Here is a 57671-nt window from a genome sequence, read left to right on the forward strand (position 1 = left end):
CTATCTCTTTTTGCTTGGCTAGCTCTTCATCCGATAGACGCTTGAAATCTAAAGCCTCAGATTTCATTGCGACTGCATCTGCCTCAATTTTATGAAGTTCTTCTATGGTTTTTGTAAGTTGTACAACCTTCTCCTGGGTCAATCGATTTATTTCCTCCGCAGCTTTGGCTGTCTTTTCGTATTGCTGCATTTTTTCGTGTAGTTCACTTGTGATTCTATTAGAAATCGCGAGCTCTTCTTCTTTTTGTGTTAACCGTTTCTGGGCTTGGGAGAGCTCGACCCGCACGGTCTCCACTTTCTGGGATGCTTGAGCCACTTCCTCCATCGACTGTTCCTTCATCTCATCAACGGCATCAGCCCCGCGCTGATAGACCCGGATCAGAAGGTGATAGACCCGATTCATATATTTTTCAAGGTCCTTTAGATCATTTTCTACAGCAGAATCGCTATTTCTGATCGTATGGATGATTTCTAAAGCCATGAGGGACTCCAACCACTCTGCACCCTCCATACCAGATTTTTCAATCCGCTCATTCACTAAGCTTTTTAGTTCGCTTTCCATTTTTATTGATTTTATATCGTCCTTCGCCATCTCTAATTTCTCCTTTGTAGTAAACTATAAAAGCCTTATTTAATAAGGGGGTATACCGGTTTACCGATTGTTATCGGTATAACTATAACACAAATTTTAATCAGAAAGTATAATGAGGCGCCTTGGAGCTGTGGCGTCATAAATTACAGAATTAGTGATTATAGATTTTATGTATAATAAGAAAAGAAAATTGCAGAGGTTGAAAGGAAAACAAATGAGTGATACGAATAGGAGAGAAGTTATTCAAATCTTGTTATTTAATATATGAATATGTGGTTATATGATCATTTAAACATGTATATGCGCGAAAGATTTTTTCTCACTCTCCATCCGTTTAATTGTAGAAGTCATTATGCGCTCAGGTGAAAAAGGGGGTTTGGCACAAAAAACCTAAAAAGTTCATTTATTCAAAATATTTCCAAGTGGTGAGAATGCAGGTTGATGGCTGACTGTAGTTGATGGTACACTGGGCTCACGACTTTACATTGCAAAGGACGGGATGGGATTGACGAAACAATTTAGAGTGCGTGAGCTGCTTGTCATCAAATCCATTGCCGAGACGATAAATCAATCCAATGATCTGACAACGTTGTTGAACTCCGTATTACGCAAGCTTGTCGAGTTAACCGAGATGCAGGCGGGATGGATCTTTCTGGCGGACGAATGTGCGAATTACTATACATGTCCAGCCCATTATCAATTGCCTGAAGCCTTAGCTGTGGATGATCAAAAAGCGCTGACAACCGGATCTTGCTGGTGTCTGGATGGCTATTGGGGCGGAAAGTTAAAAGCGGCCGTGAATACGATCTATTGCCAACGCTTGGATCAAGAAACACATTATATTTACGGAGATACGGAAGGGATTACGCATCATGCCACAATTCCGTTGACCGCAGGTACGCGAAAATTCGGTATTTTGAATGTGGCAGCACCAGGTAAAGATCATTTTACAGAAGAAGAATTGACATTGATGGAGTCGATTGCCTTCCAAATTGGGACGGCATTAGAACGGACATTATTATATCAATCGGAACAAAAGCGCGCTGATTTGTATTCCCAATTGGGGGACTTGACCCGGGATCTCGGGAAGCTTTTGGCTACGGAGCAAATCCCGGAGATGGTTACAAGGTGGATTGGCGAGCATTTGGGGTGTGAGCACACAGCATTTTTCATGGAAGAGAACGGGAAGCTGTCCCGGAGGGTATCCTGGAAGAACGGGATCATTAATCGCAGGCGCAAACTCTATACGTTCAAACAGGCTGATGATATTGGCGAGGCATTTTTGCACGGCGAAACGAAGGAGTGGCACAGTAAACCTAAGGTGAAGGAGCCGGATCCTCTCGCCTACATAAATGTACGTTCCTCTGTTGCTGTCCCCTTGTGGTTTCGAGATAAACCTTTTGGTGTGATCTATGCGGGGTGTGCGGAAGGAATAACATTTGATGAGGTGGACGTGGAAGTGATCGAAGCGTTAGCAGGCCATATTACCCTTGCCTTCGAGAATGCACGCCTCTATCAGCAGCAGGTTGATTTATTGAAATGGGAAGAGCGGAATCGCTTAGCTCGGGATTTGCATGACTCCGTGTCCCAAATGCTATTTTCCTTACAATTTACAGCACGCGGGTTGGAAGCCATGTTAGAGAATCCCCCTGAAATCGTGCAGCGTGCGATCAAAGATATGAAAGACCTTACCCAAGATGCACTATCAGAAATGCGTTCGCTTATCCTGCAGCTTCGTCCGGTTGGACTCGAGCAAGGCTTACTGACGGGGTTGTATCGGTATGGTAAAGCACAAGGACTTGTTGTCATCAATTGCGTGGACTGTATGCTGGATCTTCCCAGCCGTGTAGAGGAAGCCTTGTTCCGGATCGGACAAGAGGCGTTAAACAATGCCAGGAAGTATGCAGGGCATCCGCAAGTGCAGATCAGCTTGAAGGAGCACGAGGACCAGGTACTCATGGAAATTAAAGACCAAGGGGATGGATTTTCGCCGCTTAAAGTGGACGGAACAGGCACATTGGGTATGCGAACGATGAGAGAACGAGCCGAAACGCTCGGTGGTACGTTAGAGATTGATAGTCGAGTCGGCGAAGGAACAACGATCCGTGTGTTGATTCCATTACGTTCTTAGTTGCAATCAAGGGGAGGACTTTGAAGTATGAGTATTAAAGTATTGATTGTAGACGATCACGCGATTGTCATTCGCGGTCTGCAATATTATCTGCATACACAACCGGATATTGAGCTTGTGGGCGAGGCCACGAGCGGGAAGGAAGCCATCGAGAAGATCGAGGAGCTGCAGCCGGACGTTGTCCTGATGGACCTGCTCATGCCAGGTATGACAGGGATTGAGGCAACCCAACAAATTCGGACGAAGCATCCTAATACGAAGGTGATTGTCTTAACATCCTTTTCCGATCATGACCATGTATTGCCTGCGATTCAAGCGGGAGCGAACGGTTATTTATTGAAGGATATCCAACCCGATGAGCTTGTACAGGCTATTCGCGGGGTGTATCAAGGGCAAGCACAGCTGCATCCGCGTGTGACAGAGCAGTTGATGTCGCATTTGGTAGAGAAGCCTGTGAATCCATCGGTGGAGGAAGAGGAACATAATTTAGACGTGCTCACACCGCGTGAGAAGGAAGTCTTGCAATCTGTTGCGCTCGGGAAGAGCAATAAGGAAATTGCTGCTGCTTTTCATATTACCGAGAAGACCGTGAAGACCCACGTCAGCAACATCTTAAGCAAGCTCGGGTTAACAGCTCGAACGCAAGCCGCCATTATCGCCATTAAGCACGGTCTGACGGATTCGAACACGAGTATATAATTGCAGATCTACACCTTCCTACGACTTAAGTCGTAGACCAAGACCAACATATGTTGGTCTTTTTTTGTAGTCCAAGTTCATCCGATATGCCGATGGAGAAAGCTCGTTCCGGTGATAAGATAAGGACATAACAAAAACAACTAGATAAATAAGTGGAGGGTATTCCCAATGACTAAAGTTTTATTCGTCAAAGCCAATGATCGTGCAGCAGAGCAAGCGGTAAGTGTACAACTATATAATGCATTCCTTGCCAACTATAAAGAAGCTCATCCGACCGATGAAGTGATTGAACTTGATCTGTTCGCTGAGAACTTACCATACTACAATGCAACGATGATTAACGGCATGTTCAAATTAGCAAAAGGGTTTGAATTAACTGCGGAAGAGCAGCAAGCTGCATCGACAGTGAACAAATACTTAGATCAATTTTTAGCAGCTGATAAAGTTGTGTTCGCATTTCCATTGTGGAACATGGCTGTCCCTGCCGTATTACACACATACTTCGACTATTTGAGCCAAGCAGGCAAAACATTCAGTTACACAGCTGAAGGTCCTGTTGGCCTTGTAACAGAGAAGAAAGTCGCTGTATTGAGCGCTCGCGGCGGTGTATACTCGGAAGGACCAATGGCTTCCCGTGAAATGGCGGTTAACTTCGTCATCTACAACTTGAATTTATACGGTGTGAAGAACATCGAGACTGTTATCGTCGAAGGACATAACCAATTCCCAGACCGCAGCGCAGCGATCGTAGCTGAAGGTATGGAAGCAGCGGCCAAATTAGCTTCAACATTCTAATTCATGAAGGATAGGAAAAGAGGGGGAGACTTCACATGACAACGTATAAATCTATTGTAATCGGTACCGGTCCATCCGGCCTGACAGCGGCCATCTACTTGGCTCGCGCAAATCTTAATCCTCTTGTTATTGAAGGCCCGGAACCGGGTGGACAATTGACGACAACGACGGAAGTGGAGAACTTCCCTGGTTTTCCAGAAGGTATCCAAGGACCTGAGTTGATGGATAATATGCGGAAGCAAGCGGAGCGTTTTGGTGCGGAATTCCGTACGGGTTGGGTGACTAGCGTAGATACAACGAAACGTCCGTTTACTTTGCAAGTCGAAGGAATGGGGGAGTTATCTGCAGATACCTTGATCATTTCAACAGGCGCTTCGGCGAAATATTTAGGAATCCCTGGGGAAAAAGATAACGTTGGACGTGGTGTAAGTACCTGTGCAACATGCGATGGCTTCTTCTTCCGTAACAAGAAAATTATTGTAGTCGGCGGTGGCGACTCCGCGATGGAAGAAGCAAATTTCTTAACTCGGTTTGCATCTGAAGTTGAAATCGTAAATCGTCGCGATGAGCTTCGTGCGTCCCGCATTATGCAGGATCGTGCTCGTCAAAATCCGAAAATCAAATGGTCGCTTAACCGTACACCGCTTGAAGTTGTGGCTGGCGACAATGGCGTACAAGGCTTGAAAGTACGTAACAATGCTACAGGTCAAGAAGAAGTGATTGCGACGGAAGGATTATTCGTTACCATCGGTCATACACCGAATACGAAATTCCTTGGCGGTCAAGTAACGACAGATGATCATGGATACATTGTGGTCAAGCCGGGAACAACTGAAACGAACGTACCAGGCATCTTTGCTTGCGGAGATGTTCAAGATACGAAGTACCGTCAAGCGATTACTGCTGCAGGCAGCGGATGTATGGCGGCACTGGAGTGCGAGCGGTTCTTAGAAGAACACGCAGCCGTAGGCGTATAATAGAACGAACGAGGAGGGATTAGACATGTCTGATAACAACATTATCGTATACTCTCGTAACTTTTGTCCGCACTGTGTGCAAGTGAAAAAATACTTGCAAGAGAATAATGTACAGTTCGAGGAAAGAAACGTGGATACGAACGAGGCTTACATGGAAGAATTATTCAACATGGGCATGCGTGCTGTGCCTGTAACCGTTGTAGGCGAGGAGAAAATCCTCGGCTTCAACACAACGCAATTGAAACAAGTTATCGGTATTTAATGAAGTAGCACGGCGAACATAATCCAAAATCCTTACCGCTTAAGTAACGTATCCTGATGGATACGCCGCTTAGGCGGTCTTTTTTTTTATCTATAGAATCTATAGTATCCGGGGCCCTCCGCAAAGTACCTGAATCAGCTTCGAAGCCAAGTCCCCTCTTTGTGGGGTTAATTGTCGAATAATCTCAGGATTATTGGTAAAAATAGGCTTCAAAGGATGGTGGGAATTATGTGCAGAAGATTTTCATTAAGCGCAGAACTGAATGAGGTGCAAGCGTATTTTAAGATTGACAACGTCATCACGTTTTATCGTAAACGCTACAATATAGCGCCAACACAAGAGATGGCAGTCATCATGAAATCAGGAAATGAACTCCATCTGGATCAGAGTCGATGGGGGTTAATTCCGTTCTGGGGGAAGGATGCCATCAACGCAAATATTGATACGGTACATGTGAATCCAGCATATCCCAAGATGATTGATCGGCAGCGCTGCGTGATCCCATGTAATGGGTTCTATTACTGGCGAACGGTAGGAAAGAAGACATATCCCGTGCGTGTGGTCATGCCGAATCGTCAATTATTCGGGATCGCAGGACTTTATGAGAATTGGCGCGATACGCGCGGTGAAGAAGTGCGGACATGTACATTGCTGATGACGAATGCGAATTCCGTGATTCGGGAGTTTGATACGCGTATGCCGGCGATCCTAGATGAGGAAGCGATGGACGTATGGCTGGATTCTTCGGTGCGCGGGATTAACTACGTGAGACCTTATTTAAGAACGTATGATGAGACGCAAATGCAAGTATATCCCGTATCCCCGATGATTGAGAATGAGACGTTCGATTCATTGGAGTGCATTCAGCAGATGGATCTAAAAGTCGCTTGGGTGAAAGAATAATAGGATGTCAAAACCTCGGATCAATGGGTTCCGAGGTTTTTTATTGTCATGCTGCAACTTGATAGCGTATGATACGTGGTACGAAATGATGGAGGCAAGATCATGGAAGCCATATTGGAAGTAACTGTTCGTTCGACGGAAATCGATATCAACGGACATGTGAACAATGCGAAATATGTAGAGTATTTGGTTTCCTATTGAATGTTTATACCTGACAGGTTATGATACGTTTTAGCAAGATTTGGAGATACGTAAAGGACATGGGTGTTCTTGAATTCTATATGTATTTTCTGAACGCATCATTACTCTCCGTGGAAGGAACACGGGGATGTTAGGGAGGATTATTTGTATATGATGATTACAAAATTACCCATTGAACAAAAGGAAGTTGCCGATGAGGTGCTTACTGTGCAACTTCCCGCTTATCGAATCGAGGCAGCGATTATCGAGTCGGATGCGATTCCTGCGTTGCGAGATACGGTAGACTCGCTGATGGGTTGTGGGGAAATCTTTTATGGGTTACGTGATGAAGAAGCTTTAATCGGTGCCATTTCTTTTAAAATAGAAGAGGATACCTTGGATATTCACCGTCTTGTCATCCATCCAGATCATTTTCGCAAAGGGATCGGAAGAAAGTTAGTAAAATATGTATTAGAACATCATCCTGAGATTCGCAAGTTCATCGTAGCAACAGGTTCGAAGAATACACCAGCACTTCAATTGTATGCATCGGAAGGGTTCGTAGCTGTGCGAGCGTTCGAAGTTATGCCAGGCTTGTCAATCACAGAGCTGGAGAAAAATTAATTCGAACGATAGACAACTGTCGTAAACATTCCCCCGGCGGATTTGGTGAAATTGTTAGCCATATGGTGAGGCATATGACAATGAAATGGCCAGATTCCCGGGTTATTCGCTTGAAATAGAATATCATAGGTTTCTCCCGGTGCTACGGGAATTGTACTCTTCATGAGCTGTTGCTCCCATCCAATGGGATTGCCGTCTGAAGCAATAATCGAAAATGGATGACCGTGCAGATGAATAGGGTGGATATGCATGCCAAGATTTCCAAGTCGAATCCGGACTTGATCCCCTAGCTTTACCGGCAGAGATTCCGTATGTGGGAAGCACCGACCGTTCATTGTAAAAAAGTTGAACATATCACTATAGGGATCCATATCATAGAGTCCGGGTTTGACCTCCCCTTTGGCAAGCCCATTCAGATGAAATTCGTGAAGCATGATGAAATAATCGCGATCGACACAGAGCCCATGACCTGGTGGATCAAGAATGATAAAGGCACCGGCAAGTCCTCCCATGATTTGCGGAATGCTATTGAAATGAGAATGATACATATGGGTGCCTGGAGGATTTACGACTGTAAATCGATATTCATAATAATAGTTCGGAGGAATAACTGGAGAAGGCTCGATACATGGAACACCGTCCATGGCATTCGGAACATCTAAGCCGTGCCAGTGCACACTCGTCCCTTCATCTAATTGGTTCGATACACGGATGTTCACTTGGTCTCCAGGATAGACCATTATGGTAGGACCCGGAATAGAACCATTGTAACCAAGTCCTTTCAGACGTATCCCCGGTAAGATTTCTAACTCCACTTGTTCTGCAACCAACTCGAAATGCTTCACCCCGTCTTTTAGAACATAGCTCAATGTCGGAACATTGGGCGTGATGACCATCGCAGTCTCCTCCTTGTGATTCACCTTTTACGCTATGTAAAATATATGCGCTGTGCGCATTCGACATGAGGGTTTATCTTGTCGATGATCCAATAAATGAATACGACAAAATAATACATATTGTATCGTTGGTTAAGTCATTGGTCCAACCCGTTCATGTCTTTTGGATTATTTTTAACAAAATTGAATCTTTGGTCCGTATTTATGATGGAAAAAATCAAAATATTAATTAAAAAAGTCAAAATTACACATAGTAAAACATAAAATGAATGATATATGATAGAAACCATTAGATACGTTCCGTATCGACCACATCCTTTGGCATTGATGAGGATAGCTGAAATGGTGGTGAATCATTTGACACGCAGGATGGTGAAGGCTCTCGTGTGTATGCTCATGATCACGAGTATGTTTATCGTGCATCCTGCACCCATGCGTTAGCCGCAGCAACGCAAACGAGTGAAGGGAGGACGTACTACATTGATGATGTGAACGGGGTACCACCAAAAATGTAAGCAATGGCATCATCACGACGTATAAAGTCTACACGAGCAAAGACGGCATGACATTCAAAAAAGTATCGCAAGGTACATGGTCAAAGGATGAACAGATCAAACGGGTTAACATTCCTTCCGAAGAATAAATCCCAAAAATGATGTGAATTGGAGGCGTTTACTTTTGAAAAAGTTAAAATTCCTGCTATTAACCACCTTTAGCATCATGATGGCTTTCACATTTTTCCTCCTCTCCAAAGACACAGCAGAAGCTGCTCCAATCGGGGATATCACAAAGTTCGAGAAGACAGATGACAAGACATTTACGTTCACAAGCGGCAATGACAAGATCAAAGCTGTGTTTCTACGGGATGATATCGTTCGTATCTGGCTGGGCGTTGGCGGCACGTTCACAGACGCTCCGGGTAAGAGCGGCGGTACCGCGTTGGAGCCCATTGTAATCAAGAATGATTTCGGTCCTGTGACCGTGCATGAATCAGATGAAGGATCGTATTACAAGCTGGATACGGGCAAGTTCGTGCTGCGTGCCTATAAGAGTCCATTAAAATTCGCGATGTACCAAGAAGATAATGCAACGCTCATCTGGGAAGAGCAAGCCAGCTTGAATTATACGAACACATCTACTACCCAGAAGCTATCGCGTGGTGCGGACGAATATTTCTACGGCGGCGGGATGCAGAACGGCTATTTCTCCCATCGTGACCGTACGGTTAAAATCGGAAATAATTTTGGCGGCTGGGGAGATGGAACCGTTTCCAATCCATCACCGTTCTACTTAAGCACGAATGGCTATGGGGTATTGCGAAACACGTTCCGTGAAGGGTCGTATGATTTCGGTAGCCCACTCAGTCTGACACATAATGAGAACCGCTTCGACGCTTATTACTTCTACGGCGATACCATGAAAGATATTTTAAATGGATATACGGATGTTACAGGCAAGCCGACCTTGATCCCGCGCTGGGGAATGGGGCTTGGCGATGCCGATTGTTATAACAAAGCGCCAGAAACAACGTTAGATGTGTTAAAAGTAGCCCAGGCTTATCGTGATCATGACATGCCAGGAGCTTGGATTCTTCCGAATGACGGCTATGGTTGCGGTTATACGAATTTGACGGAAACGGTACAGAAGCTCCATGATCTCGGATTCTACATCGGTTTGTGGACGCAACAAGGCGTGGATCAAATCGCAACAGAAGTTGGCGTACATGGGACACGACTGAATAAGCTTGATGTTGCATGGGTTGGAGCGGGTCATGATTTCGCTCTGAATGGAGCGAAGCAAGCGTATCAGGGAACAGAGAACAACTCCAACGACCGCGGTTATGTCTGGTCCATTGCAGGCTGGGCGGGAACGCAGCGGTATTCAACAGTTTGGTCAGGAGACCAAGCCGGGGATTGGGAATTCATTCGTTTTCATATTCCTTCGATGATTGGTGCCGGATTATCCGGGATGGCTTACTCCACGGGCGATATTGACGGGATATTCGGCGGCAGCGCGAAGACGCAAGTGCGCGATCTGCAATGGAAAATCTTCACGCCGATTCTCATGAATATGTCAGGTTGGGCGGCGAAGGATAAACAGCCATGGATCTGGGGCGAGCCGTATACAAGCTATAACCGGGATTATCTAAAATTACGCCAACGTTTAACACCTTACTTATACACGTATTTGCATGAATCTTACGTTGATGGATCACCGCTGATGCGCGGAATGGTATTTGATTATCCGACGGATCCGAATACGAAGAATACATTGACACAATATCAATTCATGTCAGGTGACAGCTTCTTGGTTGCCCCTGTGTATACGGATACAACTTCGAGAAATGGAATCTATTTACCGAAGGGGAAGTGGGTGGATTATTGGTCGGGTGCGGAGCATTATGGTTCCAAAATGCTGGATGAATATGCAGCACCGCTAAATCGCTTGCCGTTGCTTGTCAAAGCAGGAGCAATTATTCCGATGTATCCGGAGTCGCTGTATGACGGCCAAGTGCCGCCGAATCCGATTACGTATGATATCTATCCATACAAGACATCCAGCTTCACGATGTATGAAGATGATGGCGTCACGAGAGAGCACCGCGAAGGCAAGTTTGCGGAAACAACGATTAAATCGATCGCGCCGGAACAAGGAACTGGCGACCTCATCATTCAAGTGGGGGCGACGGTTGGCGATTATAAAGGAAAGCTGGCTGCACGAGTCAATCAATTCACGATTCATATGCATAACAAGCCAGGCACCGTCTCTTTAAGCGGCACAGCGATGAGTGAGGTTGCTAGCAAATCTGCTTGGGATGCTACTTCGAACGGATGGTTCTATGATGCCACAGATAAAGGCGGCATGTTGTATGTGAAGACGGCTGAATTGCCAACGAACCAGGGATTTGAGCTTCACACTACTGATTTCGTAGCGGATACAACGCCTTTAACCGATCCTTCGGTCATTGAAATTCCGCAAGAAGATACCGATCCAAGCCGCATTCCGCAAGGCGATATCGTCGCTACGGCTACAGCGGCAGACGCATCGACGCCTGCTGCGAACGTATTGGACGCGAGTCGTGAATCGATCTGGAGTACACCGCTGAACGGCTCGGCAACGCTGCCGCAATCGTTGATCTTAAATATGGGAACGAATCACTTCATTAACCGCGTAAAAGTATTGCCGCGTCAATATGGCGGTACCGACGGCGTCATCACGGAGTATAAGCTATACACGAGTCTAGACGGCACGAACTATAATCAGGTAGCGAATGGCCTATGGACCATGGATAAGGAAGAGAAAACGATTATTTTTGACACCCAGGACGCGCAATATGTCAAGCTCGAAGCAATAAAGGGTGTAAATGGGTATGCTTCGGTGTCCGAAATGAATGTTTATCGGGACCCGACAAAATCGGAGCCAACACCGATCAAGAAATCCGAGATGAAGGCTTCCGCATTCAGTGCGCAGCCCGGCAGCGAGGCTTCCAAAGCGATTGACGGAGACCCTACCACGGTCTGGCATACGAAATGGGACGGTTCCGACAAATTACCGCAGTCCATTATCGTGGATCTAGGTTCGATCCATGAAATCAGCCAGTTCCGATATGCGCCGCGTACGGATGCGGGGAATGGTACCATAACCACCTACAACTTCTATATCAGCACAGACGGCACGAACTATACGAAAATAAGCAGCGGGGATTGGGTGCGCAATAAATTCCATAAATATATCAAATTCGCGCCTACTTTGGCTCGTTATGTGAAGTTAGAAGCGGTCGTTGCCCTTGGAGGATTCGCATCAGCTTCTGAGCTGGATGTCTACGATGCGCCCAAACCGGAAATTGTGATTAGCAACATTTCCGAAGGAAAGTCGATTACTTCGGACAGCAGTGATCCGAATTATCCTGCAACCAACGCGAACGATGGGAATGCGGCAACCAGATGGTCTGCCGCGGATAACTTAACAGGTCATACCTTAACCCTGGATTTGGGTAAAATGTATTCGATTCAAGGATCCGAACTATCCTTCGAATCAAGCACCAAAGCCTACCAATATAAAATCGAAGTACGTGAAGACAGTACATCCAGTTGGATCCAAGTTGCGAACCGTACATCGAATCAGGAAGCGGCTGAAGTGTTGAAGGACCCATTTGCGAGTCGCGGCCGGTATGCTCGGATCACAATTACCGGTCTGCCGGATGCGAATACACGTGCAAGCATTGCTGAATTTAAATTGTTCGGTTACTCCCTGGGCGGTGTTACTAAAGTTACGGGTGTTAGCGTCGATAAAGCAACGCTTGCGATGAATGTATTGGGTGCCCCAGAGACCTTGAAAGCGACCATTGCCCCGGCTGATGCAACGATTAAGACGGTAACGTGGAGTTCAAGCGATCCGTCCATTGCGATGGTGGATGCGAACGGCGTTGTTTCGGCGAAAGGTCAAGGCACGGCAACGATCACCGTAACGACGACAGACGGTAATTTCAAGGCTACGACAGAGGTCACGGTGAAAGGCCAAGAACAATTGATCAAAATTCCGCAAAGTGGAATGAAGGCAACCGCAACCAGTTCACAAGAAGGCGGCAATGAACCGCAATTTGCCATCGACGGCGATCCAACAACGCACTGGCATACGAAATGGTTCAATGTTGATCCGTTACCGCAATCGTTCATTGTTGATCTGGGAGCGCTCTATAACCTTAGCAAGGTAGAATATTTACCGCGTCCAGAAGCAAGTAACGGAACAATCACCGGGTATAATCTGTACGTTAGTGAAGATGGAACGAATTTCACGAAAGTAAATAGCGGCGTATGGCTCCGCAACAATTTGTTGAAGGAGATTAATTTCCCGAGCGTGAAGGCAAAATTCGTGAAGTTAGAAGCGACGCAAGGTTATAACGACTTTGCTTCCATAGCCGAATTGAATGTGTACCGTTCAGCAGAAGCTCCAGCTGAATTGGCGAAAATTACGTCGAATGCGTCAAGCTACACGGTGAAAGTGAATGAGACGACACCGATGCATATTACGGCTGCGTTCGCAGACGGAACGACGACAGACGTGACTTCATTATCAACATTCACGGTGGCTGATTCGGCGGTTGCGTCCGTTGACCAAGGCGTGATTACGGGGAAAGCCATAGGGAATACCACGACTACAGCAACCTATGGCGGGAAATCCGTCACGGTAGATATTCATGTTCAAGCTGTCGCTCCTGTCGGGCCAGTAACTCAATTGACAGGTATTAGCTCGGTTCAAGCTGGTCAGGAATTTAAAGTTACCTTCGGATTGACAGGCGTGACCGGCGATGTCTATGCGCAAGATATATCGTTAACCTATGATCCGAACACGGTCCAATTCGTAGGCGTTACACCGAAATCGGGTCTGAATATTCTCGAGAAGTCGGATACGAACGGCACACTTCGTTACATTATTGCAAGTGAAGGTCCTGGTCATGGCATAACTGGAAGTTCGGATGTTCTTGAAATCACGTTCAAGGCAAAAGCATCGGATAAAGACACATCAGGAACGTTCCGGGTAACGAACGCTTTGCTGGGGGATTCGCAAGGGATAGAGACCGCTGCCGGGGCATCGGAATATACAATTCAGATTGTTACCGTACCGCAAGGTATTCCGGGAGACTTGAACCACGACGGTAAAGTCACAATCGGTGACTTAGCAATCATTGCTGTGCACTATGGCAAGACAGATAAGAGTCCAGATTGGGCAGCCATTCAATACATGGATATTAACAAAGACGGTGTGATCGATATCTTGGATTTGGCGGTAATTGCGAATCTCATTCTGCAATAAGATCTGAATTCATAAGGAGGAAGTTCAACGATGGCAGTAGGGGTACGGCATTGGGGAATTTCGCAAGTTTTAACGAGAGTATTGATTGCTGCACTTACGCTGCAGTTGATCAGTACATGGATGGGCGAAGGTCGTGGGGATGCTGCTGAGGCATCCTCCCATACCACCGTGAAAAGGGAAGATGGGAAGAATCTCGTCTTCCCTGTGCTGAGTGATATTCATATTGGGCATACGCCAAAGGATGTATCGAAATGGCGTTTGGTCTTAAATCAATTGAAGGAGATAACACCGGATTACGATGCTTTAGCTGCTGTTGGCGATATTACGGACTCAGGGACAGTCTCGCAATATGACACACTTATGAGCCATTATAATGAACTGAAAAATCCGACCGCCATATCGTTATTTGCGATCGGCAATCACGATTATCTGAATGGCACAACAGCCGTCGAGCAACAGCGCTTCAAGGATAAGACAGGAATGAGCGGCATTTATTACGACCAATGGATCAACGGTTATCACTTTATTATCTTGGGAAGTGAAGACGGTACGCGAGACGGGACCTTGTCCGACACCCAGTTAAACTGGTTAGATACCAAGTTAGCCGAAGAGGCAGATGTGAATAAGCCTATTTTTGTATTCCTTCATCAGCCAATCACGGGAACCGTGTATGGCAGCGATTTATGGGGACATAAGCAGAACGCGACGAAATTGTACAATACGTTAGCGAAATATCCGCAAGCCATTACCTTCTCAGGACATTCCCATTATGTACTCGATGATCCCGGCTCGATTATGCAGAAGGATTTCACGGCGGTGGGGACGGCAGCGGTGCGTTATCCTGAGTTAGAGCCAGGCAAAATCCAAGGCATTCATCCAACCGATGAAATCACCCAAGGTCTCGTTGTTGAAGTTTTGGACAATGAAGTACAAATCAAGCGGCGAGACTTCCATACGAATGATTGGACGGGCGACAATTGGGTCGTGAAGTACCCGGCCGTGAAAAGTTCCTTCACGTATACGAGTGACCGTGATCAAGTTAAGCCTACGTTCTCTGGTACCGCTGCGGCAACGATCGATCCCGCGAGCATTCAGCCGAATAAAATGAAGGTTACGTTTGATCAGGCAAGCGACAATTTATTCGTGCGGTCCTATGAAGTGAAGACCGTGAATGTAGCGACAGGAAGTACGGCGCAATCCTTCTTGGCTTTTGCTCAGTTGTATGATGATCCCGCGCCAACGCAGTTGTCCTTCGATATTAGCGGTCTGCAACCTTCTACGAATTACCGAGTAGAGGTTACGGCAATCGATGCCTTTGGCAATCGAAGCGCTGCGCCATTGACCGTGCAGGCGAAGACAGCAAATCGTCCACCGAATTCGGAGAAGCCGGTTGCGGATGTCATTGATATTGATTTTATCGATGGCACGTCGAACGACAGATCACCGGCGAAAAATCATGCGGCTTCAACGGGCGCAAGCGCGAAAATCGCTTATAGCACGGCGTTCAAACAATATGTGGGACGCATGAACGGAACGACGGATGAATATTTCGCCATCCCATCGAGCAACTCCATCAAAGCGGTAACGAAAGAATTCACTTTAGAATCGCAATTCCGACTAAATTCCATTCGTACGCAGGATGTATTCAGCAATACGCAGAGCGGCGGTTTAGGCTTTGAATCTACAGCCAGCGGAAAAATGGAGCTATGGGCTTATATTAACGGCAGCTATAAGAAAGTCGGCGTTCAGCTGGAAGCGAACAAGAACTATCATCTGGTCGCGACATATGACGGCGGACAAATGACGTTGTACTTAAATGGGGCGCAAGTGGGAACTACAGCGGTTAGTGGTTCGCTTAGCCAACCGACCATACAGTTTGCCATTGGAGCCGATCCTGAAAGCAATAATCGCGGCAACTATGTGATGGATGGCGACGTAAGTGTGGCGAGATTTTACAGTACGGCGATTTACCCTGAGCAAGTAGAAATGTTGTACAACGAATTGGCCCAACGTCAGTCCATCGAGGAATTGAACACGTTATTTAGCAAGCTTGAGGAAGCGAAGCTGCTAGCTGACGATGCTACGGTGGTTGGGACAGAGCCGGGCCAATATCCTGCGGCAGCCATGGATGCGTATCGTTCCAAAATTGGCTTGGCGAACACTACATTCACGTCTCGATCCGTGACCCAAGCAAGCGTGCAGCAGGCGATTCAAAACCTGGCATCAGCCAAAACCAATCTGGAAGCAAGTAAAAACGTGGATTCACCTGAGAATCTAGCCAAGTTAGTCTCTAGTGCTGTAACGGTCAACTCCGGGCAGACGTTCACTGTGAATTTGGAGTTGAATCGAGTCACAACAAGTACCTATGCACAGGACTTCTCCTTGCAATATGACACGAATGCGCTCGAGTTGGTTCGAACAGCGTCACTTATCGAAGGACTTAACCTTGTTTCTAGCGTGGAGAAAACACCGGGGAACATGCGACTCCTGACTGCGAGCATGGGCGCGGATCAAGGGATAGGAACAGATAAGGCGTTGCTCCAGTTCACGTTCAAAGCCAAAGCGGTGGATAACTCGAAGAATGCCCTGATCAACATCAGTCAAGTGATTCTGGCTGATGCAAAGGGTACGGAAACGCAAGGGAACGTATCGTCCGTAACGGTTCAGATTACGACTGAGGAACCTGCAACTTCACCAGACGTGAATCACGATGGTAAAGTAAGTATTGGGGACTTGGCCATGATTGCGGCTCATTACGGCAAAACAACGGCAAGCCCAGATTGGCAGCAAGCCAAATTCGCGGATATGAATCGCGACGGCAAAATTGACATTGTTGATTTGTCTATGGTAGCTCAGCTCATCATTGGATAATTTCAATGCTAGATTTGGTAATAGCAAAAAGGGCTGCCCGACGTCTTTATCGACGTATGGGCAGCCCTTTATCACAACGTTCATATCATATCGTTAAGCTGGTTGCTGTATAAATGGGGTTAACTCCCCATGATACAAGATCCATAATTCATGTAATGCCCGCGTACAGCCAACATAGAGCAGCTTGGCATCCATAGCGCCTTCGCGATAATGATACGCGTCAGCATCCATGAGCAATACCGCGTCAAATTCCAATCCTTTGGACAAATAGACGGGAAGCACAGATATACCGCCTTGGTATTCGTTCTGACTGCCATCGATTAGATTCACGTTCAATCCTTGATCCAGTAGTGTCTGGTAGAGTGTGCGAGCTTCTTCCAATGTCCGGGTTAACAAGGCCGTCGTATTGTATTCCGATTGCTCGAATTGCTGAATCGCATCCTGGATCACTTGCAGTTGTTCTACCGAAGTTTTCTCCAGAACTTGCACTTGCTGTCCGCTGCGGAAGACAGGTACGGCGAGTAAATCGGTGTGCACCCCACGCTCAAGAATGCCATTTGCGAACTCAATGATTTCCATGGTCGATCGATAGCTCCGTGTGAGTGCGAAATAAGCCGTATCCTGGGCTTCGAATAAGGATTGCATTTCGTTCCAATCATGTATGCCCTGGTATGCATGAATCCCTTGGGATAAATCTCCGAGAATCGTGAAGGAATGATTCCGAACGAATAGATCTAAGACGGCGACTTGGAATGGAGAGAAGTCTTGTGCCTCATCAATTACGATATGGTCAAAGCGGGATTCGCTCGCCATGTCGTGAAGTTTCACATGAATATACAATAATCCTGCCAAATCTTCATGCCGTATTTCGTTATTTTTCAACGTGATTCGCGTATGCTTCACGACGTCCGCAGGAATCGACTCGAATCGATCCTGTTGTAGAATCGCCCCGCGTTTATCGGGTTGGAACAGATTTTTATACAACGTAAAGGCATCGAATTCCGGCCATTTCTTGGCATAGGCTTTGATTCTCGTACTTGATTTTTGCTTAAATTCTTTGAGCTTCACTGTATTCGTAATGGGTTTGAGCTCCATCTCAATCCAGCGATTGATTCTGGCAAGCACGCGTTCTTTCCGTTTCGCAAGCGCATAATGCTTGTATTCCTCGAAGAACCAATTCCGAATGGTCTGCAGCGGCAAGACTTTGCCATCCCAAGGAGAGAAATCCATATCTGGGACACAATTGACTTCAAGCAGTTCCATACTCTTGTCAATCCATTGCTTGAAGCGGGTGGATCCCTTGTATCGACCTGAAACATCATCGTTCAACGCGGGTCTCTGCTCCAAAGTTTCGAACCAAATGCCCCACATATCTGTTGCAGGCAGAAGTTTCGCATCCAGGTCCAGCAAATTCATAGCCCAGTCCGCGAAGGTGTTCTGTTGAATGTTCCCGACACCTAGTTCTGGCAGGACATCTGAGATGTAATTTAAGAACATTTGGTTCGGTGCGAAGATAATCATGCGTTCCGCGCGAATCTGTTCTTGGTATTGATAGAGCAGGAATGCGAGTCGGTGCAGCGCAACTGTTGTTTTTCCGCTGCCCGCAACCCCTTGAATCATTAATGCTGTGTTCTTGGCCGCCCGAATGATAAGGTCCTGCTCCGCTTGAATCGTAGAGACGATATCGCGCAAGCGGTTATCTTTGTTCTCTCCCAACCGATAGAGGAGGAATTCATCAGATACAGCGGGTTGATCACTATCCCGCGTGTAGGTGTCTACGACACGCTGCAGAATCTTTTTGCGAATAACGAGATTTCGCTTCAAATAGACGAGGCCTTCTATTGTACCTTCTGGCGCTTCATAGGAAGCAGGCTCAAGGCCGCCGGTGAAGGAGTAGAATAGACTTGCAATCGGTGCGCGCCAATCGATGACGAGCGGGTTCTCTTGTTCGACATCTAGATCGCCGTGATTGACACCAACTTTTCCGATATAAAGCGGGGTAGCTTCGGACTTCTGATTCGTCTGAAAATCCAACCGACCGAAGTAAGGAGCATCTTCCGCACGTGCAAGCCGCTGTCGTCTAGCTTCCCGCGTCTCTTCTAAGACCTGTTCTGTAAAATCATGCCCGGTATAAACCGGGGTATTGCGCAAGTGGGTGAGCTGCCGATCGATTTCTTGCTGCGCAATTTCAAGTTGACGCATTTCTTCTTGATAGGCACTTTGAAAAGTGTCTTCCATTTCAGTTACCTCCTAAGACTTATTTGCACCCATGACAAAAGGAACCAACACTATATCACACCCCAATTTAAAAAGCAATTTGTATCATTCGTCCTTGTTCTTTTCGGAAGTAGTGGTAAAATATGTTTATTATTTCCGGTTGCCCATGATTCAATAAAGGAGGATTTGGTGTGTTGACATTCAATACGGAAGCTTATGAAAAAGCGCGTGCGTTCTTGAAGTCAGAAGCCAGACCGCTGGAGAGAGCGATGTTCGAATATGAGTTCGAGAACGGATCGGCTCGCCGCGTCCTGGAGGAACTCAAGACGTTTCAGAATGAGGACGGTGGCTTCGGGCACGGACTAGAACCTGATGTTCGTTGTTCCGAATCTTCTGCTTTGGCGACGACTATTGCATTTCAGACTTTATCGGAGTTGAACGAGACGGATCCCGATCTAGTGGACAAAGCTTTGAATTATTTAGAACGTACATACCAATCCGAGCAAAAAGGGTGGGAGATTATCCCGCAAGCTGCGGAAGAATCACCGCGTGCCTTTTGGTGGGAATACGGCGCATTCAATGATCATTGGGGCAATCCCAATGCAGAAATCGCAGGCTATTTGATCGATTATCGCACGAAACTATCGGATGAGTGGGTGAATACGGTAGTTGATGAAGCCATTCGTTATTTGCAAGAAACATCCGATCTGGCAGAGATGCATGAAATGCTCTGTTATATTCGTCTCGCGGATCGATTGACCAAAGTACAGTATCAACAACTGGAAGCCAAGCTGGATCAATTCATTAGCAATTGTGTGGCAGCCAATCCGGAGGAACGGGAAGGGTACTGTGCGGTACCGCTGCAAATACTGCAGTCGCCGAATTCGAGGTACTACGAACGGTTCTCAACGTATATTCCTTCGGACTTAGATACGTTAATAGAGCAGCAAGGTGAGGATGGAGCCTGGGCACCGAACTGGGCCTGGGGGCGTTTTGAAGAACAGTGGCAATTGGCGAAGACGGAATGGAAGGGTGTTATTACATTAAATAATTTACGGGTGTTACGATCTTTTGAACGCCTGAAATGATCATCATAAAAAAGCTAAGGAAGCATTTCGATTGAAATGCTGCCTTAGCTTTTTTTGGCTCTTTTTCATTTAGTTACAGGAGCAGTTCAACACGGGTTTTCTCGCAGCTTGGGTTTCATCGAGACGGCGAACGGTCGTCCTATAAGGAGCATTTAATAACAGCTCCGGCGTCGTCTCTGCTTCCTTAATAATGTGAATCATCGTATCAATAAATGCGTCCAGCGTTTCCTTGCTCTCGGTTTCGGTGGGTTCGATCATGATGCATTCCTCGACATTTAGAGGAAAATAGATGGTTGGCGGGTGATAGCCAAAGTCCAGTAGGCGCTTGGCCACGTCTAGGGTCCGTACGCCATATTGTTTGAGTTGTTTGCCGGAGATGACGAATTCATGCTTGCAAACGCCAGGATAGGGAACGTGGAAATAGGGTGCCAGACGATGCATCATGTAGTTGGCATTGAGTACGGCAAGCTGAGACACGTGGCGCAGTCCTTCCGGACCATATGTTCGAATATAGGTGTATGCACGAACAAGAATACCGAAGTTCCCATAGTACGCCTTAACCCGTCCGATGGAATGCGGACGTTCATGATCGAATGTAAATATACCATCCTGCCTTTGAATGACGATGGGTTTGGGAAGGAAAGGGATAAGAAGCTGCTTCACGCCAACGGGACCGGCTCCCGGACCGCCGCCGCCATGCGGGGTGCTCATGGTCTTGTGCAAGTTCAAATGCACGACATCGAAGCCCATATCACCAGGTCTTGTAATCCCCATGATGGCGTTGGAATTGGCACCGTCATAATAGAGAAGCCCTCCGGCTTCGTGAACGATCCGTGCAATCTCTACAATTTGTTCTTCAAATAAGCCGAGTGTATTCGGGTTCGTTAACATCAGAGCAGCCGTATCGCTGCCGACGACTGCGCGAAGGGCATCCAAGTCTACATGTCCACGAGCGTTGGACGGAATGGTAATTGTCTCTAGCCCAGCGACGGTAGCGCTTGCCGGGTTCGTCCCATGAGAGGAGTCGGGTACGATGACTTTGGTTCTGGAATCGCCGCGACTCTCATGGTACGCACGGATCATCATTAATCCAGTCCATTCCCCATGGGCGCCCGCGGCAGGTTGGAGCGTGACTTGATCCATTCCGGTTAGCGCCGCAATGTCATTCTGCAGCGTATAGAGGAGCTCCAAAGCACCTTGGATCGTTTCTTCGGGCTGATAGGGATGGATCTTCGCAAATCCGCTGAATCGCGCGACATCCTCATTTATTTTCGGATTATATTTCATCGTACAGGAACCAAGCGGGTAGAAACCATTATCGATACCGAAGTTGCGTCGCGAGAGCTCGGTATAGTGCCGGATCACATCCACTTCATAGACTTCTGGGAGGGCGGCAGGCACAGATCGCAAATAAGAGGCGGGAATGAGCTCTGTGATTTCGACTTCAGGCACATCGCAGTCAGGCAGCGCGTAAGCGACACGCCCAGGCTGACTGAGTTCAAAGATTAAGGCTTTTTCCGGTTTCGTCATGGGAACATCCCTCCTAGAACAGCGGCAAATTGGTCTATTTCGGTACGAGTTCGACGTTCGGTCACCGCGATGAGCATATGGTTCTGAAGTTCTGGATAGTCTCTGCCTAGATGATAACCACCAATATACCCGGATTCGAGCAGATTCTTTTGGAGTTGAGACATATCCCAGCGGTCAGGAAGCTTCAGGACAAACTCGTTGAAGAAAGGGGCTAGGAATGGACGTGAAAATGCCGCGTGTTGCGTGAGCCGTTGAGCTGCATAGTGCGCTTTCTGAAGATTCAGCCTTGCGACGTCTTGCAAACCTTGCTTTCCCATCGTGGAAAGATACACCGATGCGCTCAATGCAAGTAATGCTTGATTGGAGCATATATTTGACGTGGCTTTTTCACGCCGAATATGCTGTTCACGTGCTTGCAATGTGAGGACAAATCCTCGTTGACCTTCCCGATCGACCGTTTGACCAACGATTCGTCCTGGCATCTTGCGCATGTATGGCTCGGTTACCGCGAAGAAGCCGCAAGTAGGACCGCCTAGCGATGCGGCTATGCCTAACGGCTGCGCATCTCCAACGACAACATCAGCGCCCAGATGACCCGGACGTTCTAGAATGCCTAAAGATAGCGGGTTCGTGCTGACAACGCATAATCCTTTATGCTGATGGATGATATCCGCAATCGCTTTGACATCTTCGATACAGCCGAAGAAATTGGGGGATTGAACAAGAACCGCGGCGCAGTTGTTCGTCACGCAAGTGGCGAGCTGTTCAAGGTTCGTCACACCGTCGAGATCCTCGATTTCAACCACTTCCAAATGCAAACCTCGGGCCGTGCTATGAACAATTTGACGCGCTTCGGGATGGATAGTTCTCGATAGGATGATCTGTTTCCGCTTCGTTGCGCCGCTTGCAAGCGCAGCCGCTTCCGCGAGTGCCGTCGCGCCGTCATACATGCTGGCATTGGCGACGGCCATCCCTGTTAGCTCGCAGATGAAGGACTGAAACTCGAAGATCGCTTGCAGCTCTCCTTGGCTGATCTCCGGTTGATAAGGGGTATAAGCAGTATAGAATTCGGAGCGAGAAATGATATGGTTGATGACCACGGGGATGTGGTGATCATACAAACCGGCACCGAGAAAGCTGCTATACTGATCAAAATCAGCATTTTTACCAGCGAGTTGCCTCATATGCCGCAGTAGTGATATTTCATCGAGCGCTTCAGATATAGGCAAGTTTCCTTGATAGCGAATTTCTTGTGGAATATCTTGAAACAATTGTTCCATCGCATCAATTCCGATCGTTCGCATCATTTCGGTTTGATCTTTAGGGGTTAACGGGAGGTAGCGATGTTTCATGGATTCCCACTCCTTTCTATGATCATGTGAGGTTTCGCTTGTAGAATGGCGTTGGCACAATTTTGGCTTGCAGCAATCTTCCGCGAATTTCCACTTCAATTTTGGTGTCAAGTACGCTGTACTTGGCATTCACCAATGCAAGTCCGAGGTTCCGCTTCCATGTGGGAGATTGGGTTCCCGTCGTGACTTCGCCGATAAGCTCGCCTTGCGCGTATACGGGATAATGAGCTCTAGGAATCCCTCGATCGATCAGTTCAAGACCGACAAGCTTACGGGGCAACCCGCTGGATTTCTGTTGAATCAGTGCATCCCGCCCGATAAATTCCCCTTTATTCAGCTTCACGAACATGCCGAGTCCTGCCTCCAGAGGGGTAATTTCTTCTGATAATTCATGACCATAGAGCGGCAGTCTCGCTTCAAATCGAAGCGTATCCCTTGCACCGAGACCGGCAGGTATGAGTCCGAGAGGTTCCCCAATGCTTAACAAATCTAACCATACTTGAGCAGCATCTTCCGCTTGAACATACAATTCAAAGCCATCTTCGCCGGTGTATCCCGTCCGAGAAATGAGCGCAGCGACTCCGCACACGGACGCTCCTGTGATGAATTGAAATGGAAGTAGGTTTTGAAGAGAAACCTGGGTGACCTGCTGTAAAATGTGTTCCGCTAACGGTCCTTGAAGGGCGAGCAATGCGATTTGTTCCGACCGATTTGTGACGAACACGGCTTCATGATCCATCACGTGGGCTAATAACCAATGCATATCCTTCTCAATATTGGCTGCATTCACGACGAGCATATATTCATCTTGGTCGAGCTGATATATAAGCAAGTCTTCCACCACACCGCCATCTGGATTACACAAAAGCGTATACTGTGCATGACCAGAACGTAAGCGCTCAACATCATTCGTTGTCATACGCTGCAAGAAGGAAGCAGCATCACGCCCACGGACGATCAGTTCGCCCATATGTGACACATCGAACAATCCTGCGCGCTGACGAACAGCATCATGTTCTTTTTGTATCCCGATAAATTGCACCGGCAGTTCCCAACCTCCGAAGTCAATGCATCGTGCTTCTGGATAGATCGCGTAATGCGGGTAGATTGGGGTTCTTCGCAACGCTGTCATCGATTCACCTCTTCTCGAAAATAAAAATAGACAGGCAAAAGAAAAGTAGGATGCAGGGCTGCATCAACTTATCTTTCGCTCTGTCCTTTGTACCTGAGAGTTACCTTATGAGCAGCAAAATGCAGCAACACATCATAAGTTTCCCCTTGGGTGACTTATACCTGGTCGAGGTATAAATGCTCTCCAGAGGTGCGTCCCGTAATGGTCCTTTTGCCTGAGAGATTCACTTGATTCAAGCTTACTCCTTCGGCGTTACCTAGCGTTACTAGTAAGGTAATCTCTCCCAATACGATCATCCGCAGTATATTGTTGGTCCTGTAGAAAAGGCTGGAATATATCATGCATACGCAATGCATGATGACATGGTCAATAAAATGTATGGTAAAAATGAAAAATCATGCCTTGGAATGCGTTTTTTCTCATAAGCTGTACTACGTTGCATTTTATAATCCATGGAAGAGAAGGAGCGATCGTATGAGTGAAGTAAAGGATAATCTGCGTTATAGCAAGGAGCATGAATGGGCTGAAGAGGTAGGAGACCAGTGTATTCGCATAGGTATTTCTGATTATGCGCAGCATCAATTAGGCGATATTGTATTCGTCGAGTTCCCTGAGATTGATGCGGAAGTTAACGCAGGCGATAGCATGGGATCCATAGAATCGGTAAAGACCGTATCCGAGCTGTATAGTCCCGTGACGGGGCGAATTACTCGTATTAATACCACGCTTGAATCTCAACCTGAATTGGTCAATCAATCCCCTTATGAAGCGGGATGGCTCGTTGAAGTCCAAGTGTCGAACAGCGTAGACGAAGCCTTGAAGGCTCTTTTGACGCCAGAACAATATCGAACTCACATCGAGTCCTAGTACATAGTCCAATACGACAACTTATACGAACACCTCCCGGATCCGTTGACATTTTCCGTGGAGGTGTTCGACTTTTGTCATCTCCTGTGTATACTCGCTTCAATTGATGCCGAAACTTCCTATGAAAAGAATTATAGCGAGGACGAGCCTTTTCGTGTAAGCTTTGCTAGTCAAGGATAGAATGATGAGAGAAGTTCATGCAAAGGGTCTATTTCCCTTCGGTGAGGCTCAATTTTTACGTCTTTTCGAATTTTGCGATGTCTTTTATCACACTTACGTCTTGAAACCGTTCAACGTTCATTGACACTTTTGGATGATCATGATAATTTTAGATTATCTAATAATTGAAGCTAAAAAATATTTAGATTGTTATTGACGGGGTGGAACCATGGATTCCTATATTAGAAGATTACAAAAGTCAATGGATTTTATCCAAAAGAAAGTGAACACGGAAATGCTTGAGCTGCTGCCTGCGGATATTACACCGCCGCAAATTATGATGCTCTACCAATTGTATAAGCTTGGTTTATGTAAACTTTCGCAATTGGCGGATCGTCTGCAAGTCAAGCCCAGTTCGATTACCGTGATGATTGATCGCCTTGAAAAGGCGGGTTTCGTGGAACGGCTGGCGGATCCAAATGATCGTCGGATCGTGCTGGTTCAACTGACAGATAAAGGTCTAGACATCATTCATCAGACAGTTGAATTAAGGGAAAAGGTCATGACACCGTTATTTAGTGACTTACCTGAAGATCAATTAATTGCGTTAGTCGAAACGTTCGAAAAGATTACGAAGAAATATGAAGACGAACTGTAGGACATCACGTTCCTCAATGATTACAAAGGAGTGCAAGCACGATTGGAACCAAAACATTTTCAATTGATCAAAGATTTCGGCAAGGAAATGCTAGTCTATCGATTTGCCTTGGAAGAAGTGAATACCAAGTTAAAGATATTGAACGAAGAAATGAGTTTCATCCAGCATTATAACCCGATTGAGCATTTGAAAACCCGGCTGAAGAAGCCAAAAAGTATCTTGACGAAGCTGGAACGTAAAGGATTGGACATTACGGTCGATAATGTGCGCGAACACGTTCGTGATATTGCCGGCGTGCGTGTCACCTGTTCATTCAATGCCGATGTGTATAAGGTTTATGAGTTGATCTGCCAGCAAAATGATGTCGAAGTCCTGGAAATGAAGGATTATATCAAACATCCCAAAGAAAATGGATATCAGAGCTTACATCTTATTATAAGTATTCCTGTCTTCATGACAAATCAGACCCAACATGTGCCTGTTGAAATCCAGATTCGTACCATTGCTATGGATTTCTGGGCAAGTCTCGAACACAAAATATATTATAAATTCAAGAAGAACGTTCCGGATGAAATTCGGCTTGAGCTCAAAGAAACAGCAGACACCATCGCGATGTTGGATGGTCGAATGATGCGGTTGAACGAGAAAGTGCAAATGATCAAAGACCAATCCTCGGAGGAAGATGACTTGTTCGAGAGGGTGAACCAATACCTGTGAGTCATTATCTGAGCAATTCGTTTACGGTTTTGTCCGTCATCAACCTGATTCTCGCCATTGCGGTTATCTTCATTGAACGCCGCAACGTCGGGACGACATGGGCGTGGTTGATGGTGTTTTTGTTCTTACCTGGCGTTGGATTTATTTTCTATCTCTTATTTGGGCAGAATATTAGCAAACGTAAAATATATAAAATCCGCAAAGATCAACATGAACAGATTGAGCAGATTGTTCGTATGCAGCAAGAACGATTTCGCGGGGGGAATTTCGTATTCCGCGAGCCGGAAGCTTTGTCTTATCAAGATATGATATATATGAACTTAACAAGCGCTAACGCGCTCTATTCTCAGGATAATGACATTACTGTCTATACCGATGGAGATGAGAAATTTGATGCTTTGATCGAATCGATCGCCCAGGCGGAACATCATGTTCATCTCATGTATTATATCGTAAGGGATGACAATCTCGGCCGTCGTTTGGTACAAGCATTAACGGAGAAGGCGAGAGAGAATGTACAAGTTCGGTTTATGTATGATGATATTGGAAGTGCGGGGCTCAAAACCACCTTGTTCGAGGAACTGGTTCAAGCTGGCGGGAAAGTGGCAGCATTTTTCCCGTCTCGGATTCCATATATCAACTTTCGATTGAATTATCGAAATCACCGGAAGCTTGCGATCATCGATGGGAAAATTGGCTATATCGGAGGCTTCAATGTCGGGGACGAATATTTAGGTCTGGATAAACGATTTGGGTATTGGCGCGATACACATCTGAAGATGGAAGGCAGCAGTGTATTCCAAATGCAGGCGCAGTTCATTCTGGATTGGGAATTGGCTTCAACAGAACGTCTGCGTGACGTAAGCATCTATTTTCCTGACAACCTGCAATTTAACGGCTGCGAAGGGGCTCAGATTGTTGCCAGTGGACCGAATACGGAGCAGGAACAGATTCGGAATGCTTATATCAAAATGATTAATGCCGCTAAACATACACTATATTTACAAACACCCTATTTCGTACCTGATGACAGTGTGATGAATGCGTTGAAAATGGCGACTTTATCTGGCGTCGACGTTCGAATTATGATTCCTGCTGTACCTGACCATAAAACGGTATACATGGCTTCGTATTCGTATTTGGGGGAATTGCTCGCTTTAGGTGCAAAATGTTATTTATATCAAAAAGGATTTCTCCATGCGAAAACGATGGTTGCTGACGGCAAAGTGGCGACGGTAGGAACCGCGAATATGGATATTCGAAGCTTTAAGCTGAACTTTGAGGTGAACGCTTTTATCTACGGCGGTAAGACACCGGCACAGTTGCAGGAGATATTCCAGGAGGATTTGAGAGATGCATCGAGGTTATCGTTTAAGGAGTATCAAGCGAGATCGCGTATGCAGAAGATTGGAGAATCCTTAACGAGATTAATTTCTCCAATCCTATGATACATGTGCTTCATATTAAGACTTTGCGGTCATTGGCAGTTCGCTGTCAATGGTTGCAGAGTTTTTTTGTTATTTTTGAAGAATTGGCTGAATGAGGCCTAAATCGACTAGTCCGTGATAAATGCCGTCTTCTTCACATGACGTTGTGATATGGTCCGCTACGGCTTTCGTCTCAGGCAAAGCATTGCCCATCGCAACTCCTGTACCTACCAAGGTGAGCATTTCCAAGTCGTTATTGTTATCGCCGAAGGCGTAACTGTTACCATGTTCAAAGTTGCCGTGTTCGAGCATCTTCGCAATCCCAATGGCTTTAGAACTGCCTACCGGGATGAAATCCGCTGCATAGGAATGCCAGGGCAAGAACGTAAATTGGGGAAAGTTTTGGATATACTTCTGTCGCTGTTCATCTTCACAGAATACGATGGCCTGATATACAGGAGAATGTTCATAGAAACGGTCATCCACGTCTGGATAATGAATTTTTGTTCTGCCAAAGGATTCTTGAATGAATGCGTTATTTGTCTCGCTGCTCTTGAAATCTTCATGGTTGACGAAGACATAGGCATCGCCGTTCTCTTTCATGGTTGTGCAGATTTGAGCGAGATCCTCGGTATGGATCGGACTTTCATAAATCACTTGCCCTTCAAATACTGCATATTGCCCGTTAAGTGCAACATAGGATTCGATATTCAATTCTTTACGAATGTTCTCGAATAGAATCGGTGTACGCCCCGTAGCAATCGCTGTATATACGCCTTGGCGCTGAAGCTCGCGTACTGCTTTTTTCGTGGATTCAAGAATTTCTTTATTATGGTTCACTAAGGTACCGTCAATATCAAAAAATACGATTTTTCTTCCCATCCAGAATTTCCTCCTCTATGATTAGTTCAAGCATCTATGGATTATAGAATTACCTCTTATAAAAATACTGTACGGCCATAACGCCCTTTGCAGGTCACGCTGGCCGTAGCAGGTGATTGATCTTGCTGTAAACTTATCATAAAATATGAAAAGCATTTCAGGTCAAGCGTCATTTTAGAAAAAAGGAGTGGAATATTTTTCTATGGCGAATATTAAGCAAATCGCGCAAATGGCTGGCGTATCCATCGCAACTGTATCAAGGGTACTGAATGAACATCCCTATGTCAAGGAAGATAAGCGTGCAGCCGTCTTGGACGCCGTTGCGAAATTGAATTACTCGCAGAATATGAATGCGGTGCATTTAGTCAGAGGGAAGACCTTGATGATCGCGGTAATCCTGCCCTATGTGAATCATCCTTATTTTGCGAGCATCATTGATGGCGTTGCGAATGCCGCGTTGGCTTGTAATTATAAACTCTTGCTCTGTCAGACGGATTATCAAGCGGAGGAAGAATATAAAGTGCTTGAGTTATTGAAAATGAAGCAAATCGACGGCATCATTATTTGCTCGAAAACGATAAGCTGGGATGTAATTGAGCCGTATGCCTCCTATGGACCGATTATTGCATGCGAAAATGCGGGGGATCGTGAGATTTCTTCGGTATTTATTGACCATTACGGCAGCTTTAAGCTCGGCATGGATTATCTGATAACCAAGGGGCATCAGCATATTGGGTATTTTATCGGACGCGGGGATAGTTATAACAACATTAACCGTAAACGTGCATACGCAGAAGCATTGCAAGCGATTGGTGAGACTCCCAGGGAGGAGTGGGGATTTGATCGGGTATTTACGTTTGAACGCGGTGTAGAAGTTATACGACAGATTCTGACCATGAAAGAACGGCCCACGGCTTTGATCGGCGCGGGAGATGATCCGGCAGCTGCTATTGTAGCTGAGGCGCGTAAGCACGGGATTCGTGTACCAGAGGATTTAGCCGTCATTGGGTTAGATAATCAACCGATCGCAGAGGTCATGGGGATTACAACCATTGAACAGTCCATGAAAGAAGTTGGAGGACTGGCGTTCCAGGCCTTCTATGAACGAATTAACAACAAGGACCTGCCGCCAACGAAGCATGAGCTTCCATTTCGGTTGATCGAAAGGTCGACAGTATAAGTCGGAAGTGGTATTTTACATTCGAAATAGATCATGATATTATATGATCATCTAATTAGATATTCATCAAATAAGTAAAGGAGGCATCCATCGATGCAGCTCGATAAACTTGTTCGATTTCACAAGACGATCGGAGACGTAACGCGTATTCGTATTCTGGCTTTGCTTAAGAACGGTCCGCTACACGGTCAAGCCTTAGCAGATAAATTGTCTGTTACACCGCCAACGATTACGCATCATATGTCGAAGTTAAGAGAAGCCGATTTGATTTTTGAACGGCGCGACAAGAATACGATCTATTTTTACTTAAATGAGAAAAGTCTAATCCTGCAAGCGGAAGCCATCGTGAAGAAAGTTCAATCACCTGAACCTGAATTATGGAATGGAGAGGAGGTAGAGCGCATGCAAGATAAAGAAAAGAGTTCAGTCCTACGTAATTTCTTCCTCGCAGACGGGACGCTGAAGCATCTCCCCGCACAGCGGAAGAAGAAATTGATCGTGCTTGAGCACATCGTGAAAGGTTTGAAGCCAGGAACGAAATATACGGAACGTGAAATCAATGAATTTATCCGTCAATACCATCCGGATTTTGCGACAATTCGGCGAGAATTTATTATGAATCATTATATGTATCGTGACCAAGATATTTACGAGATGAACCCACCGGAGCTTTGGGGTACGATGTAAATGGGATGGGGATTAAGGTGACAACGATGCGGCAGAACGCACCTCATGCAGACTGCCCTTATTTTTTTGAATTCTAATTAGATGATTATGAAATTAGATTCACGTATAATTAGTATAGGGTAAAAGGAGAAGGTAAGCTTGATATTTCATAACTCGATGCTAAGACAAGAAAAAGGATATCGTCAATTATTCTTAGCGGGACTCGTAAACGGGATAGGAGACCGGTTCTCACAGGTTGCTTCGTTAAGCCTCATATTAACTTTGACAGGTTCGGGGATGGCTGTGGGGATCACCTTTGCCGTGCGGCTCATACCCAGTCTTGTGTTCGGCCCGTTAGGCGGTATGCTTGCAGATCGGTTTTCTCGCAAAAAGATCATGGTTCTGTCGGATCTCATTCGTGCATTCGTCGCATTATCCTTCTTGTTCGTGCACGATGCATCCGATGTGTGGGTGATCTACGTCAGTTCGTTTCTCTTATCCGCGGGTGAAGCCATTTATGCACCAACTCGTACATCTTCCATTCCGATTCTTGTACCCAAAGAGCGCTTACTCGCAGTCAATGGACTTGAAGAACATATGGTAGGATTGGTGCTGATCCTGGGCTCTATCACGGGAGGTGTCGTCGCTGCATTCCTCGGGACAGCATTTTCTTTTATCGTGAATGCAGCGTCATTTGTACTTTCGGCAGTTTTACTGGGTTCCATCGTGTTTCCTGCACCTCATGCTCAGACCAAAGTGAAACATGATACTGATCTGGAATGCGTTTCTCAAACGCAATCCACTAGGAAGGAATTACGTGCGGTATGGAAGTCTTCGCGATTTGTTCGCGCGATGATTGTGGGGTTCACCCTATGGCCGATTGGATACGGTGTGTTTAATATTTTACTCAGTGTTTATGCGGTTCAAGTGTACGACCAAGGCGATCTTGGGATTGGGTTGATGTATGGTGCGCTGGGCATCGGGATGGTGATCGGATCGAGCTGGACATCGAGGTTCATGGACAAGATGAAGCTGGCTGTCGTGTCTGGATTCATTCTGGAAGGTGTGTTGCATATGGGGATGAGTCAGGTTCCAAACTTCGGGTTGACAATACTCCTATTGCTTATTTCTGCGATAGGTTCTTCCATTGCAAATGCCTGCAATCATACGCTTCTAATGCATGCCGTTCCAGCCCATTTTCAGGGGCGTTTCTTCGGTCTGATGTCGGCCATGCACAACACTTTTATGGGCATCACGATGCTAAGCACTGGCTTTTTGTTAGAAGTGATGTCGCCGAGAGTACTCGGATTCTTCGGAGGGCTGGTCATTACCGCTGTATCTATCGGAATCGCAATCATCGTGTTACAAGATAAATCCCATCCTGACTGTAAAAATATTGAAATGTTCAAAATCGTCTGATATGATGTGTTAGGAACAAATGTTTGCTGATGTTTGCTAATAAGGGGGATGAGGGGAACGATGCTTTTTCATTTTAGTGAAGATCCACATATTGAGGAGTTCATGCCAAGAAGGAACGCGAAACAAGAAGATTCGACACCCTTCGTCTGGGCCATTGATCCAGAACACGCGGTTCATTACTATTTTCCCCGTGATTGCCCGCGGGTGATCTATTCTAGATCAGAATCCGCAGTAGAGGATGAAGCTCAATTCTTCGCGCATTCCCAAGCGGATAAAATTATCTGGGTAGAGAGTTCATGGGAACAGATCATTCAACAGACGACGATTTACAAATACGTGTTTAAGCGGGAAACCTTCGAGGTTCATGATCCCGTAGCAGGGTATTATGTCTCTCGCGAACCTGTGACACCCATTCATGTACAGCCGATGGATAATCTCGTGAATAAAATCCTAGCGAGCGGCGTCGATCTTCGCTTTACCCCCAATTTATATCCCATTCGTAATGCCGTGTTGAACTCTAGCTTACATGACTTTTCGATCATACGTTTTCAACATGCAACTGCCGAACAAGTTCATCTTTAATGAATTCAACGATGAAGCTGAAATGAGACATGATGTGAAGAAACTTAGGATGTGTGGAATATAAATTCTAGGACAGAAGCCTTGATTCACCTCATTAGAAGGTGCGCAAGGCTTTATTTGTCTATTCACTATTGAAGTTTTGTGCCCAAAAATTCCCCAAAAAAGGAGTTGACACGAGCCCAAATGCACGATAATATGAGGAAAAATCACCCAAATGGAAAAATAAACCACGTTAACATCGTGTAATGTCTGTCTTATGGAGGTGACATCATGCCATCGTTGAAGGATATTGCCCAAATGGTTGGGGTGTCGATATCTACCGTTTCACGCGTTATTAATCATGACACAAGTAAACACATCAGCGAAGTAACGAAGAACAAAGTTTGGAACGCGGCCCAAGCGTTAAATTACAAACCTCAAGATACACCTAGGCGGCAGCTTCAGAGAAAATTGAGGCAAGGAACTCCCCGAGAGCGGAGAGTCGGCTGTGTTCTCTCATTACCCAACAACAAGTACAATCACCCGTATTACTCCCCTATCTTAGCTGGCATCGAAGATAAACTGAAAGATCTCGGCTGCACACTCTTATTTATCCGCACAGAAGAAGAAATACGTAATGATCTCATTCACGGCAAACTTGAGGGCGAACAACGTCCAGACGGACTCATATTCGTCGAAGGCGTAGAGCCTGCTTTATATCAATCTTTAAAAGAACATGTTCCGGCTTGCGTAGGCATTGATATCTCAGATCCCACGGTACCTGTTATCGCCTATGACCGGATTATTGCAGCCAAAGCGGCTACCCAACATTTTATCGATCAAGGACATCAAAGAATTGGATTTATCGGCGGGGTAGGATTGACTGGAGATATGGAACGTGAGAAACGCTTTCGCGGATATAAGGAAGCGCTTACGCGTGCCGGATTAGAACTCAATACCGCATGGATTCTCAATTCTGAATGGGATGTCGATAAGAGTTATTTGTACATGAAAGATATGCTTCAACAACAGTCGAATCACCTGCCTACCGCTATGTTCTGTGCAAGCGATATGATGGCGATATCTGCGATGAGGGCCGTATTGGAAGCGGGGATGCAAATTCCTGACGACATGGCATTCATCGGTCTAGATAATATTGATTTTGCCAAATACACCACGCCCGCGTTGTCATCTATTCATATTCCGAAATACGAAATGGGCCTTTCGGCCGCGAAAGCATTATTGGATTGGATGGATGGAACCTATCCACTTCCATTTAAGATGTTCTTACCTTTTGAACTCATACTCAGAGAATCCTCAATTCATCAATCCATTCTTGTAGAAAGGTCGTGAAGTGATGAAAGTGACTGCCGTCCTATTGGGCGCGGGAGACCGCGGAGCGAGGGCATATGGTCCTTACGCCATGAATAATCCGCATGAACTTCAGTTTGTAGCTGTAGCGGAACCGAATGAGGAGCGAAGAACAAGCTTTATGGAGGATCATCACATCCCGGAATCGAAGGCATTTCTGGATTGGAAGGAAGTGTTAAGCCAACCTAAGATGGCGGAAGTGATCGTTATTTGTACCATGGACCGTCAACATTATGAACCAACGTTGCGGGCTTTGGAGCTTGGATACCATGTTCTATTGGAGAAGCCGATGTCTCCCAATCCGCAGGAATGTATCGAGATGGAGCTCGCTGCACGCAAGCATGATCGTTTGCTCACGATCGGCCATGTATTACGCTATACCAGTTATTGGTCTTCGATAAAACGTATCATGAACGAAGGGAAAATCGGTCAAATCGTATCCATTCAGCTCAATGAAAATGTAGGACATATGCATATGTCGCATAGTTTTGTACGGGGGAATTGGAGTAATTCGAATAAGACAAGTCCGATGATTCTACAGAAATCCTGTCATGACATGGATGTATTGTCTTGGTTAATGAACCAACGCTGCATGCGCATTAGTTCCTACGGTTCATTGATGCATTTTAACGCTGCGAATGCGCCGGAAGGAGCACCAGAGCGTTGTCTCGACGGATGTCCTGCTGAAATGAGCTGTCCTTACCATGCGGCCCGGTATTACTTAGGCGATGGCAAAGGGTGGGCAAGGAAATTCACGCTCGATACGACGCGAGAAGGCATTTTAGAGGCCTTACGGACGACACCTTATGGCAGATGTGTATACCACTGCGATAACAATGTTGTTGATCATCAGGTTGTATCGATGGAATTTGAGGATGGGGCGACGGCAACTTTTAGCATGAGCGGGTTCACGCATAACATGACTCGAACGATACAAATCATGGGAACGAAGGGTGAAATTCGCGGCGATATGGCGGATCAATCCTATACCGTATACGATTTTCTGACGAAAGAAGAAGCAACCTTCAAAGTCAATCCGGGCACATTCGGGCACGGCGGCGGCGATGAAGGGATTGTCCGGCAGTTCCTGAAAGAAGTGAGGGAATATGCAGGGGGCGAGAGCCTCACATCCGCTGCCGCTTCGGTACGCAGTCATTTGATGGCTTTCGCTGCGGAAGAATCTCGACTTCAACAAGGAAAAGCGATTCAAATTGATGAGTACTACCGGAGTTTCATTCCAGAGGGAGCAGTCTAACCTATTTATCTGGCAGGTGAATGAGTCTTGGGAGGTGGTCGTTGCTTCAGTAACCGATCGATGTTGGAGATGAAGGTTCAACCCGTCAGTCAGACGCAAAACAATCACAAGTATATTATTGGGGGTATTGCGTATGAAAAGGATGTTTATGGTAACTCTTCTTGCGTTCATGGTCATGATGGCTGGATGTTCCGGCGGCTCAACCTCATCCAATGAGGGAGGAAATGCATCTTCAACAGACAGTAAAACAACGGATACGAATACATCGAAGGAAACGAAAGCAAGCGACTCCAAGGAAAAGGTTAAAATCACCTATGCGGGATGGGGTGCAAGTCCTTATAAAGAGGCTTATCCAATGATTAAAGAGGCCTTTGAGAAGACGCATCCAAATATTGAGATTGAAATACAAGATACTCCGAACAAGCAGTATTGGCAGAAGATTGAGACGGCTGCGAACGGTGACAACCTGCCTGATGTCTTCTGGATGAACGGTCCAAGATTTATCCAGTATGCGGCGAATGACATGTTGATGCCGCTAGGGGATTTAATTAAGCAAGATAATTATGACATGAACAATTATCCTAAATCGCTCGTGGATCTGTATAGCTATAACGGGGAGTCCTATGGGATACCTAAGGATTTCGATACGATTGGGGTCTGGTATAACAAAGCCTTATTCGACGAGAAGAAAGTGGAATATCCCAATGCCACTTGGGATTGGAACAAAATGATTGAAGCGGCACAGAAGCTAACCGACCCTACCAAAGGGGTGTGGGGTATCGCTGCAGGTTTTGATTCACAGGGTGGGTATTACAACACCATTTACCAATCGGGTGGATACATCATCTCAGACGATAAAAAATCCTCAGGGTATGACAAACCGGAAGCGATCGAAGGTTTACGATTCTGGGTAGATCTGATTAATAAGTACAAAGTATCTCCTACGATGGCTCAAATGACGGATACAGAACCGCTGAATTTATTTACATCCGGTAAAGTAGCCATGTTATGGGAAGGTTCTTGGAATGCCGTAGAGTTCTCGTCGAATGACTATTTAAAAGATAAGATTGGTGTTGCTGCCCTCCCGAAAGGCAAGGAGCAATCTGTTGTCATTCATGGTCTAGGTCACGTCATGGCGAAGAATACCAAACATCCGAAGGAAGCATGGGAATTCTTGAAGTTCTTAGGCTCGAAGGAAGTAGCGGATATTCATACAAAGACGGGTGTAGCGATCCCTGCATTCAATGGTACGCAAGAAGCTTGGGTGAAGTCGAAGCCAGACTTAGATCTGCAGATCTTTATTGATCAATTGGCGTACTCCAAACCGTATCCGGTTTCCCGATATACGGCGAAATGGTCTAGTCTTGAGCCTGATATCCTGAAGAAGGCATGGGCTGGCGAAGTCAGCGTGGAAGATGCCGCGAAGGAAATGGCGGCGAAGATGAACGAAGCGCTCGCCGCCGAAAAATAGAAGACTTTGAAATATAGGCCTTGGACTGGAAGCAGACACAAGGCCTATTCTTATCAATCCCTGACCTAGGAGGTGCAAGCGATGCAGATGGAAACGCAAATCAAGCCTAAGCAGCGTATGAAGCGAAGCCGAATCAATCGATTAAAGTACGGTGAATATTTATGGGGGTATCTGTTTATTGCGCCTTTTTTTCTAGGTATCGCAGTTTTTTACATTTGGCCCGTCCTACAGACATTTTATTTCAGCTTTACGGAGTGGGGCGCATTTAATAAATATAGTTGGAGCGGGATCGATAACTATACCAAGTTAGCCAGTGATAAATCGCTAATGCATGCGTTCCAGAATACGCTGCAATTCGTTATTTGTTCCGTTCCGTTGACGATTATTTTCTCCATTATTGCCGCAACCCTCTTAAATCAAAAGGTGAGAGGCCTCACATTGTACCGTACGTTATATTTCCTTCCCGTCGTCACCATGCCAGCAGCGGTATCGATTGTATGGAAGTGGTTATATAACGGAGACTACGGTCTGATTAACTATGTTCTTAGCTTCTTTCATATTAAAGGTCCGACATGGCTGTCGAGCGCTGATTTTGTCATGTACGCGATCATTATCGTAGCAGTTTGGATGTCGATCGGAAATAACATGATCATTTTGCTGTCTGGATTACAGGGCATCTCTTCAAGTTATTATGAAGCGGCCGAGATTGACGGAGCAAGACCGTTGTATAAATTTATTCATATTACGATTCCATTGCTGACGCCAACTATTTTTTTCGTTACGGTGATGCAGTTAATTAGCGCTTTTCAGATGTTTGACCTGATCTTCATGATGATTGGGGATAAGAGCATGGTCATTCAATCGGCGCAGACGGTCGTATTCCTGTTCTATAAATACGCCTTTATTGATAACGCCAAAGGTTACGCCTCGACCATTGCGATCGTGCTGTTGGTCATTATCATGGTTGTCACCGCCATTCAAATGAAGTTACAGAAGAAGTGGGTTCATTATGAATAGAAAGGAGTCATCCCTATGCGTACACAAAGCTATCGAATAAGCCGCAAATCGAAGGTATTGATTCATGCCCTCTTGATCTTTGGAGCGATTCTCATGATGATTCCTTTTGTCTGGATGCTCCTGACTTCCTTCAAAACCTTGACAGAATCGACTCAAGTGCCGCCCGTCATCATTCCGAAATCCTTCTCGTTTGACAATTACGCCAAAGCCTTGGTGTCATTGCCCTTTAAAACCTTCTATTTCAATACGATCTTTACCACGTTGATGAAAACAATAGGACAGTTGTTGTTCTGCTCGATGGCCGCGTATGCATTTGCCAGACTCCAATTCCCTGGTCGTACATTTATATTCTTGCTCTGTTTATCGGTATTGATGGTCCCAGGTCAGGTATTTATTATTCCGCAATACATGATCATGAAGCAGCTTCACTGGATTGATTCTTTGCAAGCTTTGATTGTTCCAGGATTGTTCAGTGTATTCGGTACGTTTCTCTTACGGCAGTTTTTTATGACCATTCCGCGTGAATTAGAAGAAGCTGCGAAACTGGATGGTTGTCATTATGTAGGAATTTATTGGCGGATCATCTTACCGTTAGCGAAACCCGGGTTAGTGGCGCTTGCGATCTTTACGATTCTGTGGTCATGGAATGATCTCTTATGGCCGATCATCGTGAACACATCGATGCAGAAGATGCCGCTATCGGCTGGGCTTGCCTACTTGCAGGGCGAACATTTTACGAACTTCCCGGTGTTGATGGCAGGTTCAATTCTAGCGGTATGGCCCATGATTATCATGTTCCTGTTCTTCCAACGCTACTTTATTGAAGGGATTGCTCTTACAGGAACGAAGCAGTAAGGTCATTGTTTTTTACAGCCATCATTCTCAGATAATCAGTCAAGTTGCCTGATAAGGGGCATATAATATCTCGTGCATTTCTAGAAGAGACTGGGAAGGATCATCCCAAGAATAAGGAATTCATGCTTTCATTAGGTAGAAGGCGGGGGAATGCGTATGGGTACGATGTTGGGACTCGTAAAAGAACAAAGGGCTCCGGGTGCCGTATTACGGGAGGTGCCGATCCCGGTGTGCGGACCGTTCGATGTATTGGTTCAAGTTAAAGCGACTTCGATTTGCGGCACAGATCTACATATCTATAATTGGGATACGTGGGCAGAACAGACGGTGGTCACACCGAACGTTTTCGGGCATGAATTCGCTGGGGTTGTCGTTGATATTGGGTCGCAGGTGACGAACGTTCATATTGGAGATCATATTTCGGCCGAAGGTCATATGGTATGCGGGATTTGTAAAGCTTGCCGAACGGGGAATTCTCATGTCTGCCCCCATACGCGCAGCTTCGGAATCACCGCACCTGGCTGCTTCGCGGAATATGCACTGGTGCAGGCTTCGAATGTAATCCCTAACTCGAAAGCACTTCCTTTCGAGTTAGCTTGCTTACAAGATGCGCTGGGTAATGCCGTCCAGACGGTTCTTACGGGGGATATTGTTGGTAAATCGGTCGCGATCATTGGTGCCGGGCCGATTGGTCTTATGGCGGCAGCAGTTGCCAAAGCATGTGGAGCAGGTAAGGTGATCGCGGTTGATGTGAACGAGTATCGGTTAGCGCTCGCGGTCAAGCTTGGAGCGGATGCGATCGTAAATAGCCGCATGGAATCCATGGCCGAGCGACTGCGAGAACTCACAGGCGGTGAAGGTGCTGAGGTCGTACTTGAGATGTCTGGTCATCCTGAAGCAATCCGCGATGGCTTCGAAGCCGCTGCGCATTCAGGCCGTGTATCGCTGCTTGGTATTCCGAGTCGGGAAGTGACCCTGGATTTCGCCAGACATATCATTTTCAAAGGGCTGCATATTGACGGAATTACAGGCCGGCGCATGTATCAAACATGGTATCAAATGAAAGGGCTGCTGGATACCGGGCGCATTGATTTGACACCGCTTGTTACGCATTCGATGAAGCTGACTGAATATGAAGAAGCCTTCCAATTGATGCGTACGGGTCAATGCGGAAAAATTGTCTTCAATCATGATTAGCGGAAGGGGAGATCTGACATGGCTCACTGGAATCGGTTGACGCAGGAATTGGATCAATGGCGACGAGAGGGGAGATATCGGCCTTTAACGGTGTGGAATAGCGGTTCTGGAACATGGATGGAATTGAACGGAAGGCAAGTGCTTCAAATGTCATCCAATAATTATTTGGGATTGACCGATCACCCCGCGTTAAAGGCAGCCGCACTCGAAGCCATTGAGACCTATGGTGTCGGCAGCGGATCCGTCCGAACGATCACAGGGACGCTAGATTTGCATGATCAACTCGAACAAGAACTTGCCCAATTTAAGCAGACGGAAGCTGTGCTAACCTTTCAATCTGGATTTACGACCAACCAAGGCGTATTAGGCTCCATTTTGAGCGAAAATGATGTTGTTATCAGTGATGCATTGAATCATGCAAGTATTATCGATGGGATTCGATTGACGAAAGCACAGCGCAAAATTTACGCTCATAAAGACATGGATCAATTAGAGGATGTGCTCAAGCAGTGTTCTTCCTTTGAACAGCGTATCATTGTGACGGACGGCGTTTTTAGCATGGATGGAGATATTGCACCCTTACCGCAAATTGTTGAATTAGCTGAACAGTATGATGCGTTGGTGTATGTGGATGATGCCCATGCCAGCGGGGTTCTTGGGAAGCATGGCAAGGGATCGACGGATCATTTTTCGTTACATGGGAGGGTCCATATTCAAGTAGGGACCTTGTCCAAAGCGATCGGTGTCGTGGGTGGATATGTAGCGACGTCGCAAGTGTTAAAGGACTATCTCATTCATAAAGCAAGACCGTTTCTATTCTCGACTTCAGCACCCCCAAGTATCGCTGCGGCATGTCTAGCGGCGATCCGGGTGCTGAAGCAGAGCTCTGTATTGCAAGATCGCTTGTGGCAGAATACGACAGCTTTCCGACAGTCCCTAATTCATTTGGGATTCAATACGGGTGCAAGTGAAACGCCAATTATTCCGATTATGATTGGAGAACCTGCAATTACCATGAGATTCTCGGATCGATTATTAGACGAAGGGCTATTTGCCCAAGGTATCGTCTATCCTACAGTGGCTCAAGATCAAGGGAGAGTCCGGCTGATCGTCACGGCCAAACATACGGATGCAGATCTCGCATTTGCCTTAGATGTGATCGCCAGGGTAGGTAGAGAATTTGGATTGATTTAAGCTTTTGGTTATGAAAAATGTAGAATGCTGGTAATTGCCATGCGTTTATCGTAAAATAAGAGGATGAATCACGTCAGCGCATGAAAATCATATTTCGATTCGAACAGGGAGGCTATGCGGCTTTCCTTTTTTCATGCCTAACGGCTGGGAGGTACATACATTGAGCATGATAGGAATTATTAGACACGGCATAACACCGTGGAATCAAGAAGGGCGATTTCAAGGACATCGTGATGTGCCGCTTGCGGAAGAAGGGATTCTCCAAGCACAAGCCCTGGCTCGTCGACTTAACACAGAGCCATGGGATGTTATTGTTTCAAGTGACTTGATGAGAGCAAAACAGACAGCAGAGATTGTGGCAGAACAACTTGGCATTGAAACCGTACTCGTGGATGAACGACTTCGTGAAATTTCCGGAGGATTATTGGATGGAACGACGGAATCCGAACGCGTCGCTAAATGGGGTAATGACTGGTATAATATGGAATTAGGACTTGAGAGTGAAGCGTCTTGTCGAAATCGTGGAAGTGCATGTCTCGAAGAATTAGCGGATCGATATGCAGGTAAACGTGTATTGGTTGTTAGTCATGGTACATTATTGGGTTATACGCTAAATGGGCTCCTGCCTAAGGATGAAGAGCGTGGTCATTTGCTTAATACGTCGTTAACGAAGCTAATCAAGAAGAATGACGGTTGGGCATGCGAATTATACAACTGTACGAAGCATTTGGATGCCTAGCTGGGAAACGGTAATATCACAGAACGTTCAAAAGCTGAGAACTTACATTCGAGTTGCAGCGTAAGGCATCAGCGTTGAATGATAGATGAATCAAATTGAGGGAGGCGTAAGAATGAAGAAACTTGCAGTATGGTTATGTACGACGCTGTTAATCACGATGTTGCCGCTATCGGCATTCGCTCAAGAGACAGAATCGTATGTGACAAGAGGACAGGTTGTCGATTATTTGCTGAATGCTGCTGATGATTACAACCCCGCGGTGAAGAAGGAAGATATTCTCAAAGGATATGGACAAGGGAACTTGAACGAAGATCAACCCGTGTCCCGAATTGAAGCACTTATTATGCTTAATCGAGCTTTTTCGGACTTACCAGCACCAAAAGGTAATGATCTTCGTGTGGGGAACACAGCAGCCACATTTACCGATATCCCTGCTTGGGCGCAGCCAGAATTAGCTAAGCTTACAGCAGCTGGTGTTGTGAGCGGGTATCCAGACGGCCGGCTTGGTGTATCGGATAAAGTAACTAGTGAACAATTACGAACATTCGTGAATCGTGTTATTGCATTGGAAGGCTCCAATGCGCGAGATGATTATTATGAATTCATTAATAAGAAATGGTTGAATGATTCCACGATCCCTGCTGGGGAAATGGGCAATGGTGTTTTTAATGAATTGATGAAAACCAACGATGATAAGATCAAGGACATCATTGATGAGCTGGTGAAGAAGCAGAACCCGCAAGGCTCTAAAGAACAGAAGATCGCAGACTATTACAAATCCGCGCTTGATGCGGAACAACGCAATAAACAAGGCATTGAACCTATTGCTGGGTATCTGCGTGCTTTTGACAATGCAACTTCGCTGAAGGAATTGTTCCAAGCGGGAACAGATCTTGAAGTTGCAACAGGCATCGGCACTTTGCTGCAATTCGCTGTCATGGCTGATGCGAAGAATAGTTCAACGAATGCGCTGTATGCAACAGGCTTGGCAGCAGGGCTTGATAAGAACAGCTATGTTTCGGGCGATGAAAAAACGAAGAATACGTACATCAATTATATCGCTCAGCTTTTTGTGTTGTCAGGTGAGAAGGAACAAGCTGCGAAGGAACACGCAACGGCTGTATTCAATATGGAGAAGGAGCTTGCATCCGCTTCGCTGGACATTCAAGATCAAGGCGATGTGAACAAATATTACAATCTATACGCCATTGATAAATTTACAGCGTTATATCCAACGGTTGATGTAGCAGGCTTCTTAAAATCTCTTCAGTTATCTCAAGTAGATAAGATCATTGTGACGGATGTTGGATTAGCCAAGAAATCAGCTGAACTCTTGAAAGAAGAGAACTTAGGCACGCTGAAATCTTACGCCAAAGCAAGATTGCTGATGAGCTCGGGAGCCCTGCTGTCGGATAAATTCAGAGAGGCAAGCAATCAGTTCTCCGCTCAAATGTATGGGATTGAGGGGAAAAGAACGGATGAGCAAATCGCTGTCAGTGTGACGAAATCTGCACTAAGTGATTATTTAGGGCAAGCGTTCGCAGAAAAACATTTTTCTAAAGAAGCGAAAAAAGATGTCGAACAAATGGTACATAGTTTCGTTACCGCGTATGAGAAGCGGATCCAGTCCCTAGATTGGATGTCCGATGCAACCAAGGCGAAGGCGATAAAGAAGCTAGAAAAGATGACGATCAAGATTGGATACCCAGATCAATGGAAGAAGACACTGGATCAGGTATCGATTTCAACCTATGATAAAGGCGGTTCATTGTTTGCGAATACGGTCGCGATCAGTCTAGCTAAAAATAATGAACAGAGAGCTTCACTGGGGAAAGCCGTCGATAAAAGTGACTGGATCATGAGTGTGTATGATGTAAATGCGTACTACAATCCGTTGAATAACGAGATCGTATTCCCAGCGGGCATTCTCCAATCGCCTTTCTATGATATTAAAGCGAAGCAAGAGACAAACTTGGGAGCCATTGGTATGGTGATCGCACATGAAATAAGCCATGCATTTGATAACTTAGGATCTGCATACGATGAGAATGGGAATGCGAATAATTGGTGGACTGCAGAAGATTTAAAGAAATTCCAAGAGAAATGTAATGAAGTCATTGCATATTATGATCGTATCGAAGTTGTTCCTGGAGCTTATAATAACGGTCAGCTTACCGTAAGTGAGAACATCGCAGATCTCGGAGGGATGGCAGCATCTCTTCAAGTGGTTTCGCAGCTAGCGAATCCGGATTATAAAGCCTATTTCGAAGGAAATGCGATCATTTGGCGCTCGACGATGACGAGAGAAATCGCCGCCTATTTGACGACAGTCGATACGCATTCCGCCAATAAGGTTCGTGTGAACCGTACCGTGTCCAATTTCCCGGAATTTTATAAAACCTATGGAGTGACGGAAAAGGATGCCATGTACGTAGCGCCTGAGAAGCGAGTGAGTATTTGGTAATCAATTGAAAAATTAAATCAAGATATGACTCCGTTTCCAAAGGCTGTGAACTCATCACAGCTGAGGTGAAACGGGGTTTTTTTATTGACCAGAATTAGGGAGGTCATCATTTCGGCGCGTACGCATCCATTTTACTGGGCGATGGGTTTGTGTTAGAATGCTCCTAAAATGTAAAAATGGTTCAAGGATTGAATTCATCGGGGGTTTAGTTATGAAAAAAGTATTGTTTTGGGATTTTGATGGTACCCTTGGTGGTCGAATTGACGGTCTGTATGGACGAGCTTGGAGTGCATCGATGTGGGAAGCTTTACAAATGATGAACCTGCATGAGAAGACGACAGTAGAAGATATTTTGGCGCATTTAGAACAAGGATTTCCGTGGCAAGAGCCTGAGATTCCGCATCTCCATCTACATACACCAGCGTTATGGTGGGAGCACATCTGCAAGATTTTTCAGAAGATTTATATATCGCTAGGGTATTCACCTGAATTGGCTGTGACGCTCTCCGCGATTGCTAAGGATAAATATGTGGATCTTAGCCGATGGGAATTGTATCCGGATACGATGCCGGTGTTAAGAGAACTTGCTGCAGAGGGATGGACGCATTATATCGTATCAAATCATGTGCCTGAATTGCGCGTGATCGTAGAACATTTGGGGTTGAAGCCGCTCATTGAAGATGTCATTAACTCGGCTGAAGTGGGATATGAGAAGCCGAATCAGGAGATTTTCCGTATTGCGTTACGCCAAGCAGGGGAGCCTGAGCAAGTGTGGATGATTGGAGATAATATTGTCGCGGATGTATTAGGTGCTCAATCCGTGGGGATTCCATCGATTCTGGTTCGTCATTCGGACCCAAGAGCTGCGCATCAATTCCAAGATTTTTATGGCGTTCTTACGTTCCTGCGTGATAGTATACATAAATAATATTATGTTAACTAATTGGAGATTACATGATGAAATTTGTTAAGCAGTTATGGTTGTTCGGTTGGCAGCAGGCATTAAGCTGCGTGTTTCCCGTTATTATCTTTGCGACGTTAGCCATTTCCAAGGTGATCACCATTCCATATCTTCATCGCTATGATGTGATCTTATTGATTTGCCTTCTTGCACAAGTCGCGATGCTGAAATTCAAGCTGGAGACTTGGGATGAACTCAAGGTGATCACATTATTTCACATCATTGGACTCATGCTTGAACTGTATAAGGTTCATATGGGATCGTGGTCTTATCCGGAAGAAGCATGGACGAAGATTGGAGGCGTTCCCCTATATAGCGGGTTTATGTATGCTAGTGTGGCAAGTTATCTCTGCCAGGCTTGGCGGCGGTTTGATATCTATTTTCACAATTGGCCGCCGCAGATCATAGCGATATCCATCGGGGCGTGTATCTATCTGAATTTCTTCATCCATCACTTTCTTATGGATTTCAGATGGATTTTGATCGCCGTCTTGTTCGTTGCATTCTTTCGTTCGAGGGTATATTTTACGGTGGGGAAAGAGCGATATCATATGCCTGTGATCCTGTCTTATTTTCTCGTCGCGTTCTTTATCTGGGTGGCTGAAAATATTTCAACCTTGCTTGGAGCGTGGAAATATCCGGATCAGATGCATCATTGGACTTGGGTTCATTGGGGGAAATTAACCTCATGGTTTTTACTCGTGATCATCAGTTTTATTATTGTTACGCAATTAAAACAAATTAAAAAGCGCGGGCAAAACCACATTAGCGTAGAGGAGCCGAAGTCTTTGATACCCTAGTGTGTGACATGCCCCCATGTAAAAACGCCAAGCCTCCTGGATCGTAGGAGACTTGGCGTTTTATATTTCTTCGAAGCAGACGAGTATTACTCGCGGGGGTTACCCCATTTTCCATTATAAATGAGCTTATTTAACTCTCTCCGACGCTCCCAATCATTGATTTCCAAGATCGGACGGTCAGGATAAGAATCGGTATAACCTAGAGAGATAAGGGCGACTGGATCGATATGCGGCGGGATCTCAAGAATTCGACGAACATCGTTTTTCTTATAGAAGCTGACCCATCCCATCGCAATACCTTCTGCGTATGCTGCAAGCCACATATTCTGGATGGCACAGCTTACGGACATCATATCGGTCTCAGGGATCGAATTTCTTCCAAGGACATGGTCACCTGCACGAGAGGGGTCGCATGTCACACAGATCGTCAGCGGAGCTTCTTGGATCCCGGCAATCTTCAATTCTAGGAATTTTAGGTCTCTATCCGTATCCTCGTAATGTATTGCTAACGCACGGCGTTCTTTGTCTACGATATGAGCAAGTTCACGCTTCGTGTCTTGATCATCGATTAAGATGAAATTCCAGGGTTGCATGAATCCGACAGAAGGTGCATGGTGTGCGCTTTCAAGTATGTTCTCTAACGCTTCGCCCGGAAGGGGATCAGGTAAGAAAGTCCGAATATCTCGGCGCTTGAATATCGCTTTATAGACACCTTGTTTTTCTTCTGGTGTTAAGTGTTCCATCGTTTGATTACCTCCATTGCTGAATGAATGCTATGCTTAAATTGTAGCTTGTTGGCAGGAGCAATACAACTTATTATAGAAAGAGAAGTACATCATAACGTATTCGCCGGTAGGAAAGTGGTGTAGGTTAGGGGATATCTTGAATAATATTAATGATGTTAAATAAAATGATTGATTAAATTAACGTCATTAACTATTATCCGAGAAGTTTGTGGAATCCCTGCAACAGTAGGGTATAAGCCGATTGTTTAATGATGTTAAATATAAGGATTAGTGTTATTTATGTCGCTGATTAAAGAGGTGGAGCCATGAAAGTTGTCGAAGTAACACGATTCGGTGGGGAACACAATTACATATCGGACAAAGGGTCATCCAAATAAATGAATGCTACAAGGAGAATGAATTAACAATGATTATTCCAATGAAACTACCCAAAGAACAGAAAGAAATGATCATTCGCAACGTCCAGATGTATTTTGAGAATGAACGGGATGAGACCATAGGGGATCTAGCCGCTGAAGGTTTTATTGATTTTATGATCAAGGAACTAGGACCTCATCTTTATAATAAAGGGATTGCAGATGCAAGAACGGTCTTGATCCAGAAAACAACGCAATTAGAAGATGAACTGTATTCGCTTGAGAAACGCATCAAATAATTACGTCTCTTTTTCGAAAAGTACCAGGCGTTAATGCGGTATACTTCTTAAATACGCGATGAAAATGAGGAAGACTCTCGAACCCGCATATCCGCGATGGCTTGAATGGTGTATGAGGATTCATGGAGAAGCTTCTTCGCGTTAATCACCCGCTTCACATGAATATAATCGGTTAGACATAGGCCTGTCATTTGCTTAAACACGCGGCTGAAATGTTCCGGACTTGCAAGCGCTTCTTGCGATAAGACGGATAAGGTGAGCTATTGATCGAAATGCAAAGCGATAACTAGATTCTTGCTATGTTTATATCAAAATTCGAAATATCTTATTCAAATCCGTACGATATAATAAGAATATCACAAATTTTATGTAAAGGGTGTCAGCTATGTTGAAAGGGATTTCAAATCTTATATCGCCAGAATTATTAAAAGTACTCATGGAAATGGGACATGGAGATACCATTCTTCTCGCAGACGGTAACTTTCCAGCTGCAAGTCATGCCACGCGCCTTATTCGTGCAGATGGTCATGGAATACCTGAATTATTAGATGCCATGCTCAAGCTATTTCCTTTAGATCAATACGTGGATCAGCCGGTCGCTCTAATGGATCGCGTTACCGGGGATGATATCCCAACACCGATCTGGGATGAATATGCACAAATCATCGAACGTCATGAGGGTCACCCTGTATCCTTCGACAAGATTGAACGCTTCGCTTTCTATGAAGAATCCAAAAAGTGTTATGCCATCGTGGCAACAGGCGAAAGTGCACAATATGCCAATCTCATCCTCAAAAAAGGAGTGATTAAGCCCCAATGAAGATGAGACGAATTGATGCACATCAGCATTATTGGAGTTTACAGCGGGATGATTATGGTTGGATCACGCCAGAGCTTCCCGTGTTATATCGTAATTATTTGCCGGATGATTTGGAACCACATCTTCAGGATCATCAGATCGATGGAACGATTGTTGTGCAAGCCGCCGCAACTCTTGCTGAGACGGACTATATGCTAGAATTAGCCGCTTCAACAGAACGGATTCTGGGCGTCGTAGGGTGGTTAGATGTCCTGGCACCCGACTATCAAGAGCAACTTGCTAGATTCCAGCAGCATCCGAAATTCGTCGGCGTTCGCATCATGATTCAAGAAATGGAAGATAGCGATGAAGTCCTTACACCTGGGTATTTTCATGCGATGAAGTATTTCGCGGAAATCGGGTTGCCGGTAGATTTGCTATGTAAGTCTACGCAGTTACATTCTGTCGTCGAATTGCTGCGAATCGTACCCGATCTGCATGCTGTCATCGATCATATCGCAAAACCGCAAATCGCAGCACAAGTCTATGAACCTTGGAAATCGCAAATGGCTGAGATTGCTTCAAACCCGCATATCTATTGTAAGCTCTCAGGCATGGTAACCGAAGCGGATCACCAAGCTTGGAAGAGGGAGCAGATCACGGAATATATTCAGCACGCCATCAACCTTTTTGGCAAAGAGCGGATTATGTTCGGAAGCGATTGGCCAGTGTGTTTGTTGGCGGCTGATTACGATGAGGTCATACAATTGCTTGAGCAATCCTTGGATACATCTTTCACCGAAGAAGACCGTGCAAAATTGTTCGGTAGCAATGCGGCGAGCTTTTATCGCTTAACTTAACGGGAAAGAAGTGTCACGCATGTCAAAGTATAGCGTCGTGTAATCGGCAAGTTTCATACAGAAGCAATGGGAAATTCAATAAACATACAATAGACGGCCAACAGACGGGTAAAGTATGCAAAGGGATACCAAACGATACGGTATCCTTTTTATTTCTTTTACTAGATTTGGATACCGCTCGGGCATCCTTTGACGAGATGATTCCAACTTTTCAATCTTGGTTGCAACCTGGCAGCGGGGTCATTAAAGCGATGGTTGAGATCTAGTTGTTACATTAAGATTACATAACATATATTATGTTAACTAATTCGAGAGGGAATCCGATCTACATGGGGTACCGCCAACAAAACGCGAAAAACGTACGCTAAGCGAAATATTCATTTCATAAGCCGAATATTCCGTACGCTAAGGAAATCCGGCCCATCATTTTTGTTTCAATAACATTATTCTTCATTTGATTGTTGTTTGAGCGGTCGTAACCTTTCAAAGAAGTAATTTGTTTCAAATCAAACTCATATTCACCTAAAAAATTAACGTGTTCACATCCAAGTGGAGAAATATGCTTCAACAATTCCTCATTCAACTGTTTCTTGCTCTTCCTAAATTCCGTAGCTTAGGTCAAATAGACCGTATTCCAGACACTGATCGCATTGATAAGGATATTTAATGCGCTGGCTCGTTGGAGTTGGTCTTGCAGAGCGCGTTCACGTTGCTCGCCATGTTTACCGAAAAATATTGCTCTGGCCAAAGAGTTCATGGCTTCGCCTTTGTTCAAACCCCGGTGAATTTTTCGCCGTAGTACCTCGCTCGAAAGGTAGTCCAGGATATATCCTTTAATCGTGTTTAGGCTTTTATTGCTCGCTTTGAGGTAGGCAGAAAACGCATCGATCCTGCTCATGCTTCATATCACCCACTTCATCTGTATTTTTTCTGTACAATTGATTTCTTCTATGCTCTCTTCTTTCGACGGCTACTACTCTGGCCTTAAAATAATGGCTTCGCCCTCATGTAAATTCCGCTCCCCAAAAAGCTATTATGCGTCTCTAACTGTGTCTTCGTCATGATCCCGGTACACCGTAAGTTTTTCAACGTCCTTTGCTTTGAAAAATGGGTGTCTATGGCAAAAACATTTTATAAAATCAAACTTGGCTGACCCAATCCGGAAGAATCGGATCGACAAGTTGCATCTGCTTAAACGTAATCGTCAAAAACCATCAACGAGGCTGCGTGTTGGAAAATTGTGTATAATTATATAGGATTATATAACGGAGGTGGAGAAATGAGAGTTTTAGTTGTTGAGGATGAAATGTCCTTGCAAAAAGCTTTGTGCAATGGGTTGAAAAAATATGGTTATGCTGTTGATCCGGCAAACGATGGCAAGCAAGCTTTGGAGCTTATCGATATATATCCCTATGATCTGGTTGTGCTCGACCTGAATCTACCTAAAATGAACGGAATGGATGTTCTAAAAGAAGTTCGAAAAACAAATAAGGGGCTTCGGGTGTTGATTTTATCCGCAAGAGCGGAAGTCGAGGACAAAATTTCCGGGCTTGATGCCGGAGCAAATGATTATCTGTCAAAACCCTTTCATTTCAAAGAGCTTGAGGCCCGTATCCGCGCATTGCTCCGCCGGGAGTTTATTCAAAAGGATTCTGTCCATACGCATGAAAATGTTAAGCTCGATACCGCTCTAAAGTGTGTTACTGTGAATGAACAAAAGGTTGAGTTGACAAAGAAGGAATACTCCATACTTGAATACCTCTTTATGAATAAAGACCGAATTGTGAGCGCCGAAGAGCTGATTGAGCATGTTTGGGACAGCGAGGCGGATTTGTTCTCCAACTCTTTCAAGGTACATATCAATTCCTTGAAAAAGAAACTGGCAAAATATATCGGGGATAAGGAACTGATTAACAACACGAGAGGGCTTGGGTATTTCATCTCAAAGGAGTTTGCTGATGATACTACTAAATAAGTTCCCCTTGCGGGTAAGGCTTACCATTTTGACTACGGTTGTTCTGACAACCATCTGTGTACTGCTGACGGCTTCATCTGTTTTTACGGCGCAAAAAATGTACTCGGTACCTGCTGAAGACTATAATTTCAATACTTCACCGTCGAATCTATCTAAGGAGCCACCCGTAACTGATAGAATAAACAATAATTTCACTTACGCCAGCGTCGTTTATATGTTCATTATGATCGTATTAGGTACGGCCGCATCTTATTTCGTCGCTGGAAAGACGTTAAAACCGGTCGCCGATCTAACCAAGCGTATTGAAACTATTGACGAAAACAAGCTGTTCCAGCGCCTTGAAGGTTTTGACACGAATGACGAAGTCGCAAGGCTCGCAGCGTCCTTTAACCATATGATTTTGAAATTGGAGAAATCATTTAATCATCAAAAACAATTTGCGGCAAATGCTGCCCATGAGCTAAAAACGCCACTTGCCGGTATTATTGCGAATATTGAGGTGTTACAACTGGATAAAAATCCTTCTGTTCAGGAATATAAAGAGGTTTTGGACGATACCCTTACAAACGCCCAGCGGCTGAGTACCCTGGTATATGATTTGCTGAAGATGAATAACGCCATTAATGCTGATATCTGTGAAAGTTTTGATGCGAAAGATATGTTTGAAGATATTATTTTGGCATTATCGGAAAACAGCAAAGTTAAAAATGTCCGCATAAAAAACAATATCTCAGATATTATGCTATTCGGTGAAAAAGTGCTTTTGCAAAGAGCTTTCTTGAATCTTGTTCAGAACGCCGTGAAATACAATAAATTGAACGAAGAAGTTGTGGTTACGGCAGCCCAGAATGATGATTTTGTGACTGTCAATATCAAGGATAACGGCATCGGCATTCCTGAGGAGGAATTGGAAAATATCTTCGAGCCATTCTATAGAATTGACGCCTCCCGTTCTAGGGAATTGGGAGGCAGTGGGCTTGGGCTTTCCATCGTAAAAACCATCATAGAAAAGCACAAAGGAGAAATTTTATTTGAGAGTGAAATTGATGTTTTTACAAAAGTAACAGTTATACTGCCAAAAAATTAACCGTCATTTAACCTTGCCTAAGTTATCGTGAGTATCAAGGTTATCGGTACAGGATAGCCGGTTAAGGAGGCAAAGCGATGACTTTTAAACAGACAATAAACACAGAGGCCGATGGCTTCGCGAAATTGCTGCGCGCAGAGTGGACTAATTTCCTAAAAAACCGCGGCTTGGTGATCGGAATTGTAAGCGCGGTTCTACTCATCATGCTACCGGGTCTGTTCATCTCTGTCACCAGTTCGAACGGAGGTGGCTCTCCCCCTATTCTGGTGGGGCCGGATGGCGAAGCGGTGACCGATAAGTTCTACTTTGTGCATAAGCCGCTGACGGGAGACGGCAGTATCACGGTCCGGCTGACCTCGATGACGGGCCGGATCAAGGAACCTCCACCTAGCGGCACGATCGGGCCTGGCCCCAATCCCGTGCCAGGAATGGTACCATGGGCGAAGGCCGGTATCATGATCAAGGATGGTGTTCGCCAGGGTGCGCCGTATGTGGGGGTAATGGTCACCGCCGAGCATGGTGTGCACATGCAGCACAACTTCACCCACGACACGGCTAGTCGGCCGGGTGGCGTTTCGGAGAACTCTCCCCGCTGGCTGCGGCTCACCCGCGAGGGGGACATGCTGATCGGCTACGAGTCCTTTGATGGCAAGCAGTGGATCAAGATCGACACGGTTCAGATGGATCTGCCGGACATAGTGCAGATCGGAATGTTTGCTGCTTCCCCCGGTGACCTCAGGTTCGACGGTGTCGGGTATGCGGCCCGCTTTAGTGAGGTCACGGCCGTCTTCGACCAGGTCAACCTACAAGGCCCATGGAGCCGTGACGATGTGGGCGTCGACATGGAACCCGATGGGAAGACGCCGCATCACCCAGGCGGGGTGGAGGAGTCTGGTAGTCGGTTCACAGTAACGGGAGTTGGTGACATCGCGCCGCAAACTGGAACTAATGGTAACTGGCGTATTGAGCAATTCCTTATTGGTGTGTTATTCGGGCTGATAGCAGTGATTATTGTGGCGGTGCTGTTTGTCACCACCGAAAATCGACGAGGCTTGACTCGCAACACTCAACCTACGAGTACACGGCAAGACCGGGTGCTGGCAGCGAAGGCTATTGTGCTGGGTACCGTCACGTTTGTTGTCGGGCTGGCTGCCGTTATAGTTACAGTTTCACTATGCAGGCAAATCCTGCTCTCAAACGGAATTCAAATACTTCCTGTAACTCTGTTTACCGAGTTGCGTGTACTACTTGGTACCGCTGCACTCCTCGCCGTAGTTGCTATTTTTTCACTCGCCCTCGCTGCCTTATTCCGGCGTAGGATCGTGGCGGTGATTGCCAGTATTGCGGCAGTCGTCCTCCCCTACATCCTTGCTAACGTTCTGCTCCCAGGCGCATCACAGTGGCTGTTAAAACTCACCCCAGCTGCTGGGTTCGCGATCCAGCAGAGCTTAACGGAGTACCCACAGGTAATCGGCGCCTATGTACCGCAGATGGGATATTACCCGTTGACACCATGGGCTGGCTTTGCTGTGCTTTGCGGTTACACTGCGCTGGCTTTCGGTCTGGCCGTCTTCATGCTGCAACGTGAACAGATGAGGCAGGTTTTCTCAAAGATATAAAGAATATGTCAGGGTCTAAATGAGGATATCTTGTACAGTCAACCTTTGGACTGGATAGCTAGTAGAAACATTACAGAAGCCGGAACTCCTTAGCGTACGGAAATTCCGGCTTTTTCCTTATAATTGCTTAGCGTACATTTTCCGCGTTTTGTTGGCGGGATCCCTACATTACATGGATCGGGTTCTTTGTCTTTTTACAATATCTACAGAAGAAGATGACATTCGTCTAACAATGCTTAATATTCTCTTCATCCTCGGGGCGGATAATGAGGTCAAATCCAACTGGAATGAGGTTATATCACCATGATCAAAGCATCTATTCGTATTTGCGCGTTATCCATCCTGGTTTTTGCCTTAACATCAGGCGGGAGTTTGTCGGAAGTACAAGCGAAATCATCGGTTCAACCTTCTGTGCAGCATAAACAACAGGTTTAAGGCAAGTATACACAAGACTCTGTAGAGCATAAGGGAGTCTTATTTACAGGCTGATTTGGATACGATGAAAGAAGAATACGGGTCCATTGAAGGTTTTATTGAGAACGGTTTAGGGATGACGAAAGAACAACCCGTTCAATTGCAATCTATGTATTTGGAAAAAATTTTGCGGAATTCTCGCTTTTCCCTTGTATAATTTCGGTTATTTGGGCAATTTATTATGGTGCAAGCTGCTCAAACGATATTAACAACGAAAAGGAGAGCTCATATGAACAATCGATTTGCATATGTTGCTGCAGGAGTGATTCTGACGACTTCACTCGCATTTAGTTCAGGCGCTATATTCGCTGAAGGGAAGCATCAAGTCCAATGGGTACATACAGGACCTAGTAAAGATAACGGATTTGGCAACGAATCTGGTTCAAAAGGTGGAAAAGGTGGAAAAGGTACCGGTGGATACCGCGGTGGCGGAACAGGTGGCCAAGGTGGCGGCATGGGTTCGCAAGGTGGAGGAACTGGCGGACCAGGTAGAGGCCAAGGCGGATATGGCGGCGGTGCTGGTTCCCAAGGTGGAGGAACAGGGGGTCAAGGTGGCGGCATGGGATCCCAAGGCGGAGGAACTGGTGGATACGGCGGTGGCTCTGGTTCACAAGGCGGAGGAACAGGCGGTCAAGGTGGCGGCATGGGATCCCAAGGTGGAGGAACGGGTGGATACGGCGGTGGCTCTGGTTCACAAGGCGGAGGAACAGGCGGTCAAGGTGGCGGTATGGGTTCACAAGGTGGAGGAACAGGCAATCAAGGTGGCGGCTCTGGCTCCAACGGTGGCCCAGGTACAGGTAACAACCAAGCTCCTGGTGGAAATAATAAACCCAAAATGAACTAGTTCCATGGCTTTCGTTCATTAAACAAAAAGGACAGTTATTCCAGCGAATAAACTGTCCTTTTTGATTTGTGATCGTGAAGATGATTAGGATATTAATTTCAAGCCCACTGCTGAGCCAAGTACGATCGCAATACAGACAATGCGTTTCCAATCTTTCGATTCACCGAAGAAGAACATACCTACAAAAGCACCGCCAGAGGCACCGATTCCGGTCCAGATGGCATAGGCCGTTCCCATCGGTAAAGTTTTCATGGAAATAGAGAGGAAGAGAAAACTAAGTCCGAAGGACACGATAAGGAATAATAAAGAGCTCCATTTTTTATCTTTATTCAATTTATTAATCATGGATACACCCAGGGTTTCACAGCACCCTGCCAATACAAGCAACAGCCATGCCATTACGCTTCACTCCTTTCGGATTTCTTGCTGCCCGTAACGAGCTTCAATCCAACAACACCCGCAAGAAGAAGGACGACAAGCAGAATCTTACCTGTTTTAAAAGCTTCGCCAAAGAAAATAATCTCAGATAGGACAGTACCTGCGGTTCCTAATCCGACAAATACCGCATATACCGTTCCGACAGGCAGGTGACGGGAAGCTGAGATGATGACATGGAAGCTAATATAAATGGCAATGATCGTGCCAATCCATTCCCACGTTGTATTGGCATGCTTCAAACCGATGACCCACATGACTTCAAACACAGCTCCTAAACCGACTTTTAACCAATTGTTCATTCTTGATTCACGCTCCAAATATAAGTTTGCTCTATATGTTTCCCTGTTGGGTGCGAGAAAATAAAAAAGCCCGAGGGATATCGAATTTCGATATCTCCCGGGCTTTTGTCCCTCCGTGTCTCAATGGTTCATAGAACCATTCGTTCCCCCTCGGACCAGACTAATCACGGCATGCGATTACGGAACCCTAGGGAACTTCACATATAAAGTTAGGGATAGTATACTACACGGGAGTTATGTTGGCAATGGCATTCTCTTGCAGATCAGCGGTGTCGTTTACTGTGCTGGAACACCCTAACCACGAACCAACCGCGCCAGTTCCAAGAAGGCGCCTAATGCCCGATGTATCCGATCGTCGATATCTTGACTTACTTCATATACGTCCAGACTTGCTTCGAACGACTTCCGCTGTGATCCGCCGATTGAGATCCATTCAGGTGCGTTAATACCATGAAGATTTCTAACAATCGCTTGAAGCTGCTGCAACGAACTTATGCCGACAGCGCCGCCTGCTGAACTAATGGACAATACGGCTTTCCCACTGAAATGATCTTTCGACACGAAATCCAAAGCATTCTTCAGGACGCCTGAAATACTACCATGATATTCTGGGGATGCCAGAACGACAGCGTCCGCTTGAAGAATCGCATGCTTGAAATCCGTTACTGCGGCAATTTCAGCATAGGACTGATCTGAGGAATAGAACGGGAGAGGGGAATGGTACAAATCGATCCATGTCACTTGATGATTTCTTTGACGGATTAATTTAGCTATATATTCCGCAAGGTGTGTACTAGTCGCAGATTTACGATTGCTTCCGGCGATGATTACGATATTCATACCTATATTCCTCCTAAATGATCTCGAATAATTAATTTCATTATAATAGAAAATCGATGTGAGATCGTCAGAATATGGTATGAAATTCCAAGCTGTATACATGCTACCTATGAACGATGGAACCTACAACTTTAGTTGTAGACGGGAACACATTGGTGCAGTTATGATACTTTTTTACCGTGATTCCCTGCAATTTTCGACAAAAAACACCCTTCCGAGGTATCTTTTTAAAATATTTGCGATTACACTGAGATAGGTAGTCATCTAGAAAGGTTGAGAGAGAGAATATGATACAAACGTTTTCTACAAAACAGAAGTTTAGGCAGTTGCTTGTCATCTTGCTCCCGATTTTTGTCACCCAGGTAGCGTTACAATGTATGAGTTTTTTTGATACGGTGATGTCGGGAAATTTTAATAAGGAGAATCTAGCAGGGGTTGCGGTTGCTGTAAGCTATTGGGTACCTGTGTATACCGGATTTAGCGGGATATTCCTCGCTGTAACGCCGATTGTGGCTCAATATATCGGAGCGAAAGAGCGCCATCGTATGGCGTCCAGCGTGACGCAGGCGGCCTACTTATCTGCGATTGTGGGTGTAGGGATTGTCATCGTTGGATTTTTTGCTGTTAATCCCTTAATCGATTCGATGAATTTAGAGGCAGAGGTTGCTCGCGTAGCGAAATCATTCCTTCATGCCATCGGCATAGGTGTTGTACCCTTATTCATTTATACAGTCATTCGTGCTACCATTGACGGCCTAGGGATGACCCGCGTAACCATGTTCATTACCTTGCTATCCTTCCCGGTGAATGTGCTATTAAATTACTTGCTTATCTTCGGTAAATTTGGGTTCCCGCGGTTAGGCGGTGTGGGTGCAGGGGTGGCAACGGCATCAACGTATTTTATTATCTTGGCTGTAGCAATCGTGTTCGTGAAACGAAATAGTGTGATGCAAGAACTCGGGTTATTTCAAAAATTTGAGAGTATTAAGTTCTCCGAATGGAAAGAAGTATTGCGCATTGGGTTACCCATTGGGTTATCGATCTTTTTCGAAGTGAGTGTCTTCTCTATTGTTACTTTGTTAATGAGTGGGTATGATACGATTACGATTGCG

The 57671-nt window shown here is 45.6% G+C and carries 51 protein-coding genes, 2 pseudogenes and 3 riboswitches (2 of these 56 running past the window's edge); of the genes and pseudogenes, 40 read left to right on the forward strand and 13 right to left on the reverse strand.

The annotated features are described in order from the left end of the window. Positions 1-592, reverse strand: partial view of a hypothetical protein gene (locus BVG16_RS14880; protein WP_078499461.1) — the 5' portion only. It extends 284 nt beyond the left edge of the window; the window shows 592 of its 876 coding nt (coding positions 1-592); it begins with the start codon at positions 590-592; the stop codon falls past the left edge of the window. Between the two features lie 505 nt (positions 593-1097). Here BVG16_RS14880 and BVG16_RS14885 point away from each other — a divergent pair. The 8 genes from BVG16_RS14885 to BVG16_RS14920 all read left to right on the forward strand — a co-directional run bounded on the left by BVG16_RS14885 (position 1098) and on the right by BVG16_RS14920 (position 7163). Continuing rightward, the gene (locus BVG16_RS14885; protein WP_233147041.1) at positions 1098-2723 is read left to right on the forward strand and encodes a GAF domain-containing sensor histidine kinase; all 1626 of its coding nucleotides are present in this window, start codon (positions 1098-1100) and stop codon (positions 2721-2723) included. A 27-nt stretch (positions 2724-2750) separates the two neighbouring features. After that, positions 2751-3422 (forward strand): response regulator, encoded by a 672-nt coding sequence (locus BVG16_RS14890; protein WP_078499463.1) that lies wholly within the window; start codon positions 2751-2753, stop codon positions 3420-3422. Between the two features lie 168 nt (positions 3423-3590). Then, positions 3591-4217: an FMN-dependent NADH-azoreductase gene (locus tag BVG16_RS14895; RefSeq protein ID WP_078499464.1), complete on the forward strand. Its 627-nt coding sequence runs from the start codon at positions 3591-3593 to the stop codon at positions 4215-4217. A 35-nt stretch (positions 4218-4252) separates the two neighbouring features. Then, a complete protein-coding gene (gene trxB, locus BVG16_RS14900) occupies positions 4253-5194 on the forward strand; it encodes a thioredoxin-disulfide reductase (protein WP_078499465.1) in 942 nt (313 codons plus the stop codon). 25 nt (positions 5195-5219) lie between these two features. Continuing rightward, on the forward strand, positions 5220-5456 hold the full coding sequence (locus tag BVG16_RS14905; protein ID WP_078499466.1) for a glutaredoxin family protein: 237 nt from the start codon (positions 5220-5222) through the stop codon (positions 5454-5456). A gap of 228 nt (positions 5457-5684) precedes the next feature. Then, positions 5685-6359: an SOS response-associated peptidase gene (locus tag BVG16_RS14910; RefSeq protein ID WP_078499467.1), complete on the forward strand. Its 675-nt coding sequence runs from the start codon at positions 5685-5687 to the stop codon at positions 6357-6359. 102 nt (positions 6360-6461) lie between these two features. Then, positions 6462-6560, forward strand: a complete 99-nt coding sequence (locus BVG16_RS14915; protein ID WP_078499468.1) for an acyl-ACP thioesterase domain-containing protein — start codon at positions 6462-6464, stop codon at positions 6558-6560. A 150-nt stretch (positions 6561-6710) separates the two neighbouring features. Beyond that, complete coding sequence (locus BVG16_RS14920; RefSeq protein ID WP_233147042.1) at positions 6711-7163, forward strand: GNAT family N-acetyltransferase; 453 nt, start codon at positions 6711-6713, stop codon at positions 7161-7163. On the opposite strand, the gene BVG16_RS14925 is transcribed toward BVG16_RS14920, so the two are convergent. After that, the gene (locus BVG16_RS14925) at positions 7160-8059 is read right to left on the reverse strand and encodes a multicopper oxidase family protein (RefSeq protein ID WP_078499469.1); all 900 of its coding nucleotides are present in this window, start codon (positions 8057-8059) and stop codon (positions 7160-7162) included. The two genes, BVG16_RS14920 and BVG16_RS14925, sit on opposite strands and share 4 nt — an antisense overlap. A gap of 678 nt (positions 8060-8737) precedes the next feature. On the opposite strand from BVG16_RS14925, the gene BVG16_RS14930 reads away from it, so the two are divergent. Beyond that, a complete protein-coding gene (locus tag BVG16_RS14930; protein WP_078499470.1) occupies positions 8738-13873 on the forward strand; it encodes a discoidin domain-containing protein in 5136 nt (1711 codons plus the stop codon). 30 nt (positions 13874-13903) lie between these two features. Next, entirely contained in the window at positions 13904-16744 is a 2841-nt protein-coding gene (locus BVG16_RS14935) for a LamG-like jellyroll fold domain-containing protein (RefSeq protein ID WP_078499471.1), read from the forward strand. Between the two features lie 93 nt (positions 16745-16837). Here BVG16_RS14935 and BVG16_RS14940 read toward each other — a convergent pair whose 3' ends face one another. Beyond that, positions 16838-18982 (reverse strand): HelD family protein, encoded by a 2145-nt coding sequence (locus tag BVG16_RS14940; RefSeq protein WP_078499472.1) that lies wholly within the window; start codon positions 18980-18982, stop codon positions 16838-16840. A gap of 170 nt (positions 18983-19152) precedes the next feature. On the opposite strand from BVG16_RS14940, the gene BVG16_RS14945 reads away from it, so the two are divergent. After that, positions 19153-20049, forward strand: coding sequence for a prenyltransferase/squalene oxidase repeat-containing protein (locus tag BVG16_RS14945; RefSeq protein WP_078499473.1), 897 nt, complete (start codon positions 19153-19155; stop codon positions 20047-20049). Between the two features lie 69 nt (positions 20050-20118). Here the strand turns inward: BVG16_RS14945 and gcvPB are convergent, their stop codons facing one another. Genes gcvPB through gcvT form a run of 3 tightly spaced genes read right to left on the reverse strand, consistent with a single transcriptional unit; the run spans position 20119 to position 24063 of the window. Next, positions 20119-21579, reverse strand: coding sequence for an aminomethyl-transferring glycine dehydrogenase subunit GcvPB (gcvPB, locus tag BVG16_RS14950; protein WP_078499474.1), 1461 nt, complete (start codon positions 21577-21579; stop codon positions 20119-20121). Beyond that, positions 21576-22931, reverse strand: a complete 1356-nt coding sequence (gene gcvPA / locus BVG16_RS14955; RefSeq protein ID WP_078499475.1) for an aminomethyl-transferring glycine dehydrogenase subunit GcvPA — start codon at positions 22929-22931, stop codon at positions 21576-21578. The genes gcvPB and gcvPA overlap by 4 nt, the downstream gene beginning before the upstream one ends. A 22-nt stretch (positions 22932-22953) precedes the next feature. Further along, positions 22954-24063: a glycine cleavage system aminomethyltransferase GcvT gene (gcvT, locus tag BVG16_RS14960; protein ID WP_078499476.1), complete on the reverse strand. Its 1110-nt coding sequence runs from the start codon at positions 24061-24063 to the stop codon at positions 22954-22956. Between the two features lie 78 nt (positions 24064-24141). Next, positions 24142-24252, reverse strand: a riboswitch (glycine riboswitch). Positions 24253-24255: 3 nt separating this feature from the next. After that, a riboswitch (glycine riboswitch) is annotated at positions 24256-24359 on the reverse strand. Between the two features lie 178 nt (positions 24360-24537). Between gcvT and gcvH the strand changes: the two genes are divergently transcribed. The 4 genes from gcvH (at position 24538) to cls (ending at position 27912) form a co-directional block, all read left to right on the forward strand. Next, complete coding sequence (gene gcvH, locus BVG16_RS14965; protein WP_078499477.1) at positions 24538-24930, forward strand: glycine cleavage system protein GcvH; 393 nt, start codon at positions 24538-24540, stop codon at positions 24928-24930. 421 nt (positions 24931-25351) lie between these two features. After that, the gene (locus tag BVG16_RS14970) at positions 25352-25747 is read left to right on the forward strand and encodes a MarR family winged helix-turn-helix transcriptional regulator (RefSeq protein WP_158081701.1); all 396 of its coding nucleotides are present in this window, start codon (positions 25352-25354) and stop codon (positions 25745-25747) included. Positions 25748-25789: 42 nt separating this feature from the next. After that, positions 25790-26464, forward strand: coding sequence for a GTP pyrophosphokinase (locus BVG16_RS14975; protein ID WP_233147043.1), 675 nt, complete (start codon positions 25790-25792; stop codon positions 26462-26464). Continuing rightward, positions 26455-27912, forward strand: a complete 1458-nt coding sequence (gene cls, locus BVG16_RS14980) for a cardiolipin synthase (RefSeq protein WP_078499479.1) — start codon at positions 26455-26457, stop codon at positions 27910-27912. Before BVG16_RS14975 ends, cls begins: the two co-directional genes overlap by 10 nt. Before the next feature lie 69 nt (positions 27913-27981). Here cls and BVG16_RS14985 read toward each other — a convergent pair whose 3' ends face one another. Next, positions 27982-28773, reverse strand: coding sequence for a Cof-type HAD-IIB family hydrolase (locus BVG16_RS14985; protein ID WP_078499480.1), 792 nt, complete (start codon positions 28771-28773; stop codon positions 27982-27984). A gap of 202 nt (positions 28774-28975) precedes the next feature. On the opposite strand from BVG16_RS14985, the gene BVG16_RS14990 reads away from it, so the two are divergent. The 15 genes from BVG16_RS14990 (at position 28976) to BVG16_RS15060 (ending at position 45923) form a co-directional block, all read left to right on the forward strand. Then, complete coding sequence (locus BVG16_RS14990; RefSeq protein WP_078499481.1) at positions 28976-29953, forward strand: LacI family DNA-binding transcriptional regulator; 978 nt, start codon at positions 28976-28978, stop codon at positions 29951-29953. Positions 29954-30046: 93 nt separating this feature from the next. Then, a complete protein-coding gene (locus BVG16_RS14995) occupies positions 30047-30640 on the forward strand; it encodes a DUF2087 domain-containing protein (protein ID WP_078499482.1) in 594 nt (197 codons plus the stop codon). Between the two features lie 138 nt (positions 30641-30778). After that, on the forward strand, positions 30779-32038 hold the full coding sequence (locus BVG16_RS15000; RefSeq protein WP_233147044.1) for an MFS transporter: 1260 nt from the start codon (positions 30779-30781) through the stop codon (positions 32036-32038). Between the two features lie 60 nt (positions 32039-32098). Beyond that, on the forward strand, positions 32099-32620 hold the full coding sequence (locus BVG16_RS15005; RefSeq protein ID WP_078499483.1) for a DUF6886 family protein: 522 nt from the start codon (positions 32099-32101) through the stop codon (positions 32618-32620). 270 nt (positions 32621-32890) lie between these two features. Next, entirely contained in the window at positions 32891-33952 is a 1062-nt protein-coding gene (locus tag BVG16_RS15010) for a LacI family DNA-binding transcriptional regulator (RefSeq protein ID WP_078499484.1), read from the forward strand. Position 33953: 1 nt separating this feature from the next. Beyond that, positions 33954-35225 (forward strand): Gfo/Idh/MocA family protein, encoded by a 1272-nt coding sequence (locus BVG16_RS15015; protein ID WP_144027390.1) that lies wholly within the window; start codon positions 33954-33956, stop codon positions 35223-35225. 133 nt (positions 35226-35358) lie between these two features. Continuing rightward, complete coding sequence (locus tag BVG16_RS15020) at positions 35359-36696, forward strand: ABC transporter substrate-binding protein (protein ID WP_078499485.1); 1338 nt, start codon at positions 35359-35361, stop codon at positions 36694-36696. Positions 36697-36777: 81 nt separating this feature from the next. Beyond that, positions 36778-37713: a carbohydrate ABC transporter permease gene (locus tag BVG16_RS15025; protein ID WP_233147045.1), complete on the forward strand. Its 936-nt coding sequence runs from the start codon at positions 36778-36780 to the stop codon at positions 37711-37713. A 15-nt stretch (positions 37714-37728) separates the two neighbouring features. Then, positions 37729-38568 (forward strand): carbohydrate ABC transporter permease, encoded by an 840-nt coding sequence (locus BVG16_RS15030; RefSeq protein ID WP_078499486.1) that lies wholly within the window; start codon positions 37729-37731, stop codon positions 38566-38568. 150 nt (positions 38569-38718) lie between these two features. Continuing rightward, positions 38719-39765: an L-threonine 3-dehydrogenase gene (tdh, locus tag BVG16_RS15035; protein ID WP_078499487.1), complete on the forward strand. Its 1047-nt coding sequence runs from the start codon at positions 38719-38721 to the stop codon at positions 39763-39765. An 18-nt stretch (positions 39766-39783) separates the two neighbouring features. Beyond that, on the forward strand, positions 39784-40959 hold the full coding sequence (locus tag BVG16_RS15040) for a glycine C-acetyltransferase (protein WP_078499488.1): 1176 nt from the start codon (positions 39784-39786) through the stop codon (positions 40957-40959). 166 nt (positions 40960-41125) lie between these two features. Next, complete coding sequence (locus tag BVG16_RS15045) at positions 41126-41698, forward strand: histidine phosphatase family protein (protein WP_332888789.1); 573 nt, start codon at positions 41126-41128, stop codon at positions 41696-41698. A gap of 112 nt (positions 41699-41810) precedes the next feature. Further along, positions 41811-44162 carry a M13-type metalloendopeptidase gene (locus BVG16_RS15050; protein WP_078499490.1) on the forward strand — a complete coding sequence of 784 codons (2352 nt, stop codon included), beginning with the start codon at positions 41811-41813 and terminating at the stop codon, positions 44160-44162. Between the two features lie 211 nt (positions 44163-44373). Beyond that, the gene (locus BVG16_RS15055) at positions 44374-45090 is read left to right on the forward strand and encodes an HAD family hydrolase (protein ID WP_158081702.1); all 717 of its coding nucleotides are present in this window, start codon (positions 44374-44376) and stop codon (positions 45088-45090) included. Between the two features lie 29 nt (positions 45091-45119). Beyond that, entirely contained in the window at positions 45120-45923 is an 804-nt protein-coding gene (locus BVG16_RS15060; RefSeq protein ID WP_078499492.1) for a DUF817 domain-containing protein, read from the forward strand. A gap of 86 nt (positions 45924-46009) precedes the next feature. Here BVG16_RS15060 and bluB read toward each other — a convergent pair whose 3' ends face one another. After that, positions 46010-46666, reverse strand: coding sequence for a 5,6-dimethylbenzimidazole synthase (bluB, locus tag BVG16_RS15065; RefSeq protein WP_078499493.1), 657 nt, complete (start codon positions 46664-46666; stop codon positions 46010-46012). 409 nt (positions 46667-47075) lie between these two features. Between bluB and BVG16_RS15070 the strand changes: the two genes are divergently transcribed. Then, positions 47076-47324 carry a DUF2164 domain-containing protein gene (locus BVG16_RS15070; RefSeq protein WP_332888785.1) on the forward strand — a complete coding sequence of 83 codons (249 nt, stop codon included), beginning with the start codon at positions 47076-47078 and terminating at the stop codon, positions 47322-47324. Positions 47325-47371: 47 nt separating this feature from the next. Here the strand turns inward: BVG16_RS15070 and BVG16_RS34015 are convergent. Further along, positions 47372-47557, reverse strand: a pseudogene (locus BVG16_RS34015) (hypothetical protein); the annotation flags it as partial. Between the two features lie 152 nt (positions 47558-47709). On the opposite strand from BVG16_RS34015, the gene BVG16_RS15075 reads away from it, so the two are divergent. Together BVG16_RS15075 and BVG16_RS15080 are read left to right on the forward strand one after the other, a co-directional pair. After that, on the forward strand, positions 47710-48144 hold the full coding sequence (locus tag BVG16_RS15075; protein WP_078499494.1) for an RbsD/FucU family protein: 435 nt from the start codon (positions 47710-47712) through the stop codon (positions 48142-48144). After that, entirely contained in the window at positions 48141-48983 is an 843-nt protein-coding gene (locus tag BVG16_RS15080) for an amidohydrolase family protein (protein WP_078499495.1), read from the forward strand. The genes BVG16_RS15075 and BVG16_RS15080 overlap by 4 nt, the downstream gene beginning before the upstream one ends. Before the next feature lie 382 nt (positions 48984-49365). Here the strand turns inward: BVG16_RS15080 and BVG16_RS15085 are convergent. Continuing rightward, positions 49366-49812, reverse strand: a pseudogene (locus BVG16_RS15085) (Tn3 family transposase); the annotation flags it as partial. A gap of 450 nt (positions 49813-50262) precedes the next feature. Between BVG16_RS15085 and BVG16_RS15090 the strand changes: the two are divergent. The 6 genes from BVG16_RS15090 (at position 50263) to BVG16_RS32825 (ending at position 54982) form a co-directional block, all read left to right on the forward strand. Beyond that, the gene (locus BVG16_RS15090) at positions 50263-50958 is read left to right on the forward strand and encodes a response regulator transcription factor (RefSeq protein WP_078499496.1); all 696 of its coding nucleotides are present in this window, start codon (positions 50263-50265) and stop codon (positions 50956-50958) included. Further along, positions 50942-52045 carry a sensor histidine kinase gene (locus BVG16_RS15095; RefSeq protein WP_078499497.1) on the forward strand — a complete coding sequence of 368 codons (1104 nt, stop codon included), beginning with the start codon at positions 50942-50944 and terminating at the stop codon, positions 52043-52045. Before BVG16_RS15090 ends, BVG16_RS15095 begins: the two co-directional genes overlap by 17 nt. Positions 52046-52122: 77 nt before the next feature. Next, positions 52123-53664, forward strand: coding sequence for an ABC transporter permease subunit (locus BVG16_RS15100; RefSeq protein ID WP_078499498.1), 1542 nt, complete (start codon positions 52123-52125; stop codon positions 53662-53664). Positions 53665-53967: 303 nt separating this feature from the next. After that, a complete protein-coding gene (locus tag BVG16_RS33710) occupies positions 53968-54099 on the forward strand; it encodes a hypothetical protein (protein ID WP_269845598.1) in 132 nt (43 codons plus the stop codon). 28 nt (positions 54100-54127) lie between these two features. Next, positions 54128-54295: a tyrosine-protein phosphatase gene (locus BVG16_RS15105; RefSeq protein ID WP_269845600.1), complete on the forward strand. Its 168-nt coding sequence runs from the start codon at positions 54128-54130 to the stop codon at positions 54293-54295. Positions 54296-54367: 72 nt separating this feature from the next. Continuing rightward, entirely contained in the window at positions 54368-54982 is a 615-nt protein-coding gene (locus BVG16_RS32825) for a hypothetical protein (protein ID WP_158081703.1), read from the forward strand. Between the two features lie 84 nt (positions 54983-55066). Here the strand turns inward: BVG16_RS32825 and BVG16_RS15115 are convergent, their stop codons facing one another. The 3 genes from BVG16_RS15115 to BVG16_RS15125 all read right to left on the reverse strand — a co-directional run bounded on the left by BVG16_RS15115 (position 55067) and on the right by BVG16_RS15125 (position 56559). After that, a complete protein-coding gene (locus BVG16_RS15115) occupies positions 55067-55381 on the reverse strand; it encodes a DMT family transporter (RefSeq protein ID WP_078499500.1) in 315 nt (104 codons plus the stop codon). Further along, a complete protein-coding gene (locus BVG16_RS15120) occupies positions 55381-55719 on the reverse strand; it encodes a DMT family transporter (protein ID WP_078499501.1) in 339 nt (112 codons plus the stop codon). The genes BVG16_RS15115 and BVG16_RS15120 overlap by 1 nt, the downstream gene beginning before the upstream one ends. Before the next feature lie 92 nt (positions 55720-55811). After that, positions 55812-55921: riboswitch (guanidine-I (ykkC/yxkD leader) on the reverse strand. A 92-nt stretch (positions 55922-56013) separates the two neighbouring features. Then, positions 56014-56559, reverse strand: a complete 546-nt coding sequence (locus BVG16_RS15125; protein WP_078499502.1) for an NADPH-dependent FMN reductase — start codon at positions 56557-56559, stop codon at positions 56014-56016. A 287-nt stretch (positions 56560-56846) separates the two neighbouring features. On the opposite strand from BVG16_RS15125, the gene BVG16_RS15130 reads away from it, so the two are divergent. After that, positions 56847-57671, forward strand: partial view of an MATE family efflux transporter gene (locus BVG16_RS15130; protein WP_078499503.1) — the 5' portion only. Its footprint extends 540 nt past the window's final position; only the first 825 of its 1365 coding nucleotides appear in the window; its start codon is at positions 56847-56849; the stop codon falls past the right edge of the window.

The sequence above is a fragment of the Paenibacillus selenitireducens genome, assembly GCF_002021565.1.
Lineage (GTDB): Bacteria > Bacillota > Bacilli > Paenibacillales > Paenibacillaceae > Paenibacillus_K > Paenibacillus_K selenitireducens.

Bases quoted from the DNA above. Each gene is read 5' to 3' on its own strand.
- BVG16_RS14985 (WP_078499480.1), bottom strand. From the start codon at position 28,773: ATGGGAAGAAAAATCGTATTTTTTGATATTGACGGTACCTTAGTGAAC.
- BVG16_RS15090 (WP_078499496.1), top strand. From the start codon at position 50,263: ATGAGAGTTTTAGTTGTTGAGGATGAAATGTCCTTGCAAAAAGCTTTG.
- BVG16_RS15050 (WP_078499490.1), top strand. From the start codon at position 41,811: ATGAAGAAACTTGCAGTATGGTTATGTACGACGCTGTTAATCACGATG.
- BVG16_RS14990 (WP_078499481.1), top strand. From the start codon at position 28,976: ATGGCGAATATTAAGCAAATCGCGCAAATGGCTGGCGTATCCATCGCA.
- BVG16_RS15005 (WP_078499483.1), top strand. From the start codon at position 32,099: ATGCTTTTTCATTTTAGTGAAGATCCACATATTGAGGAGTTCATGCCA.
- BVG16_RS15040 (WP_078499488.1), top strand. From the start codon at position 39,784: ATGGCTCACTGGAATCGGTTGACGCAGGAATTGGATCAATGGCGACGA.
- bluB (WP_078499493.1), bottom strand. From the start codon at position 46,666: ATGGAACACTTAACACCAGAAGAAAAACAAGGTGTCTATAAAGCGATA.
- BVG16_RS14970 (WP_158081701.1), top strand. From the start codon at position 25,352: ATGGATTTTATCCAAAAGAAAGTGAACACGGAAATGCTTGAGCTGCTG.
- BVG16_RS15115 (WP_078499500.1), bottom strand. From the start codon at position 55,381: ATGGCATGGCTGTTGCTTGTATTGGCAGGGTGCTGTGAAACCCTGGGT.
- BVG16_RS15055 (WP_158081702.1), top strand. From the start codon at position 44,374: ATGAAAAAAGTATTGTTTTGGGATTTTGATGGTACCCTTGGTGGTCGA.
- BVG16_RS15125 (WP_078499502.1), bottom strand. From the start codon at position 56,559: ATGAATATCGTAATCATCGCCGGAAGCAATCGTAAATCTGCGACTAGT.
- BVG16_RS14910 (WP_078499467.1), top strand. From the start codon at position 5,685: ATGTGCAGAAGATTTTCATTAAGCGCAGAACTGAATGAGGTGCAAGCG.
- BVG16_RS14915 (WP_078499468.1), top strand. From the start codon at position 6,462: ATGGAAGCCATATTGGAAGTAACTGTTCGTTCGACGGAAATCGATATC.
- gcvPB (WP_078499474.1), bottom strand. From the start codon at position 21,579: ATGACGAAACCGGAAAAAGCCTTAATCTTTGAACTCAGTCAGCCTGGG.
- BVG16_RS14920 (WP_233147042.1), top strand. From the start codon at position 6,711: ATGATGATTACAAAATTACCCATTGAACAAAAGGAAGTTGCCGATGAG.
- BVG16_RS15095 (WP_078499497.1), top strand. From the start codon at position 50,942: ATGATACTACTAAATAAGTTCCCCTTGCGGGTAAGGCTTACCATTTTG.
- BVG16_RS15080 (WP_078499495.1), top strand. From the start codon at position 48,141: ATGAAGATGAGACGAATTGATGCACATCAGCATTATTGGAGTTTACAG.
- BVG16_RS33710 (WP_269845598.1), top strand. From the start codon at position 53,968: ATGATCAAAGCATCTATTCGTATTTGCGCGTTATCCATCCTGGTTTTT.
- BVG16_RS14895 (WP_078499464.1), top strand. From the start codon at position 3,591: ATGACTAAAGTTTTATTCGTCAAAGCCAATGATCGTGCAGCAGAGCAA.
- BVG16_RS14890 (WP_078499463.1), top strand. From the start codon at position 2,751: ATGAGTATTAAAGTATTGATTGTAGACGATCACGCGATTGTCATTCGC.
- BVG16_RS14925 (WP_078499469.1), bottom strand. From the start codon at position 8,059: ATGGTCATCACGCCCAATGTTCCGACATTGAGCTATGTTCTAAAAGAC.
- BVG16_RS14995 (WP_078499482.1), top strand. From the start codon at position 30,047: ATGCAGCTCGATAAACTTGTTCGATTTCACAAGACGATCGGAGACGTA.
- gcvPA (WP_078499475.1), bottom strand. From the start codon at position 22,931: ATGAAACATCGCTACCTCCCGTTAACCCCTAAAGATCAAACCGAAATG.
- BVG16_RS15075 (WP_078499494.1), top strand. From the start codon at position 47,710: ATGTTGAAAGGGATTTCAAATCTTATATCGCCAGAATTATTAAAAGTA.
- BVG16_RS14905 (WP_078499466.1), top strand. From the start codon at position 5,220: ATGTCTGATAACAACATTATCGTATACTCTCGTAACTTTTGTCCGCAC.
- BVG16_RS14940 (WP_078499472.1), bottom strand. From the start codon at position 18,982: ATGGAAGACACTTTTCAAAGTGCCTATCAAGAAGAAATGCGTCAACTT.
- gcvT (WP_078499476.1), bottom strand. From the start codon at position 24,063: ATGACAGCGTTGCGAAGAACCCCAATCTACCCGCATTACGCGATCTAT.
- BVG16_RS15010 (WP_078499484.1), top strand. From the start codon at position 32,891: ATGCCATCGTTGAAGGATATTGCCCAAATGGTTGGGGTGTCGATATCT.
- BVG16_RS15025 (WP_233147045.1), top strand. From the start codon at position 36,778: ATGCAGATGGAAACGCAAATCAAGCCTAAGCAGCGTATGAAGCGAAGC.
- BVG16_RS14935 (WP_078499471.1), top strand. From the start codon at position 13,904: ATGGCAGTAGGGGTACGGCATTGGGGAATTTCGCAAGTTTTAACGAGA.
- trxB (WP_078499465.1), top strand. From the start codon at position 4,253: ATGACAACGTATAAATCTATTGTAATCGGTACCGGTCCATCCGGCCTG.
- BVG16_RS15020 (WP_078499485.1), top strand. From the start codon at position 35,359: ATGAAAAGGATGTTTATGGTAACTCTTCTTGCGTTCATGGTCATGATG.
- gcvH (WP_078499477.1), top strand. From the start codon at position 24,538: ATGAGTGAAGTAAAGGATAATCTGCGTTATAGCAAGGAGCATGAATGG.
- BVG16_RS15100 (WP_078499498.1), top strand. From the start codon at position 52,123: ATGACTTTTAAACAGACAATAAACACAGAGGCCGATGGCTTCGCGAAA.
- BVG16_RS15070 (WP_332888785.1), top strand. From the start codon at position 47,076: ATGATTATTCCAATGAAACTACCCAAAGAACAGAAAGAAATGATCATT.
- BVG16_RS15045 (WP_332888789.1), top strand. From the start codon at position 41,126: ATGATAGGAATTATTAGACACGGCATAACACCGTGGAATCAAGAAGGG.
- BVG16_RS15060 (WP_078499492.1), top strand. From the start codon at position 45,120: ATGAAATTTGTTAAGCAGTTATGGTTGTTCGGTTGGCAGCAGGCATTA.
- BVG16_RS15030 (WP_078499486.1), top strand. From the start codon at position 37,729: ATGCGTACACAAAGCTATCGAATAAGCCGCAAATCGAAGGTATTGATT.
- BVG16_RS32825 (WP_158081703.1), top strand. From the start codon at position 54,368: ATGAACAATCGATTTGCATATGTTGCTGCAGGAGTGATTCTGACGACT.
- BVG16_RS15120 (WP_078499501.1), bottom strand. From the start codon at position 55,719: ATGAACAATTGGTTAAAAGTCGGTTTAGGAGCTGTGTTTGAAGTCATG.
- tdh (WP_078499487.1), top strand. From the start codon at position 38,719: ATGCGTATGGGTACGATGTTGGGACTCGTAAAAGAACAAAGGGCTCCG.